Source organism: Chryseobacterium sp. HNCC26DJ238, assembly GCF_057180465.1.
This window is the reverse complement of record NZ_JBXUGI010000004.1, coordinates 115,343-173,013: the sequence shown is the minus strand read 5'-3', so window position 1 is coordinate 173,013 and position 57,671 is coordinate 115,343. Positions and strand designations below refer to the sequence as shown.

The 57,671-nt window shown below is 37.3% G+C and carries 51 protein-coding genes (2 of these 51 running past the window's edge); 14 read left to right on the top strand and 37 right to left on the bottom strand.

The window, feature by feature from the left end; translation table 11 throughout:
* Positions 1 to 1,205, top strand: partial view of a GIY-YIG nuclease family protein gene (locus AC2A07_RS05245; RefSeq protein ID WP_484049538.1) — the 3' portion only. 418 nt of this gene lie to the left of the window's left edge; 1,205 of the gene's 1,623 nt are visible here — the last part of the coding sequence; its start codon lies beyond the left edge, outside the window; its stop codon occupies positions 1,203 to 1,205.
* A gap of 134 nt (positions 1,206 to 1,339) precedes the next feature.
* Here AC2A07_RS05245 and AC2A07_RS05240 read toward each other — a convergent pair whose 3' ends face one another.
* The 5 genes from AC2A07_RS05240 to AC2A07_RS05220 all read right to left on the bottom strand — a co-directional run bounded on the left by AC2A07_RS05240 (position 1,340) and on the right by AC2A07_RS05220 (position 10,873).
* Positions 1,340 to 3,325, bottom strand: a complete 1,986-nt coding sequence (locus AC2A07_RS05240; protein ID WP_484049537.1) for a urocanate hydratase — start codon at positions 3,323 to 3,325, stop codon at positions 1,340 to 1,342.
* 284 nt (positions 3,326 to 3,609) lie between these two features.
* Positions 3,610 to 7,815 carry a T9SS type B sorting domain-containing protein gene (locus tag AC2A07_RS05235; protein WP_484049536.1) on the bottom strand — a complete coding sequence of 1,402 codons (4,206 nt, stop codon included), beginning with the start codon at positions 7,813 to 7,815 and terminating at the stop codon, positions 3,610 to 3,612.
* 820 nt (positions 7,816 to 8,635) lie between these two features.
* The gene (locus AC2A07_RS05230) at positions 8,636 to 8,950 is read right to left on the bottom strand and encodes a hypothetical protein (protein ID WP_484049535.1); all 315 of its coding nucleotides are present in this window, start codon (positions 8,948 to 8,950) and stop codon (positions 8,636 to 8,638) included.
* A 56-nt stretch (positions 8,951 to 9,006) separates the two neighbouring features.
* Positions 9,007 to 9,981, bottom strand: a complete 975-nt coding sequence (locus AC2A07_RS05225) for a 2-hydroxyacid dehydrogenase (protein WP_484049534.1) — start codon at positions 9,979 to 9,981, stop codon at positions 9,007 to 9,009.
* A 238-nt stretch (positions 9,982 to 10,219) separates the two neighbouring features.
* A complete protein-coding gene (locus tag AC2A07_RS05220; RefSeq protein ID WP_314492398.1) occupies positions 10,220 to 10,873 on the bottom strand; it encodes a protein-L-isoaspartate(D-aspartate) O-methyltransferase in 654 nt (217 codons plus the stop codon).
* Positions 10,874 to 11,004: 131 nt separating this feature from the next.
* On the opposite strand from AC2A07_RS05220, the gene AC2A07_RS05215 reads away from it, so the two are divergent.
* The 8 genes from AC2A07_RS05215 (at position 11,005) to AC2A07_RS05180 (ending at position 18,271) form a co-directional block, all read left to right on the top strand.
* Complete coding sequence (locus tag AC2A07_RS05215) at positions 11,005 to 11,967, top strand: Gfo/Idh/MocA family protein (RefSeq protein ID WP_484049533.1); 963 nt, start codon at positions 11,005 to 11,007, stop codon at positions 11,965 to 11,967.
* Between the two features lie 59 nt (positions 11,968 to 12,026).
* Positions 12,027 to 12,338, top strand: a complete 312-nt coding sequence (locus AC2A07_RS05210) for a hypothetical protein (protein ID WP_484049532.1) — start codon at positions 12,027 to 12,029, stop codon at positions 12,336 to 12,338.
* Positions 12,339 to 12,481: 143 nt separating this feature from the next.
* Positions 12,482 to 14,203, top strand: a complete 1,722-nt coding sequence (locus tag AC2A07_RS05205; protein WP_484049531.1) for a cellulase family glycosylhydrolase — start codon at positions 12,482 to 12,484, stop codon at positions 14,201 to 14,203.
* 146 nt (positions 14,204 to 14,349) lie between these two features.
* On the top strand, positions 14,350 to 15,228 hold the full coding sequence (bla-A, locus tag AC2A07_RS05200; protein WP_484049530.1) for a CGA/CIA family class A beta-lactamase: 879 nt from the start codon (positions 14,350 to 14,352) through the stop codon (positions 15,226 to 15,228).
* A gap of 29 nt (positions 15,229 to 15,257) precedes the next feature.
* Entirely contained in the window at positions 15,258 to 15,680 is a 423-nt protein-coding gene (locus AC2A07_RS05195; protein WP_484049529.1) for a hypothetical protein, read from the top strand.
* On the top strand, positions 15,680 to 16,570 hold the full coding sequence (locus tag AC2A07_RS05190; protein WP_484049627.1) for a 3-hydroxybutyryl-CoA dehydrogenase: 891 nt from the start codon (positions 15,680 to 15,682) through the stop codon (positions 16,568 to 16,570). The genes AC2A07_RS05195 and AC2A07_RS05190 overlap by 1 nt, the downstream gene beginning before the upstream one ends.
* A 103-nt stretch (positions 16,571 to 16,673) precedes the next feature.
* Positions 16,674 to 17,990 carry a hypothetical protein gene (locus tag AC2A07_RS05185; protein ID WP_484049528.1) on the top strand — a complete coding sequence of 439 codons (1,317 nt, stop codon included), beginning with the start codon at positions 16,674 to 16,676 and terminating at the stop codon, positions 17,988 to 17,990.
* Positions 17,991 to 18,028: 38 nt separating this feature from the next.
* Positions 18,029 to 18,271: a hypothetical protein gene (locus AC2A07_RS05180; protein ID WP_129536633.1), complete on the top strand. Its 243-nt coding sequence runs from the start codon at positions 18,029 to 18,031 to the stop codon at positions 18,269 to 18,271.
* A 90-nt stretch (positions 18,272 to 18,361) separates the two neighbouring features.
* Here AC2A07_RS05180 and AC2A07_RS05175 read toward each other — a convergent pair whose 3' ends face one another.
* The 5 genes from AC2A07_RS05175 to AC2A07_RS05155 all read right to left on the bottom strand — a co-directional run bounded on the left by AC2A07_RS05175 (position 18,362) and on the right by AC2A07_RS05155 (position 24,592).
* Complete coding sequence (locus AC2A07_RS05175) at positions 18,362 to 19,468, bottom strand: TlpA family protein disulfide reductase (RefSeq protein WP_484049527.1); 1,107 nt, start codon at positions 19,466 to 19,468, stop codon at positions 18,362 to 18,364.
* A gap of 138 nt (positions 19,469 to 19,606) precedes the next feature.
* Positions 19,607 to 20,020: an META domain-containing protein gene (locus tag AC2A07_RS05170; RefSeq protein ID WP_314492369.1), complete on the bottom strand. Its 414-nt coding sequence runs from the start codon at positions 20,018 to 20,020 to the stop codon at positions 19,607 to 19,609.
* Positions 20,021 to 20,179: 159 nt separating this feature from the next.
* Entirely contained in the window at positions 20,180 to 22,582 is a 2,403-nt protein-coding gene (pheT, locus tag AC2A07_RS05165; protein WP_484049526.1) for a phenylalanine--tRNA ligase subunit beta, read from the bottom strand.
* Positions 22,583 to 22,784: 202 nt separating this feature from the next.
* Complete coding sequence (gene dnaN / locus AC2A07_RS05160) at positions 22,785 to 23,915, bottom strand: DNA polymerase III subunit beta (protein ID WP_484049525.1); 1,131 nt, start codon at positions 23,913 to 23,915, stop codon at positions 22,785 to 22,787.
* Between the two features lie 80 nt (positions 23,916 to 23,995).
* Positions 23,996 to 24,592, bottom strand: a complete 597-nt coding sequence (locus tag AC2A07_RS05155; RefSeq protein WP_484049524.1) for a hypothetical protein — start codon at positions 24,590 to 24,592, stop codon at positions 23,996 to 23,998.
* 77 nt (positions 24,593 to 24,669) lie between these two features.
* Between AC2A07_RS05155 and AC2A07_RS05150 the strand changes: the two genes are divergently transcribed.
* Positions 24,670 to 25,026 carry a diacylglycerol kinase gene (locus AC2A07_RS05150; RefSeq protein WP_484049523.1) on the top strand — a complete coding sequence of 119 codons (357 nt, stop codon included), beginning with the start codon at positions 24,670 to 24,672 and terminating at the stop codon, positions 25,024 to 25,026.
* Positions 25,027 to 25,065: 39 nt separating this feature from the next.
* Here the strand turns inward: AC2A07_RS05150 and AC2A07_RS05145 are convergent, their stop codons facing one another.
* The 7 genes from AC2A07_RS05145 to purB all read right to left on the bottom strand — a co-directional run bounded on the left by AC2A07_RS05145 (position 25,066) and on the right by purB (position 33,803).
* Positions 25,066 to 25,398, bottom strand: a complete 333-nt coding sequence (locus AC2A07_RS05145; RefSeq protein ID WP_484049522.1) for a gamma-glutamylcyclotransferase family protein — start codon at positions 25,396 to 25,398, stop codon at positions 25,066 to 25,068.
* Positions 25,398 to 26,015, bottom strand: a complete 618-nt coding sequence (locus tag AC2A07_RS05140; RefSeq protein ID WP_484049521.1) for an SGNH/GDSL hydrolase family protein — start codon at positions 26,013 to 26,015, stop codon at positions 25,398 to 25,400. Before AC2A07_RS05140 ends, AC2A07_RS05145 begins: the two co-directional genes overlap by 1 nt.
* Positions 26,016 to 26,135: 120 nt before the next feature.
* Positions 26,136 to 26,546, bottom strand: coding sequence for a barstar family protein (locus AC2A07_RS05135; protein WP_484049520.1), 411 nt, complete (start codon positions 26,544 to 26,546; stop codon positions 26,136 to 26,138).
* A gap of 42 nt (positions 26,547 to 26,588) precedes the next feature.
* Positions 26,589 to 30,287, bottom strand: coding sequence for a phosphoribosylformylglycinamidine synthase (locus AC2A07_RS05130; protein WP_484049519.1), 3,699 nt, complete (start codon positions 30,285 to 30,287; stop codon positions 26,589 to 26,591).
* A 32-nt stretch (positions 30,288 to 30,319) separates the two neighbouring features.
* Entirely contained in the window at positions 30,320 to 31,282 is a 963-nt protein-coding gene (locus AC2A07_RS05125; RefSeq protein WP_484049518.1) for a WG repeat-containing protein, read from the bottom strand.
* Positions 31,283 to 31,307: 25 nt separating this feature from the next.
* The gene (locus AC2A07_RS05120; protein WP_484049517.1) at positions 31,308 to 32,333 is read right to left on the bottom strand and encodes a hypothetical protein; all 1,026 of its coding nucleotides are present in this window, start codon (positions 32,331 to 32,333) and stop codon (positions 31,308 to 31,310) included.
* 42 nt (positions 32,334 to 32,375) lie between these two features.
* Positions 32,376 to 33,803: an adenylosuccinate lyase gene (purB, locus tag AC2A07_RS05115; protein ID WP_314492345.1), complete on the bottom strand. Its 1,428-nt coding sequence runs from the start codon at positions 33,801 to 33,803 to the stop codon at positions 32,376 to 32,378.
* A gap of 1,273 nt (positions 33,804 to 35,076) precedes the next feature.
* Here purB and AC2A07_RS05110 point away from each other — a divergent pair.
* Complete coding sequence (locus AC2A07_RS05110; protein ID WP_484049516.1) at positions 35,077 to 35,952, top strand: AraC family transcriptional regulator; 876 nt, start codon at positions 35,077 to 35,079, stop codon at positions 35,950 to 35,952.
* A 66-nt stretch (positions 35,953 to 36,018) separates the two neighbouring features.
* The gene (locus tag AC2A07_RS05105; RefSeq protein ID WP_484049515.1) at positions 36,019 to 37,185 is read left to right on the top strand and encodes an iron-containing alcohol dehydrogenase; all 1,167 of its coding nucleotides are present in this window, start codon (positions 36,019 to 36,021) and stop codon (positions 37,183 to 37,185) included.
* 89 nt (positions 37,186 to 37,274) lie between these two features.
* On the opposite strand, the gene AC2A07_RS05100 is transcribed toward AC2A07_RS05105, so the two are convergent.
* The 6 genes from AC2A07_RS05100 to AC2A07_RS05075 all read right to left on the bottom strand — a co-directional run bounded on the left by AC2A07_RS05100 (position 37,275) and on the right by AC2A07_RS05075 (position 47,260).
* Positions 37,275 to 37,673, bottom strand: a complete 399-nt coding sequence (locus tag AC2A07_RS05100; RefSeq protein ID WP_484049514.1) for a hypothetical protein — start codon at positions 37,671 to 37,673, stop codon at positions 37,275 to 37,277.
* A 374-nt stretch (positions 37,674 to 38,047) separates the two neighbouring features.
* On the bottom strand, positions 38,048 to 40,375 hold the full coding sequence (gene bglX / locus AC2A07_RS05095; protein ID WP_484049513.1) for a beta-glucosidase BglX: 2,328 nt from the start codon (positions 40,373 to 40,375) through the stop codon (positions 38,048 to 38,050).
* A 235-nt stretch (positions 40,376 to 40,610) separates the two neighbouring features.
* Positions 40,611 to 41,318: a carboxylesterase family protein gene (locus AC2A07_RS05090; protein WP_484049512.1), complete on the bottom strand. Its 708-nt coding sequence runs from the start codon at positions 41,316 to 41,318 to the stop codon at positions 40,611 to 40,613.
* A 229-nt stretch (positions 41,319 to 41,547) separates the two neighbouring features.
* Positions 41,548 to 42,921, bottom strand: a complete 1,374-nt coding sequence (locus tag AC2A07_RS05085; protein WP_484049511.1) for a glucoamylase family protein — start codon at positions 42,919 to 42,921, stop codon at positions 41,548 to 41,550.
* A gap of 78 nt (positions 42,922 to 42,999) precedes the next feature.
* Positions 43,000 to 44,424 (bottom strand): RagB/SusD family nutrient uptake outer membrane protein, encoded by a 1,425-nt coding sequence (locus tag AC2A07_RS05080; protein WP_484049510.1) that lies wholly within the window; start codon positions 44,422 to 44,424, stop codon positions 43,000 to 43,002.
* Positions 44,425 to 44,434: 10 nt separating this feature from the next.
* The gene (locus tag AC2A07_RS05075) at positions 44,435 to 47,260 is read right to left on the bottom strand and encodes a SusC/RagA family TonB-linked outer membrane protein (RefSeq protein WP_484049509.1); all 2,826 of its coding nucleotides are present in this window, start codon (positions 47,258 to 47,260) and stop codon (positions 44,435 to 44,437) included.
* Between the two features lie 432 nt (positions 47,261 to 47,692).
* On the opposite strand from AC2A07_RS05075, the gene AC2A07_RS05070 reads away from it, so the two are divergent.
* Positions 47,693 to 48,376: a DUF4197 family protein gene (locus AC2A07_RS05070; protein ID WP_314492322.1), complete on the top strand. Its 684-nt coding sequence runs from the start codon at positions 47,693 to 47,695 to the stop codon at positions 48,374 to 48,376.
* 38 nt (positions 48,377 to 48,414) lie between these two features.
* Complete coding sequence (locus AC2A07_RS05065; RefSeq protein ID WP_484049508.1) at positions 48,415 to 48,720, top strand: DUF493 family protein; 306 nt, start codon at positions 48,415 to 48,417, stop codon at positions 48,718 to 48,720.
* Between the two features lie 65 nt (positions 48,721 to 48,785).
* Here the strand turns inward: AC2A07_RS05065 and AC2A07_RS05060 are convergent, their stop codons facing one another.
* The 14 genes from AC2A07_RS05060 to AC2A07_RS04995 form a co-directional block, all read right to left on the bottom strand.
* Positions 48,786 to 49,136 (bottom strand): ArsC/Spx/MgsR family protein, encoded by a 351-nt coding sequence (locus AC2A07_RS05060; RefSeq protein ID WP_484049507.1) that lies wholly within the window; start codon positions 49,134 to 49,136, stop codon positions 48,786 to 48,788.
* A gap of 88 nt (positions 49,137 to 49,224) precedes the next feature.
* Entirely contained in the window at positions 49,225 to 49,839 is a 615-nt protein-coding gene (locus tag AC2A07_RS05055) for a deoxynucleoside kinase (RefSeq protein WP_484049506.1), read from the bottom strand.
* A 42-nt stretch (positions 49,840 to 49,881) separates the two neighbouring features.
* Positions 49,882 to 50,787: a hypothetical protein gene (locus AC2A07_RS05050; protein ID WP_484049505.1), complete on the bottom strand. Its 906-nt coding sequence runs from the start codon at positions 50,785 to 50,787 to the stop codon at positions 49,882 to 49,884.
* 95 nt (positions 50,788 to 50,882) lie between these two features.
* Positions 50,883 to 51,908, bottom strand: a complete 1,026-nt coding sequence (locus AC2A07_RS05045) for a glutaminyl-peptide cyclotransferase (RefSeq protein ID WP_484049504.1) — start codon at positions 51,906 to 51,908, stop codon at positions 50,883 to 50,885.
* 37 nt (positions 51,909 to 51,945) lie between these two features.
* On the bottom strand, positions 51,946 to 52,329 hold the full coding sequence (locus tag AC2A07_RS05040) for a VOC family protein (RefSeq protein WP_484049503.1): 384 nt from the start codon (positions 52,327 to 52,329) through the stop codon (positions 51,946 to 51,948).
* Complete coding sequence (locus tag AC2A07_RS05035) at positions 52,326 to 52,754, bottom strand: SRPBCC family protein (RefSeq protein ID WP_484049502.1); 429 nt, start codon at positions 52,752 to 52,754, stop codon at positions 52,326 to 52,328. The genes AC2A07_RS05040 and AC2A07_RS05035 overlap by 4 nt, the downstream gene beginning before the upstream one ends.
* Positions 52,755 to 52,889: 135 nt before the next feature.
* Entirely contained in the window at positions 52,890 to 54,503 is a 1,614-nt protein-coding gene (locus AC2A07_RS05030) for a Na+/H+ antiporter (protein WP_484049501.1), read from the bottom strand.
* Between the two features lie 87 nt (positions 54,504 to 54,590).
* Entirely contained in the window at positions 54,591 to 55,265 is a 675-nt protein-coding gene (locus tag AC2A07_RS05025) for a DUF2490 domain-containing protein (protein ID WP_484049500.1), read from the bottom strand.
* A gap of 113 nt (positions 55,266 to 55,378) precedes the next feature.
* The gene (locus AC2A07_RS05020) at positions 55,379 to 55,579 is read right to left on the bottom strand and encodes a DUF1398 family protein (protein ID WP_484049499.1); all 201 of its coding nucleotides are present in this window, start codon (positions 55,577 to 55,579) and stop codon (positions 55,379 to 55,381) included.
* Complete coding sequence (locus tag AC2A07_RS05015) at positions 55,576 to 55,770, bottom strand: hypothetical protein (RefSeq protein ID WP_484049498.1); 195 nt, start codon at positions 55,768 to 55,770, stop codon at positions 55,576 to 55,578. Before AC2A07_RS05015 ends, AC2A07_RS05020 begins: the two co-directional genes overlap by 4 nt.
* Positions 55,771 to 55,878: 108 nt before the next feature.
* On the bottom strand, positions 55,879 to 56,328 hold the full coding sequence (locus AC2A07_RS05010) for a VOC family protein (protein WP_484049497.1): 450 nt from the start codon (positions 56,326 to 56,328) through the stop codon (positions 55,879 to 55,881).
* A 115-nt stretch (positions 56,329 to 56,443) separates the two neighbouring features.
* Positions 56,444 to 56,815, bottom strand: a complete 372-nt coding sequence (locus AC2A07_RS05005) for a VOC family protein (RefSeq protein ID WP_484049496.1) — start codon at positions 56,813 to 56,815, stop codon at positions 56,444 to 56,446.
* Positions 56,816 to 56,852: 37 nt separating this feature from the next.
* Positions 56,853 to 57,257: a hypothetical protein gene (locus AC2A07_RS05000; RefSeq protein WP_484049495.1), complete on the bottom strand. Its 405-nt coding sequence runs from the start codon at positions 57,255 to 57,257 to the stop codon at positions 56,853 to 56,855.
* Between the two features lie 2 nt (positions 57,258 to 57,259).
* Positions 57,260 to 57,671, bottom strand: partial view of a hypothetical protein gene (locus tag AC2A07_RS04995; protein ID WP_484049494.1) — the 3' portion only. It continues 59 nt past the right edge of the window; only the last 412 of its 471 coding nucleotides appear in the window; its start codon lies beyond the right edge, outside the window; its stop codon occupies positions 57,260 to 57,262.

Below are 57,671 nucleotides of genomic sequence, written 5' to 3'. Positions count from 1 at the left end.
AAAATTTAAATGATTTTTTTGTAGAAGATTTGATTTATAATTTTAATGCAGATAATGAATTAAGGGATATCACTTTTAAAACGGAGGATGGTTTTACTTTTGTGATTGCTAGTTTATCATTAGTAAAAAGAGGAAATGAAATTACAATGCTTTTCACGACCGGAGAGATTACAGATATAAATGTTGATGAAATTGAAATCAAACGACAAGGTGAAGAAAAAATTACTCCAGTTAAAGAAAAAATTTTAGAAAACAGCAAATGGAAGAGAGAAGCTGTAAAACTTGGCGATGATGAAAGGTTATGGAAAACTCTTATAGCATGTCGTCTTAATTTAGATAGTAATACTTTAGATGCAAGATATATAGCTAAAGATCATGGGGATCATTTTGATATAAAAACGGATGATTTATCTGGATTTATCAGAAACGGAGAGTGGAAAGATCCTATCTATCAAAAATATTTTGAATATTCAATAAAAGATATTGAAAAGCATAATTCAATATTTGAATTAGCAAAGGTATGTCTTTATCTTCCCATTTATCTCGAGAAATACGACAGTGAAATTGAGCAAGAAACGATAGATACAGAAGTTAAGAAAATCCTTAAAAGTACCTTTACTTCCAGAAAGTATAAGGAAGTTGATAATAGTGTTAAAATTAGAAATAGGACATTATGGGAGTTAAATCCCAAGCGAAGAAACCTGGCTAACATTTTAAAGATCCGTGATGATAAATTTAAAGTTGAAACTTCTGGTCATTGGAAGCAACTAGATAGAGAAGAAATAGGAACTGACAAAAATGGAAAACCTATTATAGGAAAGACTTGGGTAAATCGTATTGAGAGTTTTTATCAGGCAAAAGAAGATGAATTAATCGTAAAACGAAAAGACAATGAAACCTTTACTGGAAATAATGCTGGGTATATCTACATGATGAGAAATGCATCACTTCCTAGAGATGTTTTTAAAATTGGATTAACTAAAAATAATACGGACGATAGAGCAAAACAATTATCTAATACAAGTATTCCAGACAAATTCTTAGTAATGCGGGAATGGAATACTAGAGATTGTGTATTAGCTGAAAAAGAAATTCACAAAACATTGGAAGATTATAGAGTTGATGAAAGAAGGGAGTTTTTCCAAGTTGATATGAGAATTGCTAATGATTTGATTGATCAAATTATTGAAATTGTCAATAAATAATTTCTTAATTGAAAATTGATTTTGCGAATTTGTAATCCCCGAATAAACACAAAGATAAAATACTGATTGTAAATCCTATTTGACATTAAATATAAAACCTGCCTCACAGCAGGTTTTTCCATATCTAAAAAGTTTTAAAACAAACTCTCATCCACAAAATTCGGCAGTGTCACCTTCAAATTCGGTTCAGCTTCCATTGCTCTTTTAATCGCAAAAACAGCACCTTCATTTCTTGCCCAGCTTCTTCGGGAAATTCCGTTGTTGACGTCCCAGAAAAGCATTGATTTTAATCTTCTGCCGGCATCATCACTTCCGTCCAGTAACATCCCGAAACCACCGTTGATCACTTCGCCCCAGCCAACGCCGCCACCGTTGTGAATGGAAACCCAGGTTGCGCCACGGAAACTGTCACCTATTACATTGTGAATCGCCATATCTGCCGTAAATCTCGAACCGTCATAAATGTTGGAAGTCTCTCTGTATGGCGAATCCGTCCCCGAAACATCGTGATGGTCTCTTCCCAAAACCACCGCTCCGATTTCTCCGTTGGCAATGGCTTTATTGAAGGCTTCAGCGATTTTCATTCTTCCTTCAGCATCGGCGTACAAAATTCTCGCCTGCGAACCCACGACCAGATTGTTTTCCTGAGCACCTTTAATCCACGTGATATTGTCTTTCATTTGCTGTTGAATTTCAGTAGGGGAAGTTTTAATCATTTCCTCTAAAACGGCACACGCAATATCATCTGTTTTCTGCAAATCTTCCGGTTTTCCGCTGGTACAGACCCAACGGAACGGCCCGAAACCGTAATCAAAACACATCGGCCCCATAATATCCTGAACATATGAAGGGTATTTGAATTCTTTTCCGATCGTAGGATTGTCTGACATTACATCAGCTCCGGCTCTGGAAGCTTCGAGTAAAAAGGCATTTCCGTAATCGAAGAAATAGGTTCCTTTTGCGGTATGTCTGTTGATGGCGGAAGCATGTCTTCTCAAGGTTTCCTGAACTTTTTCCTTGAATAATTCAGGGTTTTCTGCCATCATCGTATTCGATTCCTCAAAGGTTTGCCCGACAGGATAATAACCGCCCGCCCAGGGATTGTGAAGTGAAGTCTGATCTGAACCGATATCGATTCTTAAATTTTCTTCATCAAATTTCTCCCAGATATCCACGATGTTTCCAAGGTAAGCCAAAGAAACCGTTTCCTGATTTCCCTGAGCTTTTCTTACTCTCGCCACCAGTTCATCCAGATTTTCGTGGATTTCATTCACCCATTTCTGTTCGTGACGGATTTTGGTAATCTTTGGATTCACTTCAGCAATGACCGTAATACAGCCTGCGATATTTCCGGCTTTTGGCTGAGCTCCCGACATTCCGCCCAAACCTGAAGTGACGAATAATCCGCCTTTTGTTTCTTTATTAATTTTTCTGAAAGCATTCAAAACGGTAATCGTCGTTCCGTGCACAATTCCCTGCGGACCAATGTACATATAAGATCCGGCCGTCATTTGCCCATACTGCGAAACACCCAGCGCATTGAATTTTTCCCAGTCATCAGGCTTTGAATAATTGGGAATCACCATTCCGTTCGTCACCACCACTCTCGGCGCGTCTTTGTGAGAAGGAAATAATCCCATCGGATGACCGGAATACATGGTCAATGTCTGTTCATCTGTCATTTCACAAAGGTATTTCATCGTCAGAAGATATTGCGCCCAGTTGCTGAACACCGCCCCGTTTCCACCATACGTAATCAGTTCGTGCGGATGTTGGGCAACTGCATAATCCAGATTGTTCTGAATCATCAGCATAATCGCTTTTGCCTGTTCAGATTTTCCGGGATAATCAGCAATATCTCTTGCTTTCATCTCGTAATCCGGACGGAAACGGTACATATAAATTCTGCCGTATTTTTCTAATTCTTCCCTGAATTCCGGCAGCAACTCTGCATGAAATTTGGGTTCAAAGTAACGCAGAGCATTTTTCAGAGCGAGTTTTTTCTCTTCGTCTGTAAGAATTTCTTTCCGTTTCGGTGCGTGATTGATATGCGTTTCGTATGGTTTTGGCTGAGGCAGTTCTGTAGGAATTCCCTGCTGTATCTGTTCCTTGAAAGTCATTATATAGTTGATTGTAGTTGGTTGATTGAGATTGGCTTTTTTGTGGTTTTAAAGATATTAAAAAATATAAGACCGATAAAAGGCAAAAAGTCAGTAAGTATCTGTTTTTACTGCAGGCTGCAGTCTACCTGTTCATATTTTGTTGAACCACCCCTCTCTGACCTGCGGTTGAATCCACCCCTCCGTGGGATGGGAATTACTGGTTAACGGGTGTTGGTTTATGAATGAAAACAATGAAGCCTCACTGATTTTCAGTGAGGCTTCATCTTTCTTTAATTTAAAATTTAATTGGTGTTTTTTACCAGGATCCATCCCGTAAATGTTCTGCCATCAGGCAACGTAATAACATACCAATAGCTTGAAGTCGGAATTGGCCTTCCGGAGATCGTTCCGTCCCATACGATTTGCGTATTGGTATTCTGTTCGAAAATCAGATACTGATATCGGTCAAAGACTTTTACATTGGTCTTTTTATCTCCGAAAACATGAAGGTTTCTGACAATCCATTTGTCATTTGCACCATCTCCGTTCGGAGTAATGGCATTTTTAATATCCAGAATAACGCCGTCCTGCTTAATGATACATTTACCATCAACATATTTCACATAGAAAGTGGTGATGCCAGTCGGTAAATTGTAGAAAACATTACCCGACTGCCATGTAATTCCGTCGATGGAATATACAATTGGCTGTGAACCTGTTGCCGTGATGGTATATGTATTTCCACTGGCAACCATTTGCTGGATCACAGGGACATCATAATATTTCGCTTCAAATGTTGCGGTATAAGAGCATCCGTTATCAGCGGTTACTGTTACGGAATAAGTTCCTACAGCATTCATCCCGGTAACCGTATCAGTCGTTGACACCACCTGACCTGAAGGATTGGTCCAGACATAGCTTACAATCGTATAACCTTCAACTTTCAGCGTGTAAGAGAATGTTCCGTCCGGACAGAAATATTGGGTCGGAATTTCAAAGACCGGCACTTTCTTCAATGAAATCTTGATGGTAGTAACTTCAGGACATAATCCCGGGACACTTACTTTTACATAAATAATATTTGAGCCTGAATTCTGGTTATATGCATAACTTCCCGGGCTGGATATTGCATTGGTTCCTGCATTCAGATCGGATAATGACGGATAATAGGTAAATACAGCATTCGCACCTGAATAGATCTGCTGCTGAAACTGTGTCAGATTCACATTCTCTACGCCGTCATTCCCGTTATCACAAACGTTGTTCAGGTCGAATGGGCCTGCATTCTGAAGAACAACCTTGTTTCCCAATATAAAATTAATGCTTGCCGTATCATCACATCCCGGAATATTCTGAATTTTCACCCAAATCTGAGAGGGAAAGGGCTGAGCACTGAAGTTTGAAGGGTTAGGAATGGCATTTACTCCGTTCTGAGCGTCTTGTTGTGTAAGATAAAAAGTAAATGTGTTCATCTGATTTGCAATATCAACATACAGATTGGTATAATTCAGCAGATTTACTTCATAAGATCCGTCCAGGTTTTCATCACAGACCGTAATGCTTGAGTTAATTGCTTTTGGAGGGAAATATGTATTGAGCTGAATCGGTGCCACTGAAAAACAGCCTGTGGTTTTTGACTGAAATCTTGCCCAGACCTGTACTGTAGAAATATTTGTTGTGTATGAATTTCCGATCTGAGCGGCAGTATTTCCGGTGTTGGCTTCTGCTGCAGTAAGGTAGTAGGAAATAGTCATATCTGAAAGGGCATACGTATTTTGAGATGCTGTGAACATTTGTGAAACTGCATCATTCAGTTGAAAAGTTTCGCTGAGATTAAAATCTTCATCACAGGTATTCAACACGGCATTTGCCAAAACAACCGGTGGCAGGAATATCATTTGGATGTTAAGCTGTGCTGCTGAAAAGCAATCATTATTATTAAATTTCACTTTTACATAAACCGTTGCATTCCCCTGCACCGGGAACTGTGCAGGATCTGTGATTTCTCCTGAAAACACATGAGTGACGGCATTATACGAAGCATAGTAGGTAAAAGTCACATTTGATGAAGATCCGCTATAGATCTGAGGCTGTGAAAGGGTAAGATTATACAGTTCTACTCCATCATTATTATTATCACAAATATTGTTGAGTGTAACATTGACAACCGAATTGACTGCAGGAGTCGCAACGAGTGAAAAATTCACGGGGTAAATCTGCGTACAGTTATAGGAAGTTATTTTTACGAAAAGCTGAGTATTCCCCGTAATTGTTGTACTGGTTACAGGGTTATTACCTGATTGGGCATCAGCCTGGCTCAGGTAAAACAGAACACTTGCATTCTGCGTACCTATGATAGCAGCTGAAAACTGGGTCAGTGATATATTTTCCGTATTGTCATTATTAAAATCACAGGTGGTGAAACTGGAGGTGACAGCGACCGGATGAACTAAATGTACATTGACAGGACGAATCGTATAGCAGGTATTTGACTGTTCGAAACGAACATAATATGTCTGCGTTACCAGATTTCCATTGGTGGTAATCGTCTGATTGGGAGCTATCGGATTATTTTCTGATTCAGCGTCTGCATAATTGGAATAAAAGGCAGTGACCGCAACTGAAGCAGGCTGTATAAGCATGTTGGTAGAAAGAGTCTGTAAATTAAAACTTATATCTTCTGTCCCGTTAAAACAGATATACTCATTTTTTTCGTTGGCCACAATCTGGGTGAAAGCCACCGTCATATTTACCTGAACCACTGCAAAGCATCCTCCCGGGATCACTACCCTGATGTAAACCGTCTGTAAGCCGTTTTTAATTGTACTCAGCACAGCGCCGGTTCCGGAATAAGCATCGGCGTAGGAAGTGTATGCTGTAAATACCGCTCCCGGCTGATTGGTGATAAGGGAACCAAGATTGACTGCAAAATCAAATGGTTCCGAATCATTTGCATTGATATCACACATGGCGTATGAAAAATTGATCGGGGAATTAGCGTTTACTCCCGGTTTGAACTGAAAAGTAACAGGTCCCAGCACGTAAGTACAGTCAGCATCCTGTACCCTTACCCAAATCTGAGTGGATGCTGTGATATTAGCGGTCAGGATAGGACTGGTATTATTCTGTGCATTGGCCTGGGTCTGATGATATGAAATTCCGGGAGTTCCCGCAGGAAGGATCTGGCTGTTTAATAAAATCAGTTCATAATTGTTTTCCACACCGTCATTATTGGTATCACAGAGCTCAATCACACTTTTAGAGAGATTTTTAGTACGGAAATTCAAAGTGAGCACGGCTACTCTGAAACACCCCGGAACATTCGGATTCTGAATCCGTACATAGAATACGGCATTCGCATTCAGACTGTAGTTGGTTGAGATAGAATTCTGGCCTGACTGTGCATCCTGTAGTGTTGTATGAAAGGTGAAATTAAAATTTGCAGGGTTCTGTGTGGTAAGATTCTGTCTGAAATTATTGAGGTTTAAACTGATCGGGGTATTGCCACAGTAGTTCTGACTATAATTGACTGCGACTGGATATGCAGCATCAAAGTCAAGGATAAAATCATCGGTAAAGGTCAGAAAACTGCTGCCACAGACATTAAATTTGACAGTAGCCGTGTACGTGTCGTTTTGAGTCGGACAAATAGTGGTCTCTACTCCATTCCCGACAGTCTGTCCGATAGAATTTGTCCATGTCACTTCCGGCTGAACAGTATTCCCGGTTGGAGTAAACCGGTATGCCTCCTGCAATGCCTGCCAGTTACCTGTATTTCTTGATGCCGGAGAATATCCCAGGCTTCCGTCATTGTTCATGATTCCGATCAGTGCATTCTCAAACTTTCTTGTAGGGCATGGTGTCAGTTTTTTATCTACAAAAACTTCAACAACATTTGTAGTTTCGTGCAGGACGATCTGCGATGATGAGCGGTCTGTACAACCGGCTACCCTACCGTCATAAAAACTGAGAACGAATTTTCTGTAAGGTGCGGTTCCTGTAGTAGAATAATAAATCTCGGAACTGTCACCGTTTGCAAAAACCATATCGTGGTAGACCCCAAATATTGAGTTTTTTGGGAGACCTGAATTAGGGTTCTGCCAGAAAACATTGGGATAATTGATATTTCCTAACTGACTGAGATCAAAAGTAAGCATTCCGTTGGATCCTACGACCAATGCCTCAAAGTTCTGATTAAAGAAACAGAATGAAAACGGAAGATCTAATTTAACCGCAAAAAGGTCATCAAAATTGGCATTCAGGGGGGTACCCTGATTTAACGGCACCGGTGGATTGTAAACTTCGGGAGTTACTGCATACGTTGTTGTTGATTTTAACTCAGGATACTCTACATGAAGCTGGATGCATCCATTGGAATTAAGATCGTTATTACACGTCACGTGAAAATTTTCGTTTCCTGCTGCATCTTTTATTTTTACCTGAAGGGGAGTCTGAGAAGAGACAGAAAAAATCACGAATAGAGATAAAAAAAATAAATATTTTTTCATATTGTACAGTTTGGGATTAATTGTTAATTAACCTAAATAAACAGTTATGGATAAGGTGTAGATAAATATAAAACATATTTAACACAAAATAACTAACATTAATAATTTATTTATATAAATTTAATATTAACGCAAACACTTAAAATTACATGTCTTTTTCGTGAAATAAATTAAAAAAATAAATAAAAATGATCAAAATCTATATTTTCAGTTTATTTTTTTGATTTATATTTAATTGACAGTCAATTTTTTAGCCTAAAGTATCACAGTACAGTTATCGGATCTCATTAAACGTATTTAACCTCAGTTAGGGATAAGGCTCTATAAAACGCGATGATAAACAAATATATTAATTACATAATTTTCAGATATTTGAGATAGACAAAGGCGTGAAAATAATCAGGGTAATATAAAATTCTTATGTAGCTGTGATAAAAGAAGTGGCACTGTTTGACATGAAAGTGTTTCAAAAAGCAGTATTTCTTTGTTTTCTTTGTGATAAAATAACATTGTTTTGAAAATCAATTATTTAAAACTTTTGATCCCAAACTCATGCTCTTACTAATAATCGTTCTATTATTCACTTTTTCATAAAAAGTCCTGATTTATTCTGACAGGAACATAAGGGATTTCGAAATTGCTTTAATCAGCTCTATTGATCCAATCTATAAATAAAAATATAACTCCTCAAAACATCATAAGCTTCTATTTTTCACTAATCCACTCTCTATTTTACAGCTGTTTAAACCTATGATAAAGGCAATAAAAAAGCTGCCTCAATTAAATTAAGGCAGCTTCGCTGTATTTTATCGTAGTATTTCTAACTTACAATATCTTCCTCTTCTTCTTCATCCTCATAATTATCATCTTCTTCATCCTCTTCAGTCTGACTGTAAATATCTGCATCTTCATCAGGTAACTGATCAGTGATCTGTTCAAAATTATCATCATCTTCAGCTCCCGGAACGTCAAGCCCGTAAGGCATTCCGTCATTTACATGGTTGGGATTAATAATTGGATTTCCATCTCCGTCCAAAGGGATATGTTCTTCCTTATTAAAAATATCCTCACCCGGATTATAATCCATTTCTTCTAATTTTCTTTCCTGCTCTTCAGTATTGTCTTCTGTAATCATAATAATATATTTTAGTGTTATGACCGATAAGACAAAAATGATTCCAACTTTTCCGGTTAGCTGTTATAAACTTCAGGATTTGCACAATCAGGCATTTTTTCACCTTTTGAAAAAGCGATGATGTTTTGGGCTGCTAATTGTGCCATTCCGTTTCTTGCTTCTACCGTCGCTGAACCGATGTGTGGTAATACACAGACATTGGAAAGGTTTAAAATAGGGTCAGTTTCTTCAATAGGTTCCGGATTGGTCACATCAAGACCTGCCCCCCATATTTTTTCAGAGATCAGCGCACTGTATAAATCTTTCTGATTGTGAAAACCACCCCTCGCTGTATTGATAAAGATAGCATTGGGTTTCATCTTTTCAAAAACTGACTGATTAAACAGTTCTGAATGTTTTTCTGTAAAATTAGCATGAATACTCAAAACATCAGACTGACTTACCAGTTCTTCAAATGAAACATATTTTGCTTCCAGTTCATTTTCCGCTTCTTCATTATGGCTTCTGTTATGATAGATAATTTTCATGTCAAAGGCTTTTTTACACTTTTCTGCCATTTCAAAACCAATCCTTCCCAATCCGAAAACACCTAATGTCTTTCCGTACAATTCCTGCCCTAATGCATGAAGCGGATCAAACTGTCCCCAGTCACCCTCTTTAACTTTCTGAAGGTAATATCCCGCTCTTCTGGAAACAGACTGCATCAGGAGAAATGCCACATCGGAGGTGGCCCTGCTCAGTACTTCAGGGGTGTTTCCTACCGGTATACTGCGCTTATTAGCCTCTTCGATATCGACCTGATCAAAACCGACAGAATACAGTGCGATCGCTTTTACATTCGGAAATTTTTCAAAAAATTCTCTGTCATATTTATTCTGTCCTACATTGAGGATTATATCTGCATCTTTGCAGTATCCCAGCCATTCTTCCTGGGTCAGTTCCGGATTTTCAGGTAAGGTAACTTCCAGTCCCGCCTCTTTCAGCATGGTTATTCCTACTTCCGGAATTCTTTTATTGATAAAAACTTTCATATGATTTGATTTAATGTATACTATTTTTAAATTAAAAAACCTCACTCTTGCTGAAAGTAAGGCTTGTTACAGGATTAACTGCTTCAATTTTTATTCCGAAAAATCATTCAGTCAGTACCTGCTTATTTTCCAGTATTTAAAATTTTATAATTAATAACATATCATACTGATTTCATATTTCATGAGCATGATCTGACGTTAGATATAATGAGGTATGATATCCTGATAAGATGTATGGTTACTGATTGGTATTGTTTAACATCGGTACAAATTTATAGGCCCCAAATTCTTCTTTCTCAATTTCTGTAAGCGAAATTTTGGTAAATCTGTATAAAACCTGCTCGTCTGTGGGACCCAAAGGAATAACCATTTTTCCACCCACTTTGAGCTGTTTTAATAATTCTGTCGGTAAAACTGCAGCACCGCAGGTAACAATAATCTTATCAAAAGGCGCAAAAGTGGGAAGTCCCGCAAAACCGTCACCGAAACTCTGAAACTTGGGATAAAGGTGAAGTTCCCTGAATTTCTTTTTGGAATAATCAAACAGATCCTTCTGCCTTTCGATGGTGTAGACCAAACCTTTCATGGCGAGTAAAACAGCCGTCTGATAGCCACAGCCTGTACCGATTTCCAAAACCTTTTCACCGGCCTTTAACTGCAGAAGTTCAGACTGTTCTGCAACAGTTGAGGGATGGGAAATCGTCTGATGTGCCAAAATAGGAAATGCACGGTCTTCATACGCAAAATCTTCAAAGATACTCTCAATAAACAGATGCCTCGGTACCTCATTCATGGCCGAAAGTACATTTTCGTCAGAAATGCCGATTTGCTGTCTTAGATAATTAATTAAATTCCGTCTCTTTCCTTTGTTTGCAAATGAATCATGCGTCATCAGATCGTATTTTTTGTTGAGCAGTTGCCAGTTTGGTACAAAAATACTAAAACAATCAATATAGGTCAACCTAAAACCTGTCATCTGTTTCCGAATACCTAAAATTACTATATTTACAAAAATTAAAATCTATGTTGAAAGCAGGTTTGGTAGGTGCCGGACATTTGGGTAAAATACATCTGAAACTTTTGAAACAGTCTGATAAATACGAGTTTATCGGTTTCCATGATAAGGATGCGGAGAATGGTAAAAAATTAGAAGCTGAATTCGGTTACAGATATTTCGAAAATCTTGAAGATCTGCTCAGCCAGATCGATATGCTTGATATCGTAACTCCGACATTATATCATTATGATTACGCACTGAAGGCAATCGAAAAGGGACTTCACTTTTTCATTGAAAAGCCGATCACCCAAACGCTTGAACAGGCTGAGGAAATTCTGCATCAATGCCGTGAATTCGGTATCAAAGCACAGGTGGGCCATGTTGAAAGATATAATCCTGCTTTTATAGGAGCGAAAGATTACATCCAGAACCCGATGTTTATAGAAATTCACCGTTTAGCAGAATTTAATCCGCGCGGAACTGATGTGTCTGTGGTTTTAGATCTGATGATCCACGATCTGGATATTTTACTGAGTGTTGTAAAATCCAAAGTAAAAAATATTCATGCAAGCGGTGTCTGTGTGGTGAGTAAAAGTCCGGACATTGCCAACGCAAGAATCGAATTTGAAAACGGATGTGTTGCGAATCTTACAACCTCCAGAATATCCATGAAAGCGATGAGAAAAAGCAGGTTTTTCCAGAAAGATGCCTATATATCGGTTGACTTCCTGGAGAAAAAAGCTGAAGTCATCCGTATGAAAGATGCTCCTGAAAATCCTACTCCATTTGATATGATTATTGAGAATGCTGAAGGTGAAAAAAATCAGATTTTATTTGAGTATCCGAATATCCAGCCTAATAATGCTATTCTCGATGAATTGAATTCTTTTGCAGATGCCATTCTGGAAGATAAAAATGTGGAAGTTTCTCTCGAAGACGGCACTGAAGCTTTAAAAGTGGCACTGGAAATAATGAAGCTGATCAGCTGAGCATGAAAAACAGCCTGTTTTTGATGTTGGTTCTATTTTTATTTTCATGTAATAAGAAGATGGAGAAAATGGTAATCTGTGAATCACAGAGAGAAAAAGCAAAAATAGACTTTAACCGAAAAAAATATATCTACTTCGAAACTGTCACCCTGAATGGTCAGGCTGGCAATCGAAAGAATTTTGCACAGGCTTTAAGAGAAAATAACATTGAGGTAATTTTTGACACTGTAATATCGGGAAGCTGCATTCCTTATTCAGAAACAGATCCTGATCACAAATATTGTTATAAGGAGATGATGAACAATAATCTCTATGCTCAATTCGGACATCGTTTTTTTGACAGCCTGCGGATACAGGCAAAATATAAATAATCCTGCCTAAAGGCAGACTGAATAAATTCCTCCGGACTGATCTGAGAGGAATTTTATTTTTATTCAGTAATTTTTGAATATATTTGCTTTTACTTAAAAAGTTCAATCCCTAAAATCCCCCTAATATTTAAAAAAGTTAAGCTATGAAAAGAAGCATTCTATTATCCGCTCTTTTATTGTCTCAATTTGGGACATCACAGTTACTGAAACGGGACGGTAAGAAAATAGTTAATGATCAAGGAGAAAACATTCAGTTAAGAGGCTTGGGCCTGGGAGGCTGGATGTTGCAGGAAGGCTATATGCTTAAAACAGCAGATTTCGCAGGCCCGCAGTTTAAAATAAAGGAAAAAATTGCAGAACTGGTGGGTGAAGATGGTATGAACCGGTTTTATAAATCCTATCTGAAGAACGGAATCACGAAGCAGGATATTGATTTTCTGGCAAAATCCGGATTTAATTCAGTCAGGCTTCCCATGCATTATAATCTGTACACTTTACCTGTGGAAAGGGAACCGGTAAAAGGTAAAAATACATGGTTGGAAGAAGGATTTACAATAACAGATAACCTTTTGCGGTGGTGTCGTGAAAATAAAATATATCTTATTCTGGATCTTCATGCAGCTCCCGGAGGACAGGGAAACGATGCCAATATCTCAGACAATGACAAATCTAAGCCTTCTCTTTGGGAAAGCGAAGAAAATAGGAAAAAGACTGTTGCACTATGGAAAAAACTGGCGGAAAGATATAAAGATGAATCCTGGATCGGAGGCTATGACCTTATTAATGAGCCCAATATTAATTTCACCGGAAAAAATCCAAACGGTACGGATGAAATGTCTAATGCACCCCTCTGGAAACTGCAGAAAGAGATCACAGAAGCCATCCGTACGGTTGATAAAAAACATCTCATCTTCCTTGAAGGCAACGGATGGGGAAATAATTACAATGGACTGATCCCGGTCTGGGACGAAAACATGGCATTCAGTTTTCATAAATACTGGAACAATAATGACGACGAGACCATAAAATCTGCTTTGGACCTGAGGGAAAAACACAATATGCCGATCTGGCTTGGAGAGACGGGAGAAAATTCTAATGTCTGGTTTACAGAACTGATACAGCTCTTAGATCATCACCATATCGGGTACGCATTCTGGCCAATGAAAAAAATTGATAATACGGCAGGAATTACAAATGTCAGGATCACTCCGGAATATCAGAAACTTCTAGACTACTGGCAAAACGGCGGGACAAAACCCTCAAAAGATTATGCACTAAAAGCACTGATGGATATCGCAGAAAACTATAAATTCAGCAATGTAGAAATCAAAAAAGATGTGATCGATGCCTTATTCAGACAGGTTAGCGATGATTCTTCCCTGCCTTTCAAAAGCCACAAGGCTCCGGGAAAAATCATGGCGACAAATTACGATCTGGGAAGGATGGGAACTGCTTACCAAGATCATGACTACATCAATCTATGGGTAAGTGATCCGGCAAAGAGATCAGAATGGAATTCCGGAAATCAGTTGAGAAACGACGGGGTTGATATTTATAAAACGAAAGACAATGTATATTATGTCGGAAAAACAGAAAGCGGGGAATGGCTTCAATACACCATTCAGTCAGAAACAGACAAAGCTTATACTTTTGAGATCAATTATGCAGCCACTGAGGACGCAAAAATCAGGATTGAAGATGCTGCAGGAAAGCCACTGGCAACAGTTTCATTACCCTCTACGAATGGAAAAGAAAACTGGAAAACTGCCTCTTCCAAAGGGATCCGACTCAAAAAAGGAGAAAACAAAATCAGGATCTATTTTGAAAATAACGGTATTAACCTGAATTATTTTGAACTGAAGTAAGAAAAAATCTTAAATTGCGAATCCCTTTTAGAATATAAGAGGGATTTGTTTTATCAACTTCTTTTTGCCTGTTAACGACTGATTATAAGCAGTTATTAATCCTGCCTGTCAACAGCATTACGGTTAAAAGAGATTAAAATCACCCTATGAAAAAAAGTATTTTGTTTTTTCTTTTGATTTCAATAGTCAGTTTTGGGCAAAAACCAACGCTGCATGACAAAATCAATGTGATTCTTCTGAACAGAAAAGCTACTGTAGGAGTTTCTGTTTCCGGCTTGGATAATGGCTTTACCTACAACAGGAATGCGGACAGAAAACTTCCTATGCAGAGTGTGTTTAAATTCCATATTGCAGCAGCAGTCCTGAATTTTGTGGATGAGGGGAAACTTTCATTAGATCAGAAAATACATCTTGACTCTTCAAATCTGTTGGAAAACACCTGGTCCCCTCTTCGTGATAAGTATCCGAATGGCGGTGTTGATGTTACCTTAAGTGAAATTCTTGAATTTACCGTTGCAAAAAGCGATAACAATGGCTGTGACATCATGCTGAAATTGATTGGCGGACCAAAAACGGTTCAGAAACTGATGGATGCCAAAGGAATTAAAGGTGTTCAGATCAAATACAATGAAGCGGAGATGCACAAAGACTGGAAAATACAGTATGAAAATTACAGCACCACCCAATCAGCAGTGAATGTTCTGAAAAAATTCTATGACAGAAAACTGATTTCTGAAAAATCAACTGACTATCTGATGAAGGTAATGCTTTCAACCTCTACCGGGAAAAACAAGTTGATTGAGCAGCTTCCTAAAAATACACCGGCAGCCAGAAAAACCGGTGCATCAGGAAAAAATAAAGACGGATTAACCGGTGCGGAAAACGAAATTGCAATCATTACTTTACCAAGCGGAAAGCATTATGCAATCGCAGTCTTTGTAAGCAATTCAACAGAATCTGATGCCGTGAACTGCAAAATGATATCAGACATTTCAAAGGCTGTCTGGGATAACTTTACCAAATAAATTATAAATCTTACTATTTAAAAAATTCAATGAAAAAAATAATATTGATACTTTCAATCATCAGCTTTACCTTTTTATCTGCACAGAAAAGTGAAAGTTTTTTGCGCCTGAGCTATAACAGTATGTGCTGCGGCACTCCTTCGACAGCCCCTGTAATGAATTATATCGAAACTTTCCAAAAAAACAGCAAAGGAAAAAAAATTGAAATTTTCAGACAGTCAGGCTTGGGAAGAGAGGGTGAGTTTGCTCTGTATATCGGAATTGATGCACTTTCAAAAAGCAAGCAAGGTAAGTTTATAAAAGGACTTGAAGCTACTATCACCTCTCAGAACAATTCCAGAAATCAAAACAGGGACGGAACTGTTTTTTTCAGCAGTACGGATGTTATAAAGAAAAAGGATTTGAGTCAGTTAAAGAATTTAATTATACATAAAAAAGAACAATTAAAATGATCAGAAACATTGTCGTAATCGGAGCCGGAACCATGGGAAATGGTATTGCACACACGTTTGCCCAGAGTGGTTTCAGTGTAAACCTGGTAGACGTTTCTCAGGATGCTTTAGACAGAGGATTAAAAACAATTACCACCAACCTGGACAGAATCATTACGAAAGGAAACCTTACAGAAGAGCAGAAGGCAGAAACTTTAGGAAATATCAAAACCTTCACTGAACTGAAAGATGCTGTGACAAATGCTGATTTAGTAGTGGAAGCTGCTACAGAAAATCAGGATCTTAAACTGAAAATCTTTGCCCAGATGGATGAGTTCGCTCCTGAAAACTGTATTCTGTCAACCAACACTTCATCGATTTCCATTACCAAAATTGCTGCTGCTACAAAGAGAGCTGACAAAGTAATCGGTATGCACTTTATGAATCCTGTTCCTATCATGAAACTGGTAGAAATCATCAAAGGGTATTCGACTTCCAAAGAAACTTTTGATGCAATCTATGAAATGAGCAAAAACTTAGGCAAGGTTCCTGTTGAAGTCAATGATTATCCCGGATTTGTAGCCAACAGAATTTTAATGCCGATGATTAATGAATCCATCGAGACTTTGTATAACGGCGTTGCCGGAGTAGAAGAAATAGACACGGTAATGAAGCTGGGAATGGCTCATCCGATGGGACCTCTTCAACTGGCGGATTTCATAGGTCTTGACGTCTGTTTAGCTATTTTAAATGTGATGTATGATGGTTTTAAAAATCCTAAATATGCTCCGAACCCTTTATTGGTGAACATGGTTATGGCAGGCAAACTGGGTGTAAAATCCGGGGAAGGTTTCTACGACTATTCTGAAAGCAAGAAAGCAGAAAAAGTAGCAAAAATGTTTTCAAAATAAAAATTGTGTACAGATGAATGATCAATGGTAGATCTGGAAGCACGCAAATTCATATCCGATAAGATTGACTGATGCAGCTACATGTACTACACTCACATTTCATATGAAAATAAAAGAGAAACACATTCAGATATCAATGGTCATCATTACTGTAGTGATGACCATTTTACGTTTTATGCTGAACGAGAAAGGCCGGGTCACTCCTGATTCTATCCGTTATATGCGGTTTGCAGATGCTTTACCAACGATTGACAATACCATTACTCCACTGGGATATCCGGCAAGTATAAAATTTTTCACCTTCTTCGCAATTGATGAATTCTGGAGCAGTAAACTCGTTGGAATCCTTTCGCTTCTGCTGATCATCTTCTTTGCCCGGAAAAAAGATTTTTATCTCAGAGAATCTATTGTAATCTGTTCGCTGTTAAGTTTTGTGAGTATATTTTCAGCAACCTTGAGTGAAGCCCTGATGTTGCCCTTTATCTTTATAATGATGTATGTGGCCCATGCTGTTATTCAGCAAAAATGGTCGCGTTCCAAAAGTATTGTATACCTTACCTTTTCCCTGATCTTACTTTTTAATATCAGGTACAGTGCGCTCTTTATCATTGGCGGAACAGGACTATTCGGATTGCTTTCCTTCAGGAAAAAGTATGCTGTTTCATTTGTTGTCTCAGCATTTCTGGCAGGTCTGTTTATTATACTCTATAAATTTTTATTTATCGATTATTTCAATGAAAATTATGTAAACCAATTTCTGGAAATGGGTTTAAAGCCTACCTCTAAGCTTTTACAGGAATTTTTAACCGGGGTGATTGTTTCCTTCAATCCTTTTATTCACATGCCTAACCCGAATGGAGGGATAATTAATTACGGAATCTACGGAATCGGTATTCTGAACCTGATTCTTCTGGTATTCTTATTCGTTAAAAACAAACTGACAGAAACTGAAAAATTTATGGTACTTATCGGGGTGTCCGGAATTCTATGTTCTTATTTTATACAGTATTTTTATGGAATTGATGCTTTGGATTACCGGCTGTTAGCCCCTTTCAGTTTTCCGATCTGGCTGGTTTATTTTAAAAAGCTTTTCGAAGCAGTCGGTGCAAAAACCTATGCAATGGGAGCATTAAGCCTTCTGACAGGATTTGTTTTTACGTGGCTTTCAAAAGGTTATTACCTTGAAAACAGAAAAGAGATTTCCCATTTTTTATATTCAGAACAACTGGAGAAAGTGCCCCTTCTGTTTTATATGGAAGATGTTGAAGATCTGGAAAAAGGCCAGATTGCTGAACTGATAAGTACAGTAAATCCCAACCTTAAATTTACGTTCAAAGCAGAAGACAGCCTGAAAAAGAACACGCTTACGCCCTATAAAGTTTTACAAAAAATTAAAATCCACAAGAACAAATACCAATAATTTTATATATCTTTGAGAAAGTTTAAACATTAAAAAAAATGAAATTACCAAAGTTTTTATTAGCAGACAATTCGGAATTTCCTGAAGATTTATTTGTAGTTCATACAGAATATCCAAGATTCATATTGAATGTTGAGGAAGAAGAAGTAGAATGGTTAGATGATCTGGAGGGAGACGATGAAGAGACGATGGCAGATGAGGCTACAAAAGTGGTAGAGGCTGCATTCAAATGGTGTGATGAGGAGTTGGCGAAATACGACGACGAAGAGGACGAAGAATAAGAATTTATAAGTCATAAAAAAGAGGAACTCAAATTTGAGTTCCTCTTTTATTTCTGGAAGTTCTTAATAAAAAATATTATTTCGTTTCTACTATTTTATCAGATCCTGCTTTGTTCCCAGTCCTGTGGATTGTGCTAAAATTTTTAGATTACTATCCACTAAAACCGTGTAAGGAATTGCGCTGTTCAGTTTAAGTCTAATCTGAAAGTTTTCATAAGCTGGTGTATCTTTATCTAAAATAAACTGCTTCCAATTCATTTGTTCTCTATTCACAGCATTTTTCCATGCATTTTTATCATCATCAACAGATATTGAAATAAATTCTATATTGGAATTTACTTTGCCATTCATTGTTTTTAATAGTGGAATTTCTTTTCTACAGGGTGCACACCAACTTGCCCAAAATATAATAAGATGTTTATCATAATTTTTATCTAAAATTTCAGATTTTTTTCCTTTCATATCTTCTAGTTGAGATAATGGAATCTTATCAGTACGAATTCTTTTTTGGTTGTAAGCCAAAAGATCTTTGTAAGATTTGCTGTCAGTAATTTCTCCCTTAAAAGATTTCAGGAAATTCACTACCTGTTCTGCTGAAAAATTATTTTTATTCCCAATTATTTGATATAATAAATGATACGAATAAGGATATTTATTAATCTTATCTTGTACAGTCTGGATCGTTTTATCATCTATTTTCTCAAACAAATCACCATCTGTATTGTAATATGCTTCTGTTTGTCTACCTGCCTTCACAGAAACACCAGAAACATCTTTTATATTATATGGTAACTCATAACCTTTTATTGGAAGATCTTCTTTAAATTTTCCTTTTAGAGAAACAACTGTATCAGAATAAAAAACATTTGTACTCCATCCTTGAGTACCCTTATAACTGGCATTGGTAGTAAAATTAAATAATCTTTTTATTCCACTTTTATCAATATGATATATTCCAATAATATTCGGTTCTTTATTTTCACTCCATTCATGTGATATTTTAAAGTTTCCATTATGTGTCATTGAACTGTCAATTTTATTGGACGGTCCTTCTTCCCACATGTACATAGTGCCATCGGGCAAATTAGGAATAGATCCATTTATAATGGTGGAATTTTTTTCATGACATGAAATCTGTAATAAAAAAAACAGTAAATTAAATAAGAATTTTTTTTGCATAATTAAAAAAACTATCATTAACTGATAGTTTATATTAAAAATTTATATTACTTAAGCTATGGTCAAACGTGCCCCCCCTTTATTGGAGGTTATTGGTGTTAGGCTTTGGACAAAGTTACACTATTGTGCCCCCTTAGTTGCAATTATAGCTAAGTCTCATTCTGTTTTATTAAATTTCAGTAACAGGAGATTATCCTGATACAATTCCAGTGTTGTTCCGGAAACCACATATTTGTTGACTTTACCCATCATTGTCATAAAATTCTGTTCTACGCTCATATTATCGCAAGCCATTTTGGTAGACCCTAACTGAGATGCAGTGAAAGTTCCTGACGACGCATCTGTAGAGAGCGTACCAAAGTAACTGTTGCAGCCTGCATTTCCGTTCACTCTGGTTCCTTCAATCTGTAAAGTAGGTGTTTTGCCTTTTACATTATCCGCTAAAGTCCATTTTGTATTTGAAATCGACGGTTGCGCCTTCCCTACTTTATTGGCTGATGAACTATTTGACATTGTTCCGCACGATGCCAGAACAGCAACCGTACACAAACTTAAAAAGATTTTTTTCATTTGGAAATATTTAATTTTTGAATATTCAAATGGAACTAAAGTTTCATTCTGTTTTGATTCAATCAAATTTACGGAAATAATGCTGTTTACAATTATTTTCAGAAACAAAAAAACGAACCGAAGTCCGTTTTTCTCTTTTATAATGGAGTGATAAAATTGTTATGACCTCAATTCAGCACTGAATTCTTTCTGAAAAGATTTGATCAGAGAATCCATTACCGCAGATATTTCTTTTTCTTCCAGTGTTTTTTCTTCGTTCAGCAATTCAAAACTCATTGCATATGATTTCTTTCCTTCCGGAAGATTCTTTCCTTCGTAGACATCAAATAAATTGATCGTTTTGATGAATGGTGATTTATTTTTCTTCGCGGTCTGATACAGTTCATGATAAGTGATATTTTTATCAATCAGCAAGGCCAGGTCTCTTCTGATCCTGTTGAATTTTGGAATATCATTAAATTTCAGTGTATTGCTAAAACGTAATTTCTGTGCAAGTTCCAATTCGATCTCAGCATAGAAACAGTCCTGTTCGATATCAAAATCCTTCAGCATTTTTGGAGCTACTTTTCCGATTCTCACCAATGTTTCCCCTTCTGATACGTATGCTAAAGCATCTGAAAATCTCTCATCAGAAAGTGCAACTTCACTGTAGCTGATCCCTAATTTTTCCAGAAGAACTTTTACAAAGGCTTTCAGGTTATAAAAATCCGTTGCAGATTTTGGCTGCAACCAGTTTTCAGCAGCATTTCTTCCACTGACTAAAATCGACAGCTGCTTTCTTTCTAAGTACTTCTCTTTTTTATGGTAGATCTTCCCAAATTCAAAGAACTTGATGTCCTGATTTTTTCTGTTGATGTTGTAGATGGCATTTTGCAGAAGTCCTTCGAGTAATGATTTTCTCATGAATGCAAGATCATTGCTTAAAGGATTTAAAAGCTTTACAGCATCTGTTTCGTCTTTTACGGAAGTTAACGAATTATTCATCACCTCATTAAAACCTAAACTCTGTAAAGTACGTGCCCAGCTGTTTTCCAGTTCGTCCTGATCTTTGGCATTCAGTTTTACAGGGGTAAATGAAATTTTTTGCGGAGCTTCAATCTTGTTATATCCGTAAATTCTCAAGATTTCCTCTATCACATCGATCTCCCTGGTCACATCTGCCCTGTATGCAGGAACGGAGATTTCAAAACCATTCTGGATCTCATTGAGAACCTGAATCTCAAGTGCCTTTAAAATTTCCCTTACTTTTTCCCTGTGAATCTTGGTCCCGAGAATCTGTTCGATTTTTGAGAATCTGATAATGACATAGCTGTCCTCAATTTTTTTAGGATAGGATTCGAGCAGGTCTCCGGTCAGTTTTCCTTCAGCCAGATCCTGAATCATTTTAATGGCATGAGTGATTGCTGTTCTCGTGATATTCGGATCTACCCCTCTCTCAAATCTGAACGAGGCATCGGTGTTTAATCCATGAGCTTTTGCAGCTTTTCTTACCGCTACAGGATTGAAATATGCACTTTCCAGGAAGATAGTTTTCGTTTCCCCGGAAACACCTGAATCCGCACCGCCGAAAACTCCTGCAATACACATCGGATGATCGTTTCCATCTTTTATGATGATCTCAGAACCATTTAAAGTTCTTTCTGCACCATCTAAAGTAGTAAATTTGGTGCCTTCTGCAACGGTTCCTACCCTCACTTTTTTACCTGCAATTTTATCTGCATCAAATGCGTGAAGCGGCTGACCGTAACCGTGAAGAATATAATTGGTAATATCTACAATATTATTGATCGGGCTCAGACCGATTGCTTTTAATCTGTCTTTTAACCAGGAAGGAGATTCTGATACTTTTACATTTTCAAGAACAGCTCCGATGTATCTAGGTACCAATTCTGCATCTTCTACCTCTAAGGTAAATCCGTGAGTCCCTTCACTGTTTAAGGCAACAGACGATATCTTTTCGAATTCACCTTTCTGTTGATTTGTGGAAAGGAATGCATACAGATCCCTTGCAACCCCATAATGGGACATGGCATCCGTTCTGTTTGGCGTCAAACCGATTTCGAAAACTTCATCACTGGTCAGTTCAAAATAATCTGAAAAACTTTTTCCGACTTCATATTTTGTTTCATCCAGAACCATGATTCCGCCGTGATCTTCACTTAAGCCCAATTCGTCTTCAGCACAGATCATCCCCTGTGAAACTTCTCCTCTTATTTTCGCTTCCTTGATTTCAAAAAAGTTGCCGGATTTATCGTAAATTTTGGTTCCGACTACCGCAACGGGTACCGTCTGCCCTTCTCCTACATTAGGAGCTCCGCAAACGATATTCAGAATCTTTCCGTTTCCAACATCTACTGTTGTTTTCTTTAATTTATCAGCATTAGGATGTTTTTCGCAGGTTAAGACTTTTCCTACGACCACCCCTTCCAGACTTCCTTTGATGCTTTCAAATTTTTCAATTCCTTCTACCTCAAGGCCGATATCTGTCAGGAACTCTCCTATTCTTTCAGATTTCAGTTCTGTTTTGATATAATCTTTCAGCCAGTTATTTGATATTTTCATCTGATAATTCTATTTTAAAAAAAGTACAGAAATAAACGTTTGTTTTCACCCTGTATATTTTGAAAATTTTACTTTAATTTTTCTACCTGCAAATGTCGTGTTTTTTTGAGAAACAGAGAAATTTTTAACCTTTCAACTCATCCCAAAAACAAAAAAAGAGGCTGAAAAATCCAACCTCTTTTAGTATCATTACATTTTACTGTTACAATCCGATTACAGGCATTGACAGCATTAAAATATTTTCATTTTCTTCAAGTCCGTCCAATGGCTCTATGATTCCCGGTCTGTTGGGTTGAGACATTTTCATAGTAATATCATCGGCTCCCAGGATACCCAGCATTTCTGTCAGGAATTTTGAGCTGAATCCGATGTTGATATCTTCACCGTTATAATCACAAGGAATTTGCATATCTGCTTTGTTTGCATATTCTGTATCTTCTGCATGAAGGTGAAGAATATTCGCAGATAATTTAAATCTTACCTGATTGGTGGACTTATTTGACATAATCGAAGCTCTTTTGATAGCCCCTAACAAAAGGTTTCTGTTAATGGTCAGAACATTCGGGTTTTCTTTAGGAATTACTGCTGTATAATTGGGATATTTACCATCGATCAACCGACATATCCACACATGTTTACCAAAAGTGAATTTCGCCATGTTCTCATTAAAGTCAATGGTAATGTCTTCGTTTGAACTTGCTAAAATATTTTTAAAAATATTCAGGGGTTTTTTAGGCATGATGAATTCCATAGGCTCTGCATTCATCAGATCTGTTCTTTTATAAACGACCAATCTGTGGGAATCTGTGGAAACAAAATTCGTTTCGTTTTCTCCGAACTGGAACAAAACTCCTGTCATAACAGGACGAAGTGAATCGTTACTGGTTGCGAACAGTGTATTGGTCAAAGCTTCAGATAAAACTCCTGCAGGCATCGTTACACTCTGTGCGGCATCGAATTCAGGAAGTTCAGGATAATCATCTGCATTGTCTAAGGCAACCGCAAAATTATCTTTCTCATCCAAAATCTCCAGCTGACTTCCGGTACCTTCGTCATTGTCTTTTACAACAAGCGTAAGCGGCTGTTCGCCATAAGTTTTGATAAAATCCTGAAAAATTTTGGCAGGAACCGCAAATTTACCCGCATCATCAGACTTTACATCCAATGAAGTCACCAAAGTTGTTTCGCCATCAGACGCTGTAATGGAAAGGTTATTTTCGTTTAACTCAAAAAAATAGTTTTCTAAAATCGGTCTCGACTGAGAGCTTGATATTACGCCACTTACAGTTTGCAATGCTTTCTGCAGTTCACCACTTGAAATAATAAATTTCATAGATTTAAAATAAGTTTTTACAAATATAACAAATAGAAGTAAGAATGAAAAAAATAATCGACACGAGTTTTAAACAAACATCACTCTTCCGTTTTCAGACCGGATATTATATTTAAATTTCTGTAGTCGTTGATTTTTGCATCAAAAATCTCTGTCGTGTAATAACTGATGTTCACTTTTTTATTGACCAGGGTATTGTATTCTTTAGGTAAATCGAGGTTTGAATCTATAGTTGACACCCAGTAAAATTTAGTTAGATTTTTATTCTCTCCGATAATATGGAAAACGACAAAGTTTTCTTTTTCGATTTTTTTTACGGTGCCACTGATCAGTAGCTGAGATTTTGTATTCTCTTTTTCTGTATCTTCCATAGTGGCCATTTCAAGAAAAATATCAGGACATTCAGCCAGCAGCCACTTTCCTATAATTTCTCCTGTTTTAGCTGAATCATCATTAATCACATCGATATTAAAATCTCTTTTAACTTCTTTGGCGTAGGGCTTTACAGAGGTAAGCATACAGACACCTAATTGAAGCTCCCTGTTTTTAGGACTGGGATTCTCACCTTTCACCTTTGTAAAACATTCACAGGTTGCCTTCGCAATCTTAGCAGTGTAATCCTGCGACCAGAAAAAATTGAAGATAAAAAGCAGAAGAACTGATATCGGTTTCGTCATAGTAATTATGAAATTTATCAAAGATAAATGAATTGTTAAAAAAATCGAGTACAAATATTATATTTGTAAAAAGTTTAATGCGCAAGCCTCCTATCCATAAAAGTTTCATCAATTCATTCCGGGGAATATGGATGATGCTGAAGTCTGAAAGAAATTTTCAGATCGAGGCTGCAGCTTTAATCATCAATATCTTCCTGATCTTCTATCTGAAACTTTCCGGGATTGATACCGTTTTGATCATAGCAGTTTCCCTGGCAGTTTTAAGTGCTGAGATTTTCAATACGGCAGTTGAAAAGATCTGTGATATCATTCATCCTGAATTTGACAAACGCATTGGTTTTATTAAAGATATTTCAGCAGGAGCAGTAATTTTAACTGCCATAGCTTCTGTAGTTGCCGGAATCTTTGTTTACTGGAAATATTTTTTCGTTTAAAATAGTATGGGTATACATTAATTAAACAGTAATTAAAATTTATTTTCCAACATAGACAAATCCTGTCTTTCCGGATTTAAAAACGGACTGAATTCTTTTATAATCATCTACCTCATAGGCATCAGCCTGAATGATTTCTTTCTCTGTCACTTCGAACAGGATTCCCTCAATTTCATCGCCGGTATTTCCGGAAAATATTAAAATCGGATGATATTTCCGGTTGCTTTTTCTCAATACTTCAGGATCAGTGATCTCCAACATCTGCAATTGATATCCTGTAAGAATATCTTTTGCCCCATGCAGAAGTCTGCCGAAAGTTTCGATCTGAACCTCCTCTTTCTGTAAGGTTCCATAAGAAAACAGGTATGGCATTATAAATGTTTTTCAATGATCTGAATGGCTGTTTCAGCCATCATTCCATATCCTTTTCCGTTCGGATGTACTCCGTCTGCAGAAAGTAAAATTTCTTTATCAGGTAAAAATACTGCATGAAAATCAATATACTTCAGGGAATTTTCTACTGCCAGATTTTTCAAAATTTGATTGTAAAGCAGCACATCCTTATTGGTTCTCACTTTTCCTGTTGCAGAAAGTTCACCATCGATTTTTTCAGAAACGGGAATAATGCTGATCAAATAAATTTCATCTGAAAATTCTTTTGCGATCCGAACTGCTTTTTCAACATTCGCTTTAAACAATTCCGGACCGACCATCTGCTTTCCGTCTTTGACGGCAAGATCATTGGCCCCGTACCCTAAAAAAACAATATTTCCCTCAGCAGAATTTCTTGCACTCATTTCATGTGAAATTCTTTTCAGCAAACCTTCAGTTGTTTCTCCACCGATACCGAGATTAAACAGGATGAGTTCATTGCTTCCTTCATTGTATTTCTGCAGGGCATATCTTTTCAGAATATCCACCCAGCCTCCGAATACACCATCATACTCTCCGTAGGTAATACTGTCTCCAAAGAATAATCCATACTTCATTTTTCTTTTATTTTTACTATTAATAATTCTGAACCGATAAAATAAGAGACTTGAAATGCGTCTAAAGTTTTAGATATAACACATTTCATACGAATGATTTTAACACAACTTCGTTTATGTTCATCCTAAAACCAATCTGATATTTTTGTGTGATTGTATAATTTCAATCAGGATTTCAAATAAGGTCTGTCCGTCTCCGTTATTCAGTTCATTCTGTTTTTGTTGCGCCAGAGTAACGTTAAAAGGTTTTCCCTGTCTGATTTTATTTTCATAGAATTCTTTAGTCCTATTCAAACCCAGATCTTCCCTGGATTTTTGAGAATCTTTCCATGTAACTTCAATTTCATCTCTGTTATCAAAGACTCCGAAACCTCCATACAGAATATCATCAAAACCGTCCAAAGTCCCGATCTTCCAATCGGCATCTTTCATGAATACCTGAGAAACTTCTTCGTAAAATCCCTGCAGATCAGAAAAACGGCTGCCATTGATGACAGCCGTTTTCCTGTTATATTTTTCTGAAATACCCAACTTTTTATTTTAAAGCGTTTGTTATCATTTGAAAGCCAAAGCCTATTTAAAATACTCCACTCCGTTTTTAAAAATGTTATGGTAATTCGCTGTCGGAATATTTTTCATCAAACCTTCTGCGAAACGTTCAGGGTGTCCCATTCTGCCGTATATTTTTCCACACGGACTGGTAATACCCTCGATTCCGAAAAGCGAGTTATTTGGGTTGAACGGCATTCCATGAGCAATGTTTCCTTCTAAGTCGAGGTATTGAGTCGCAATCTGTCCGTTTTCATACAATTTCTGGATTTCCTCCTCAGAAGCCATAAAACGTCCTTCACCATGAGAAATAGGAATGGTATATACCTGTCCTTTCATGCCTTTTAACCAAGGGGATTCATCATTCAGGACTTTCACACTGACCATTTGGGAAATGTGCCTTCTGATGGCGTTGTGTGCCAGTGTCGGAGAATTTTCATCTAAATCTTTGATTCTTCCGTAAGGTAACAGTCCTGATTTAACCAAAGCCTGAAAACCGTTACAGATACCGATGATCATCCCATCCCTGTCAAGCAGTTCGTGAACAGCATTTCTCATCTTTTCATTCTTAAGAACATTCACAATAAACTTAGCAGAACCATCCGGTTCGTCACCTGCGGAGAACCCTCCTGAAAACGCCAGAATCTGAGACTGTTTAATTTCTTCTACCCATGCGTCGATGCTCTCATCAAGCAACTGATGATTGATATTAATCAATGGTAAACTGCTTACAACCGCCCCTTCTTTTTGAAATGCATTCAGCGTATCATATTCGCAGTTTGTTCCAGGGAAAACCGGAGCAAAAACTCTTGGCTGAGCAATTCCGTGTTTTTTAATAATGATATTTCTTGGGTTGACGGAGTTTAATTTTTCATCCAGTTCAACCTGTATTTTTTCTTTTTCAACTGTTGGAAACAGATTTTCAAAAGTTCCGGTATTGGCTTCAAGCAGTTTTCCGATTTCAAAATCCAAGCTATTGATTTTCAAAACGTCTGAATTCTGAACTTCACCGATCAGTTGAAGATTCACAGAACTTAATTCCTCACTTGATTCAATGAGTAAACTTCCAATATTCTTAGCTAATAAAATACGGTTATCAGCAACAGTAATTTCAGCACCCAACCTGTTTCCAAAACTCATTTTTGCCAAAGCGACAGCGACTCCTCCTTCTTTTACAGTCTTCACCGAAACGATTTTCCCTGCTCTGATATTTTCAAAAATCAATTCAAAAATTGCTTTCAGATTTTCATAGTTCGGAAGTCCGTTTTCCTGAGGAATATGATTAAAGAAATAGAGTTTATTTCCTGCCTGTTTAAATTCAGGAGAGATGATGTTTTTCTTTTCTCCGTTAGCACATGCAAATGAAATTAAAGTAGGCGGAACATTCAGATCCTGGTAAGTTCCACTCATTGAATCTTTCCCACCGATCGCAGCTAAACCTAAGTTAATCTGCGCGTCATAAGCCCCTAAAAGAGAAGCCAGAGGTTTCCCCCATTTTTCAGGGTTCTGACCTAACTTTTCAAAATATTCCTGGAAACTCAGTCTGATATTTTTATAATCGCCACCCATGGCAGTGATTTTAGCCACACTTTCAACGACCGCGTAAGATGCGCCCAGTAATGAGTTTTGCTTTGATATTTCAGCATCAAATCCCCAACTCGCCAGAGAAACGGTTTCAATATTTTTCGCTCCTAAAACAGGTAATGTCTGAACACTTCCTTCCATTAAAGTCTGCTGGTATTTTCCTCCTAAAGGCATTGCAACCGTAGTGGCTCCGATGGACGAATCAAACATTTCCAGTAAGCCTTTCTGAGAAGCAACATTCTTATCTGCCAAAATCTTAAGGAAATTTTCTTCACTGAATAATTGGTTTTCTTCTTTTACTTCATTGAGATGCGTAATTTTAACCTCCTGACTTTTAGAACAGCCATTGGTATCTAAAAATGCTCTTGAAAGATCAACGATTTTTTCTCCTTTCCAGAACATCTGCATTCTTCCAGAATCGGTAACCTTCGCAACCTCAACAGCCACTATATTTTCAGCTTCACAGTATTTAATGAACTGCTCTTTATCTTTCGGCTCAACGACAACAGCCATTCTCTCCTGGGATTCAGAAATAGCCAGTTCAGTCCCGTTCAGACCTTCATATTTTAACGGTAAAACATCCAGATTAACTTCCAGGGAGTCCGCGATTTCACCGATGGCTACAGAAACTCCGCCTGCTCCGAAATCGTTTGATTTCTTAATCAGTCTTGTTACTTCAGGATTTCTGAATAATCTCTGGATCTTACGTTCTTCCACTGCATTTCCCTTCTGAACTTCCGAACTCATGGTATGAATAGATGTTTCATCCTGTTCTTTAGAACTTCCGCTAGCGCCACCAACACCGTCACGACCTGTTGCTCCTCCTAAAATGATGATGGAATCACCGGCTTCAGGTTTTTCACGTCGTACCCAATCCACAGGAACGGCACCAGTCACGAAACCAACCTCCATTCTTTTTGCTTTATAACCCTCATCGTAGATCTCGGAAACCATAGTCGTGGCAAGACCAATCTGATTGCCATAAGACGAATATCCGTTTGCAGCCTGCCTGGTGATTGTCTTCTGAGGTAATTTACCCGGTAAGGTTTTATCCACCGCTTCCAGAACATCCGCAGCACCTGTCAGTCTCATTGCCTGGAAAACAAAAGAACGTCCGGACAAAGGATCTCTGATGGCTCCGCCTAAACAGGTGGAAGCACCTCCGAACGGTTCGATTTCAGTCGGGTGATTGTGGGTTTCATTTTTGAACAACAGATACCAAGGCTCTTTTTTACCGTCATATTCCGCTTCGATCTGAATGGTACATGCATTGATCTCATCAGAAACCACAAGGTTTTCAAGCTTGCCGGTTTTATGGAAATATCTTCCACAGACGGTTGCCAGATCCATTAAAGAAATCGGTTTCAATTCACGTCCCAGGAATTTTCTTTTTTCAATATAATCACTGAAAATGGTTTCCAGTGTATGTTTAAACTGTCCTTCAAATTCAATATCTGACAATTCTGTTTCAAAGGTGGTATGACGGCAGTGGTCACTCCAATAAGTATCTAAGACTTTCAGTTCAGTCTCGGTAGGATTTCTCTGTTCCGATTTAAAATATTCCTGAATGAATTTCAAATCATCAAAACCTAAAGCAAAACCATGATTATTATAGAAATCTTCCAGTTGAGCCTCATCAGAACTGATGAAATTTTCGTGAATCAAAACCTTTGACGGAATTTCATCCGCAGGGATATTGGATACAGAAAGATCTTTTTCCTGAGACTCGACTTTATTGATCAGAAGATCTTTGATTTTAGCCAGATCAGCCTCAGAAACCCCTTCAAATTCAATCAGTTTTCCGCTTCTCACGGTAGACTTTTCGTTTTGGGTGAGTAAGGCAATACACTGCTGGGCAGAATCAGCACGCTGATCATACTGTCCAGGTAAAAATTCCATGGCGAAATAAATTCCTCCGGCAGGATTTTCTTCATGCAGAATATCAGTAACCGGATCTACAAAAGTACTGTTCACCACTTTTTCGAATTCCCCGGAATTCAGGTTAAAAATATCGTATACATTGTACACTTTTACATTTTTGACTGACGGTACAACTGCTTTTACCTCATCAAAAATCTTTGGACTTTCTACATCGAAAATACCTCTTTTTTCTACGAAAATTCTTTTGTTATTAGACATTAGATGTCAGATATTTAAATATTATTAGACTTTTATTTACTTAATTTATTCGGATAATCAGGATGCTCTTTCTGAAAATCGGATGCTGATTTCATTTCATCTTTCAGCCATTGGTCAAAAGGAACTTTCTGATCATCATAATCTATTACAGAAACGGTTTTACCGTCTTCTGAAACTAAAAATTTATAACGGTAGGTTGACCCTGCTTCAATTTTTCTGTAATCATAGGTGTTTACCTGGTAAAACGGAAAATTATTCTTGGGACTTTCTACAATTTCAAAATATAACTTCTTTTCATTCTCAGGCAGTTCTGTAAAATTATTGACATAGTACAACTCTGAAAGTATGTTATGCTGCTTTTCAAAAAACTGAAGAATCTTCTTCTCTTTTTGATTGTACCGGAATGGATACGGATAATGTTTCCCGTCTATTTCTACTGTATTTTCCGATTTTGCGACAGGCAGAACAACTTCACCCTTAAAGTTCATGACTCCCCACGTTCCTCCAACGATGGATTTGTGCTCATCTTCAGTTTTTTCCCAGTCACAGCCATTGCAAAAAGCAGCATATCCGAAATTAAAAGGTGATGCAAAATCAGACTGAGGTGTAATCACAACAGACCCGTTTCTGTCAACAAAACCAACCTTTCCGTTCTCGACGAATCTTCTCAGCCCTTCTGAGAAATAATCTGCCCCGTTGTCATATAAGAAAGGCCTGTACAGGAAATTCCCCTTTTTATCGTAGACATATCCCCATTCATTTTTCTGTGACTTCTCTCCTTTTTTGTAACCGTCAAAATAAATGGTTTCCCCTTTCACGAGTTCACCGTCTTCAATGTCTGAGAAAATTTTGAACTGTGCGGGAACGATGATTTTTCCATTCTGATTTTTCACTCCGACCAGAGAATCTTTTGATATAAAATACTTTAAAACTTCCTTTTGCTGTGAAAAAGAAATCATGGGTATCAATAAAGATGCTAAAAGTATTTTTTTCATGAACTGATTATTTGATCAATCGCTGTTACTCGTTTTTATTCAGGTCTGCCTTCCTGTGCGAATTTACAATAATATAATATTTTTTAGAAACATCATAATCGATTGAGTTGCTTAATTTCCAGTTGTGATAGCCTGTATAATCGAATTGATGATTTTCAGGCGGACTTAACAGATAATGATACTGTTCCATTAAAAATTCGTCTGTAAAACCATCATTCCGAAGTTTTGTAAAAAAATGGATCAGTTTGTCTGCATGAGCGTTACCTTTTTTAATCGGTCCTGGATTTTTTTCTGTTGTATAATCTAAAAACCCATTAATCCCTGCGATCTGGAAATCTAAAAGAATTCCTGGAATTCCTGAAGATCTTTCATATTTATCCACATTTTCATAGATCCACTTCATCTTATTCGTAGCACTGCTCATTGTAATTCTTAGCAGAGCAGTATCACGGGCTGCGATGGGTGCGTAAAAAATCCTGGAATATCTTGTCAAAGGATTTTTTTCTACAATCCCTGATGGCTTCATATTGCTCAAAAACCTTTCGTGGATTTTATTCAAAGCTACAGTATCATTTCCTTTTTGACTGATTTCAGAAACAAAAACCCAAAATCCGGCATCATAAACCCTAACATTGATCAATCTGTCAAGATGACTGAAACAGGTACTGATTCCATGAAGTTTAAAATTTCCCTCTTTATATACGATTGATTTACTTACTTTCTCATTTTCTTTGGGAGTATATCTCCTTTGATTGAGTTCTTTCTGATAATGATTTAAAAGCCGCTCCTTATTGAGTAATGCCGGAATAATCTGAAACTTAAACAGAATATCTTTATTCTTGTCCTGATATTCAGCAGCAAACACGCTGTCATTTTTAGAATGGGTGAGTAAAGCTATTCTGGAAAACCCCTCCACATTCAGCGGAGCAGTCATTCCTGAAACTGTATGGGTGAAATCTGTATCGGATTTGATTTTCTTATTCGGTTTTAAATCCTGTGAAAATACAATCACAGGAGTCAGTATAAGAATAAGGAATAAATCGAACTTCATATTAATTCAAAAAAAAATGCAGCCGAAAAGACTGCAAATTATTTATACTCTCAAATCAGCCTCTAAACCTATCAGGTCCCGGTTCTCATCAAGAATCGGCTGAACTTCATTAGCAATGAATTCTTCCGTCTGAACCGGAGCAAAACCGATGAAATTTTTAGGATCTAAAACTTCTTTTAATTTTGATTTATCCAGTTTCAGAGAATGATCATTCAGGATTCTTTCGATCAGATCGTTTTCTTTACCTTCTTCTTTTACCTGTTTAGAAGCTTCCATAGAATGAAGCCTGATCACTTCGTGGATCTCCTGACGGTCTCCACCGGCCTTTACTTCCTCCATGATAATATATTCGGTCGCCATAAAAGGAAGTTCTTCCATAATATGCTTATTAATCCTGTTGGGATACACCACGATGCCGTTCATAATATTATTCCAGATTAACAGGATCGCATCCACTGCCAAAAATGCCTGTGGGATCGTCAATCTTTTATTGGCTGAATCATCCAGTGTTCTTTCAAACCATTGGGTAGAGGCTACCATGGCAGAACTTGTTGTCAGAGACATCACATATTTGGCTAATGCTCCGATTCTTTCACTTCTCATCGGATTACGCTTGTATGCCATTGCAGAAGAACCGATCTGGTTTTTCTCAAACGGTTCTTCAACCTCCTTGAGATTTTGAAGTAAACGTAAATCATTGGTGAATTTATGTGCTGACTGTGCGATATTCCCTAATAATGCAACTACTTTAGCATCAATTTTTCTGTCATACGTTTGTCCTGAAACTCCGAAAACTTTCTCAAAACCAAATCTTTTTGAAAGTTCCTTATCCAGATGTTTTACTTTGGAATAATCCCCATCGAAAAGCTCAAGGAAACTTGCTGCCGTCCCTGTAGTTCCTTTTACTCCTCTGAAACGTAAGGTTTCAAGGAAGAAATCAAGTTCTTCGATATCCAGAACCAGACTTTGCAGCCAAAGTGTTGCTCTTTTCCCGACTGTTGTCAGCTGAGCAGGTTGGAAATGGGTAAAACCTAATGTCGGTAAGTCCTTATACTGAATAGAAAAATCCGCAAGATTTTTCATAACGTTAACCAACTTTTTCTTTAAGATTAAAAGTCCATCACGGATCTGAATGAGATCTGTGTTATCTCCTACGAAAGCCGAAGTTGCCCCTAAGTGAATGATCCCCTTTGCTGATGGCGCTACATCTCCATACGTATGAACATGAGCCATTACATCATGACGGAATTTTTTCTCATACTCAGCCGCTTTGTCATAGTCGATATTTTCAACATTAGCTTTCAGCTCTGCGATCTGCTCCTCTGTAATTTCCAGACCAAGGTCTTTTTCAATTTCAGCCAAAGCGATCCAAAGCTTTCTCCAGGTACGGAATTTATTGTTATGAGAAAAGTTAAATAACATTTCTTCACTCGAGTAACGCTCTTCCAATGGATTTTTGTAGGAATTCATTCTTTCTTTTACTTTTAGATGCACAAAAATACGGATTTTGGTTGAGAGATGAAAATTGTAAAGAAGGTTTAGATCAGGAAAAAGTGCATGGGTAATCTACTTTTATTTGTAAGAATAGGTAAGCTTTACTCAACCAGAAGAATCTGTTATCGTTAGCAATACTTTCAGTCATATTAAGATTACCGCAACGGTTGTCATTCTGAAAGAATATTAACATGGATTTTTAAAGCGATGATTCAAAGGTTGCCCGTAGTTCACGGGTTCTCGATACATTTTTCTCCGCTGCGCTGCGAAAAACACTCGAACTGACGGAGCTATTATCCTAGCAATACTTTCAGTTCTATTAAAACAACTGCAACGTTTGTCATTCTGAAAGAATCTCAACATAAATTTTTAACGCTACGATCGCAAAGTTTTTTTTATAATCCTGAAGATATTTTTCGGTCGCAAGGGCGTTTTACTCAGTAACAGCTCGTTTCTTTAATTATTTAAAATTTAATGCAAGGCAAAACAAAGTTTATTGAACAGCTTTGTGCTTTTAAGATAAACAAAGCCGTAAACTTATCAGTGAAAAACAAAGATTCTGACGTCCATTCGAGTAGGTTTTGAAAAAACCGTATCGAGAATTTGATGATTCAAAGGCTGCCCGTGGTTCACGGGTTCTCGATACATTTTTCTCCGCTTTGCTGTGATAAATACTCGAACTGACGGAACTATTATCCCAGCAATACTTTCAGTTCTATTAAAACAACTGCAACGTCTGTCATTCTGAAAGAATATTAACATTGATTTTTAAAGCGATGATTCAAAGGCTGCCCGTAGTTCACGGGTTCTCGATACATTTTTCTCCGCTTCGCTGCAAAAAACACTCGAACTGACGGAGCTATTATCGTAGCAATACTTTCACTTCTATTAAAATTACCACAACGTTTGTCATTCTGAAAGAATCTCAACATAGATTTTTAACGCTATAATTCAAAGACTGCCCGTAGTTCACGGGTTCTCGATACATTTTTCTCCGCTGCGCTGCGAAAAACACTCGAACTGACGGAGCTACTTTGGTTGTACACTTAAGGCTTTTGACAGGGTAGTTTTACATCCAACAAAAGGTTTAAGTTGATCATTTTGCAGAATTGATCAACAATTTGTATTTGATTTTTCATGAATGAAAGACAGAGCTCTTCAGTATGATCTTCATTCCGGAAATTGCAGGCGTGAATGATTTGCCATAAATTTGCTGCTTCCTTTTAAAACATTAAGAAAAACAGGCAATATGATGGAACTTAAGATCAAAAAAAACATTCAGAAAGAAGAGGATCAAAATCTTTCTTTCCGTGTTTTTGATTTATCTGCAGAAAATCTTGAAAGTTATATACAACCTCATAAAAAGAATCATTTTTTTATTCTCCTCATTGAGAACGGAAGTCTGAATCTTCAGATTGAGGATAGAATACATTCCCTGAAAACAGGAAAAATTTCTGTTGTATTTCCCGGGCAGATTCATTTTGTATCAAAATTAAGTGATGGCCTGAAAGGGAAAATAATCCTGTTTGAAGAAATACTGTTCTGTTCGGATATTCTGAAAAACGAATTGAGTACGTATAACGTAAACCTTTCTACCCAACTGAACTGTACTATTCTGTCGCCTGAAGATTTTGGACAGAGCTTACACACTATCGAAATCATCCAGAGAATTTATCAAAAACCCAGCCTGATCAAAAAAGAACAGGCAAGGTTCCATATAAAAATCTTCCTGTTGGGACTGATAGAATCCGTTCACGGACTTCATCCTGTCCTGTATAAAGACACCGCAGACAAACCTGTGTATGTCCGGTTTAAAAAATTACTGAATGAGCACTACAAACAGCAGCGTACTGTTCAGTATTACGCAGAAGAATTGGCGATTACTCCCAAAAAGCTGAATTCCATTACAAAAAAGCATTGTGGAGAAACGGCAATTCAGGCGATTCATAATAGAATTCTCATAGAAATCAAACGTCAGCTGCTGTTTTCAGATCTCAGCCATAAAGAAATTGCTTTTGACCTGGGCTTCAACTCTCCGTCGGCACTCAATAAGTTTGTGAAGGCAAAACTGAAAGAGACCCCTACCGAACTTCAGCATGAGTTGGCGCAAATGTATAACGGATAGTCTTATTTGTATAACATTATCACTTTTGTCTCTTTTAATTTTGCATCATTAATTAAAAAAGAAAAAATGAGCAAATTATTTATTGCAGGAGAAGTTTTCCATGGTGCGGGAAGTCTTGAAGAATTAAAAAATATCAGCGGTAAAAAAGCTGTCATTGTAACGGGCGGAAGCTCGATGAGAAAAAGCGGAACACTGGATAAAGCAGTTGCTTATCTTAAAGAAGCCGGAATAGAAACCCAAATCTTCGAAGGGGTGGAAGAAGATCCTTCATCTGCCACCTGTATGAAAGGGGCTGAAGTAATCCAGAATTTTCAACCGGACTGGATCATCGGACTGGGAGGTTGCTCTGCAATCGATGCGGCAAAAATCATGTGGGTATTTTATGAGTATCCTGATGCTGATTTTGAGGCAATGATCAAACCTTTTACAGTCCCTGTTTTAAGGAATAAAGCGAAATTCATTGCAATTCCGTCTACAAGCGGAACCGGAACTGAAACTACAGGCCTTGCTGTAATTACAGACCGTGAAAAAGGAGTAAAATATCCAATTGTCTCTTACGAATTAACTCCTGATGTTGCTATTATAGACGGCGAAATCTGTGCTTCGATGCCGGCTCACGTGACAGCAAACACAGGTCTTGATGTTTTGACACACTGCGTTGAGGCGTATGTTTCAAATATTGATAACAATATCGCTGATGCACTTTCTAAAGGAGGACTGACATTGGTTTTTGACAATCTGAAGGAAGTGGTAAAAAATCCGGATAATATCAATGCCCGTCAGAATATGCATGATGCTTCTTTTATGGGAGGCCTTGCATTTAATAATGCCTGGTTAGGAATCGTTCACTCTCTGTCTCACCAGGTTGGTGCGCTGTATGGGATTCCACACGGAGCATCGAATGCTATTTTTTTACCGAATGTAATCCGTTTTAATGCTCAGGCAACGCAACGTTATCCTGATTTGGCGAAAGTAATCGGAAAAGAAACGGCAGAAGAATTAGCGCAGGCGGTCGAAACCCTTCGTTCAGAAATCAATAACCAGTCAGCGATCAGAGAATTCGGAATTTCAAGAGAAGACTGGGATAAAAATCTGGATTATATTGCCAATAATGCTTTGGTAGATCCGTGTACAGGATTCAATCCAAGAGTTCCCACACTGGATGAACTGAAAGCTATTTACAATGCATGTTATGAAGGAGTAGTTTATAAAGAGGAAGTTGTTGCATCATAACATTGTCTATAGAATACGTTAATCTGATTCAAAAAAATCAAATTAACCGATAAAAACAGGAAGTCGGAATGGCTTCCTGTTTCTGTTTTCTAGTGATAAATGGTAACGTTGTTTTTTTTCAGCTGATACCCTGATTTTTTATAAGGAACTAAAATATAGTCTGCTTTTTTCCAGGCTTTTCCTTTTCCGAGTCTTGTTAAAATTAAACTTCCGGTATTTTGTCCGGGAAGAAAAACTTCTGCTTTTTTCATGTCACTACTGAAAACTACCGCCGTTAATGAAGTTGAACTTCCTACAGGTTTCACCTCCGTCAGCTTTATTTTCTGTTCAAAAATTCTTATACAGTCTTTTTTAATCTGTGAATAGGTGTAACCTGCGGAGCCTTTACAGCCATGACTGTCCTGATCTCCTCCTGCAACCGGAGTTTTCTGTTGGGCACCTGCAAATGAGGCAGTGAACAGTGCGCTGAACAAAATTATTCTTTTCATGTTTTTAATGATTATTTTTTAATTGGTCGTTAATACCACAAAATGTATTCGGTTTTTCTTATTCTAACCTGAGTTCGGGATAAACAATTTTTATATAATTGATTTTCAAAACAATGCTATTTTATCGCAAAGAAAAAACAAAGAAATTCTACTTTTTGAAACGCTTTTAAGTTAAACAATGCCACTTCGTTTATCAAAGCAATACAAGAATTTTGTATTACCTTGATAAGTTTCACGCCTTTGTATATCCTAAATCTTAGAAAATCACGTAATTACTATTTTTGTTTAGCTTTGCGTTTTATAGAGCCTTATCCCGAACTAAGGTTATTCTAAGATACAAAAAAAGCCACTCAGGATTGAGCGGCTTCTTATTATTATTTTGTCCAGTTAATTTTAGAATGTTTTACCTCTTCGGAACTGGTTCCGATCATGATATCAAATTCTCCTGCTTCCCAGTCATATTTTAGGTCTCCGTTGTAGAATTTTAGGTTTTCCGGAGTAATGTTGAAAGTAATCTTTTTAGATTCTCCTTTTTTCAGCATTACTTTCTGGAATCCTTTTAATTCTTTTACCGGTCTGGTGATCGTTCCTACCAAATCTCTGATATACAGCTGAACAACTTCTGCCCCGTCGTAATTTCCTGAGTTGGTTACGGTAACCGAAGCCTGAACTGTCTGATTTCCTTTCGGATTGGCATTGGAAACCGTTATATCGGAATAATTGAATTTTGTGTAACTCAAGCCATATCCGAAAGGATACAACGGCGTGTTACATTCATCCATATAGTTGGAACGGAATCTCTGGTATTCACATTTATCCACCAGTTTCTGATCTAACGGGCGGCCTGTATTTTTAGCATTATAATAAATAGGAACCTGCCCTAAACTTCTTGGAAATGTCATCGGCAGTTTTCCTGAAGGATTCACCTTTCCGAAAAGGACATCAGCAATAGCGCTGCCAGCTTCGGAACCCGGGAACCAGGCATTCAGAATCGCATCCGGAGTATCTTTAACATTTGTCAGAGCTAACGGACGGCCTGTGAAAAGCACCATTGCGATTGGCTTTCCTGTTTTTTTCAGTTCGTTTAACAGATCTACCTGAGACTGAGGAATGGTAATTTCAGTTCTTGAAGAAGATTCACCACTCATTTCCGCTGATTCTCCGATTGCCAAGACAATGACATCAGCTTTACTGGCAATATCAACCGCTTCTTTCAGCAATGCTTCTTTTGAGCGTTCGTCACGATCTGTTTTCTTCCCGTGAGCGGCATAAATCTCTTCTAATTTAGCATCATAATCAATGTTGGCACCTTTAGCAGAAAGAAATTTTACTTCTTTACCGTAATTAGCCTGAAGACCCTGCATCAGGTTAACAGAAGCAGCATGCTTTGTCGCGACACTCCAGGTTCCGGCCATATTCATTGAGTTGTTGACCAAGGGTCCGATTACCGCAACGGTTCCTGATTTTTTCAGTGGCAATACCTGGTTTTCATTCTTCATCAGAACCATTGACTGTGCTGCTGCGCTTCTTGCAATGTTACGGTTTTCCATGCTGTACACCTCTTTTGCCGCCAGTTTGGCATCTCCGTGCTTATAAGGATTATCAAACAGGCCCAGATCATATTTCGATTCAAGGATTCTTCTTGCCGCCATATCGATTTCAGCCTGTGTTACTTTGCCTTCAGACAGAGATTTTTTTAATGTGGTTAAAAAACCTTCTCCTACCATATCCATGTCAACCCCTGCTTTTAATGCTAAGGCAGAAACCTGCTGCAGATCTCCCATTCCATGGTCAACCATTTCGTTGATTCCTGTGTAATCTGTTACCACAAAGCCTTTGAATTTCCACTGGTTTCTGAGAACTTCAGTCTGCAGCCATCTGTTTCCGGTTGCGGGAACTCCGTCCACTTCATTAAAAGAAGCCATTACAGAGGCAACCCCGGCATCTACTGCCGCTTTATAGGGCGGAAAGTATTCATTGAACATTCTCACGTGGCTCATATCTACCGTGTTGTAATCTCTACCCGCTTCACCCGCTCCGTACAGAGCAAAATGTTTTACACAGGCTAAAATATTCGTGCCGTTGGCCAAGTCTTTCCCCTGGTAACCGTACACCATGTTTTTGGCAATTTCGCTTCCTAAATACGGGTCTTCCCCTGAACCTTCAGAAACTCTTCCCCATCTCGGTTCACGGGAAATGTCCACCATTGGTGAGAACGTCCAGTTGATCCCATCTGCCGCAGCTTCTTTCGCAGCGACTCTTGCTGACTGCTGTACCAGATTCATATCCCATGAAGCTGCGAGTCCTAACGGGATCGGGAAGGTAGTTTCATACCCGTGAATAACGTCCATTCCAAAAATCATTGGAATTTTGAGACGGCTGTTTTCAACGGCTACTTTTTGAACTGCTTTGATTTTATCTGCTCCTTTGATATTGAAAAGTCCGCCTACTAATCCCTGCTCTACTTTTTTTCCGATATCCGAACTTTTGGCAAGACCTGTCGTAAAATCTCCCGAACTTGGTAAATTGAGCTGTCCGATTTTTTCATCTAATGTCATTTTAGCCAAAAGCGCATCCACAAATGCTTTTTTCTTTGCCTGATACTGTGCAGTCTGGTAAGACTGAACTGGTTTTGTTACCATTTCCTGCGCCGAAAACATAGGTGCCAATGCTAAGGTGGCGATTACAATTAACTTTTTCATAAATCTATCTTCGTTATAAATTATAGTTCTGTTTTTGTTTTAATTTCTGGTTGGTTAAACGCAAAAACGCTTCACCGGGTAAAGATTTTAAGCCTTACTTTTTTAATGATAATTTTGTTATAAACGCAGGTTCGCTAATTTTTTACACTTGCTGCAGGTCTTTTTGTCTGCAAGTCATTCGCTCAGCAATTGACAGTTTACTTTCAAAATTTACTCATATCATTAAATTTAACAGTTATTTCTCTTTCCTTTTTGACAGCATCCATCCGTACAATGCGGGATTTGAATAGGTTGAATCCCACGAATTATGGTTGTCATTAGGAAAAATTGTTAATTCTGCACTTGGGTTAACGGGGTGTAAGTATTGGTAAAAATTCAGTGCGTTTTCAGGTAAAACAACATCATCCATTCCGCCATGAAAAATTTTCATGTTTAAATTCCTGTATTGATCGATGTTTGCATACATCACCCGGTCTGTCGGTGCACAAACTGAAACTACAGCAGCAAACATTTCCGGATGTTCCATTGCCAATTTGAGCGTTCCCCAACCTCCCATTGAAAGTCCTGTGAGGTAAATTCTGGAAGCATCGATTTTGTATTTTTTCTGAATTTCTTTAATTAAATTATATACGGTTACGGTATCCCACCAAGTATTTTCAGGGCATTGCGGCGCCAAAATCGCAACAGGTTCCTTGATCAGGTTTTTATACGTGAACGGGCTGTGTGCTTTTACGATCTCCAGATTTGTTCCTCTTTCTCCCGAACCGTGAAGAAATACGATCAGAGGGACATCTCCCTTTACTTTTTGAGGATAATCAAGAATATAGGTAATTTTTTCCTGTTTCGTAATCTCTTTATTTAATTCACCTTTAATTTCCTGCGCATTTAAACTTAGAGAAAATGGGAGAAGTAAAATAGGGAGGCAGTTTAGTTTTAATTTCATGATGAGAATTTTTAAGTTTTGGCTAAAACCAAATTAATGAATTCCTTTTTAATTAAACGGGTTAAAATCCGTTTCTGTTAATTATTCTGTAAGCCTGACTGTTGTTGATTAGCTCATTAGCCGCGATTGCAACGGCATCCTTTTTTGTTGCGGCCGGATCCCGAATTTTCGGGAGGAGGCCGTAATAAAAAAGATACAGTGGAAAGCGGGATTAAGCTCCTAAAAAATACTATTTAATATTATATTTTTCAGATTTGAAGCTTAATTTCTTTAATCCCTGCTTGATTTCAGGAGCATTCATAAATAATTTCCATAAAAATCCGGTACGGTAATTTTCAATCATCGGAGCAATTGTTCCCTGATCGATCGCTAAATACCTGGGTGTTGTCCAATTGTCATAATTGATCGATGTTGCATCGTAAGGCCCTGCAGAACCAATAAATTCAGGTTTTTGAGTATATATAAACCTTAAGAAATCCATTGATTCTTTTGGTGAATAAGGGAAGCTGCTCAAAGCCGCTGTCGGAGTGATTACCCCATGATCATTTTGTGGAAAATGCGCATCGTAGCCAACACTTCCATCTTTATTTCTTGAATAACCTGCGGTCAATCCCCAATAATTTGGCCCGTAACCTTTCCACTGTTTAGGGTTTTCAACACAATATCTGTAATCGATCAGCACCTGATTTTTATTCAAATCAAAATAATTTTTGATGAATTTATCTGATAAGTTAGTTGGGTCCAAACCAATATACGAGTAGTGTGCCCAAAATAGGGGTCCGCCATATTCTTCTGCTCCATTGTGCTTTACGTACATGGGAAGCCCATATTTTTCCTTATCTGACAGGTAAGTTCCGTTTCTGGTCCAGCCTTTATAATAGGTTTCTGCATCAATCGAATAAGTTGGAGAAGATGCTGCCAAGATATAGGTAATCAGGCACTCATTATATCCCTGAAGCGGAAAGTTCATCTCCCACTGATAATCGGGAGACCAGTGCCAGTATAATACTTTCTCACCCCCTTTTGTATACCAGTTCCACTGGATACCTTTCCACAGTTCATCACATTTTTCAGCCAGCGCTTTTTCTTCGGGATTTCCGTTTTTGAAATATTCACGAACCTGAATGATTCCAGTTGTGAGAAAAGCGGTTTCCACCAAATCTCCACCGTTATCCTTTTTACCGAAAGGAACGGTTTTACCGGTTTCTCCATTGATCCAGTGTGACCAGGCACCCTTGTGACGGTCCGCCTTCGCAAGGAAATCCATTATTACAGTCAGTCTTTTTACGGCTTCCTTTCTGGGTATAAAGCCTCTTTCAACTCCAACAAGGATAGTGGCTAATCCGAATCCGGAACCACCTGTGGTAATGACATGCTTATCATCATCCGGATAAATGTCATCTTCATGGTAACGCTCTCTTCCCAACATCGAATTGGGTTCTGCATACTCCCAAAAATATTTTAAAGCATCTTTCTGAACTTTATCCATCAACTGCTCATCTGAAAGAGCGTGGCTGAGGGATTTGCCTGGCGAAATTTTGCTGGCTGTGCAGGAAAATACACTTGCAGAAATTACTAATATTGTTACAATACCTACCTTCATGAGTCACAATTTAAAAATAAAAAAAATGGTAAAAAAATAACCAAAGTTAAACTTTGGTTATTTTTTTATTTAAAATCTTTAGTAACCAGGGTTTTGGACAAATAGTCCATTACTTTGATTCATTGCATCCAAGGGAATAGGGAATAACTCATTTTTCCCTGCTGTAAATCCTTTAGATCCTAAAAATGTAGCTGCCTGTCCTGTTCTTACCAAATCCGGGAACCTGTCATTTTCCATCGCTAATTCTACTCTTCTTTCCTGCCAGATAGCATTTCTAAGAGCAGTCTGACCAGTTGCTGTGGTATTAGCAAGCTGAGCTCTTGTTCTTACTTTATTAATATTTGCAACTGCAACAGCAGTATTTCCTAATTCATTAGCTGCTTCTGCATTGATTAAAAGAATATCAGCAAATCTCAAAATTCTTAGATTTTGTATAGAGCCATAACCACAGGCACTGTTATTCAGAGACGATGGTACATAAACTTTCTGGTTCCACATATTACCAGCATTAGGATCTCCTTTTTTGATTAAATCGCCCTCAATCGTAGTTTCACCTTCTCTCAAAATAGTCAGTTCTTTTCTGATATCACCTGGCTCAAATGCATTTTCCAAAGCTGTAGTAGGGGTGAAAAAGCCCCATCCAAATTGATTCCTAACTCCCTGAACTTCTGAGTATTGACTACCTCCAAATCCTGCAATACAGTCGCAGTTCACTTCAAAAACAGATTCAGTACCGAATTCTCCAGCGGGTCTGAATAAATGATTGAAGTCAGGATCTAAAGAATATCCTAATGAAATAACCTGACTTGAAGTATCATACGCTTTCTGGTAATCTTTCATATAAAGATATACTTTAGAAAGTAATCCGAGAGCACCACCTTTTGTTACTCTTCCACGATCTGTAGCAGCATATGTCTGAGGTAAAACGGCAGAAGCTGCAAGTAAATCTGATACGATAAAATTGTAAACTTCTTCTTTAGAGTTTCTTGCTTTCAAATAATTCCCGTCTGCGGGTAAACCGTCATAAATCGGAACACCTCCATAAATTCTTACTAAATTGAAATAGAAATATGCTCTTAACATTCTGGCTTCTGCAACCAATCTGTTTTTAAGAGTGCCATCCATTTCGATTTTTGGAACATTTGTAATTACCTGATTAGCCCTGTTAACAGCTTGCCACTGTCCGATCCAATATCCTCTTATTCCTTCATCCCCTACTGTAAAAGAAAAACTATCATATGCATTGATAAATGACGCATCCCCAGGATTAGATCCCTTTTCAACATCATCACCTGTCACACCAAATACAAATTGTGCAGGAAAACCTGTATTTTCCCAACTTCTTAAAAAACTATAGACAGCAGAAGTAGCTTTCATTGCATCATCCTGAGTGGTGAAGAAATTTGATACGTCTTCCCTTCCTTCATCTTGTATATCTACAAAGTCATCACCACAGCTCGCCATTAATGAAAATAAAGAGAACGTTAAAAATATTTTTTTCATGATTTTTTAATTAAAATGTTAAGTTCATACCCATTGTATAAATTGCAGAAATCGGATAAATATTGTTATCAATTCCCATTTGTACTCTGTCCGTATTATTAATTTCAGGAGAGAAGCCGTTGTATTTGAAACTTGTCCAAGGATTCTGAGCACTCAGATATAATCTTAATTTTGTCACAGAAAGCGCTCTTGCAAATTCTTTCGGCAGGTTATATCCAACCTGAATATTTCTTATTCTGATATAACTGCCATCCTCTACATAAAAACTGCTTGGTAAGATAACAGATTGATTGGAAGTAATCATTGAATTTGTATTGGATGTACCTGCACCACGCCATCTGTTATTATAAATATCAAGGTCCCATGTCTCATTACCATACCGCTGTTCACGGTTATAATTGTAAATTTTATTACCAAATACACCTTGGAAATCAACCGCAATATCAAATGCGTAAACATTAAAATTAACTCCAAAACCGTAAGTTCCTTTAGGAATAGGACTTCCCAGGAATGTTTTGTCTCTGGAATCTATAATGCCATTACCATCCTGATCTTCAAATTTGAACCATCCGGCTTTCGCTCCCGCCTGTCCTGATGCGGCTGCTTCAGCATCTGTCTGAAATACACCGGCTACATTATAACCATAGTATGAACCTACGGGCTGACCTGACTGAAGTCTCACAATGGAATTTCCAAATAAACTGGCACCTGTCTCCAAATATGAGCCAGCGTATACTGATGTAATTTCATTTTTAAGAGAAGTAAAATTACCGTAAACTCCAAAACCTACGTTATCACTTAATTTAGTATTATAATTGACAGATACTTCAAAACCTCTGTTCTTAAAAGAGTATGCATTGGTCACAAAATTATTCCAGTTACTTGCACCGGATACAGTTCCCTGATTAACACCATATACAACATCTTTTGAATCTTTAATAAAATAAGCTGCGTCAATTTTAAGTTTGTTATTGAATAATGCCATTTCCAGTCCTACATCTTTCCCTACCGTTGTTTCCCATCCGATATTTGGGTCAATAAATTCATCAATCGTCACCGCAGGAGCACCTGTGTTACCAAAATATGCACCAGCACCAATAATAGATGTGTTTGCATTAAATTTTCTCGATACATTCGGATTTCCTAATTCACCATAACTAGCTCTTAATTTTAATAAGCTGAAAACATTTTGCTCACTCATAAAATCTTCTTTCGATATCACCCAGCCCGCACTTACTGCCGGGAAAGTTCTGGATCTGTCTACGCTAATCTGAGAACTCGCATCTCTACGAATAGATGCATTCAACAGATATTTTCCTTTGTAATCATAGTTCAATCTTCCAAAAAAAGATTCGATTCTCTGTTGATCCTGAAAAACACCTGCTACAACTGCATCATCTCTATCAACACCACTTACGAGTATGATGTCAGTTCCGTTTGCAATATTCAGCGAACCATTTGTACCATCGTAAATTACATTTCTTGCAGATGAATAATTTTGTGACAAGGTCGTTCTGGTTCTGGAGAAACCGGCAAGAACGTCAAAATTATGATTCCCAAAACTTTTCTTCCAGTTGATTGTATTATCCCAAACGTAATTACTGTTTTTATATCCTCTTGTAATCAAAGTAGAAGGAACCTGGTTTGCAGTTGGTACATAGGTAAGTGTAGGAGTATATTCATACTGAATTGGATTATAATTATCACTAGCATAGCTCGCTCTGAAAGTAAAATCCTTTAAAAATTTAACTTCTCCCCAAACATTATTCAGCAATCTCTCCTCATTTTTTTGTGAACGGTACTGATCTAACTGTGCTCTAGGGTTGGCAATACTGTATCCATCAAAAAACTGATAATTTCCTGTAGCCGAATTCATAGGTGAAAATATTGGAGGAGCAATAAAAGCTGTCAACAAGGGATTTTGCGAAATATCGGTACGCATTTTGGAAAAACTGAAATTGTTTCCAATGGTTATATTATCTGTTACTTTATAACTAAGATTTAATTTCGTGTTAAATCTTCCAAAACCACTTCCTGAGTTGATACCTGAACCCGCCGCAAGGTTACCCTCATCCTTAAGATATCCTACGCTACCATAATAATTAAGTTTTCCTAAACTACCCATGGCAGAAAAATCATTGGCATTGATGATGCTGGTACGCAAAATTTCATCATACCAATTTGTATCAGCAGGGAAATTTGCTCTGGTGATCGAACCTGCGCTGGAACCATTGTCATTAATCAGTTTTTCATTGTATAATTCTATATACTGATCAGAATTAACCATTTTAGGAACATTAGTGACTTTTTTAAATCCTATGTAAGAATTTAAACTGAAAACAGGTTTGCCTTTTCCTGTTTTAGTTTTGATAAGCACAGCACCATTGGCTGCCTGAGCTCCGAAAATCGCCAAACTTGACGGATCTTTCAAAACACTCATCGATTCTATATCCTGTGGGTTAAGGTATGAAATATCAGTCGTGATCATACCATCAACAATAAACACGGTATTCCCTGTTAATGAACCAACCCCTCTGATATCAACTCTCGGAGATCCGCCAGGAGTACCAACATTGGTAATATTTACCCCGGCAAGTTTACCCTGTACAGAACTGAGTGGGTTTGAATTTGGTTTATCTGCTAAATCTTTTGCTGAAACGAGACCAATACTCCCGGTAACGTTCTCTTTCTTTTGGCTACCATATCCAATCATCACAACCTCCTCGATCTTCTGCTCTTTTGGAAGCGTATCCTGAGGAGTCACCTGCCCGTTGACATTCATACCGAAGTAAAGAACAGCAATCAGACAAGAATACTTTAAATTAGTTTGTTTCATATAGTTTAATTTTATCTTGTACAAAGAAATGCGGATATCTTATTTAGATCTAAACTTAATTTTACTGTAATAAGACCCTGCTCAAAAATATAAAAAAATTCAAATGATGTTAAGATTACTTAAATATTTTAATAATTGCAGATCATAATGCCAAATATGTTAATAAAAACAAAATTTTAATAGTTTACAACACAAAATAGTCTAAAAAAAATAAATATTTCACATTGAAGCAAAGATGTTTTTGAATGAAAAATCAACCAAAAACATCCTCAATGTCTCATTTTTATACAATCTCTATTTTTTATCTTCACAATTTGTTACACTATCATTTATATTATATCAAAAAATTTTAATTATGATCGTAAATTTTTGTTAAACAAATATTTGTCAATACATTTGGTTCAATATTTGACAGGGTTAAAAAAATTGGAAATGAAAAAATATATTTTAGCCATTGCTTTAGTAATGGGGACAGGAGCAGTAATTACGACAAGTCTGCAATCCTGTTCCACCCTTGCCACCTCAGATCTGGGATTGACTGTTATCAAAAGAATACTTTTAGGAGGAATTAATAAAGGCATGAGTATCTATGGCAACAGGGAAGCTTTTTTGCAAAATAATCTTGTAGACAAAGCATTACCGAAACAGCTGCGTGACATCAACACAACTTTAGAAAAAATTGCCCCGTCTCTGGTTGCCAAGGAAAGAGAATATATTGCTGATGCAGCCGTATATACGGTAAATATCTCAAAACCGATTCTTGAAAATGCGGTCAACAGTCTCAATGCCCAGGATGTAACCCGAATCATACAGGGCGAAAAAGGTACTGCTACTTTAATTTTGAAGGAAAAAACGTATCAGCAACTCGTAGGAGCCATTGCTCCAAAAGTTGAGCAGGAGCTGAACAAATATGGAATTGTAAAAACCATCAATACCGCATTATCCGGGAGTAATCTTTTAGGAAGTCTTTTAGGTGGTGGAAACAGTAACAGCAATGTCAATGCAGGAGGCCTGAGCATGTTAGCTTCGGAACAGATTGTCAACGGATTGTTTAACATCATCGAAGATCACGAAAAACAAAGTTCCGCATCTCTTTTGGGACCACTTGGAAAATAAATTAATTTTCGTTATATTTATATAAATAAGTAACAATAATGGACATATTACAAGGAAATCAGCACGCAAATCCTGAAGATTTTTACATTTCATTAAAAGAAAAACTGGAAGGTCATCACGATTTTCCTGAAGACTATCTTTTTAAATTTATCATTCCGACAGATGATGCAAAGCTTACAGAAATATACAGGGTTTTTGACGGTATTAAATTTACATTGGGAAATCGGGAAAGTAAAAACGGAAAGTATACGGCCTGCAATATAAATGCATTTGTTTTAGATGCAGATCAGGTGGTAAGAATCTATAAAGAGGTCAGTAAAATAGAAAATGTTATCCTTTTATAAAACAAATTATAAAACCAAAAAGTCAGCAATTGCTGACTTTTTATATTTGCTTTTTAAAATTCATTTTACTGTTCAATAAAAAATTTCACATTTTCAACCGGTCTTCCGAGCATTGCGACAGAACCTTTGATCAGAATAGGTCTTTGGATCAGTGATGGATTTTCAGATAAGATCTTCAGCCATTCGTCTTCGGTAAAATCTTTTCCTGCATATTTTTCGAGATAAAGTTTTTCATTTTTTCTGATGATATGAAATACATTTTCATTTAACTTTTTTAAAACTGTTTTAAGTTCCAAAACACTCAACGGGTCTTTCACAATATCGATGATTTCAAAGGGAACTCCGTTTTCATCAAGGTATTCGAGAACGGCATTTGATTTTGAGCAGTTTCCGTTGTGCAGAACTTTTACCAACATTTTTATTTATTTAAATTAAATCTTTCAGATTAAAACAAATTCAGTACCTATTATTAAAAAAGTCTGTTATTCTTGAATAAAATCAGAATTAAAACAACCCATTCAGTTCGGTTTCTATTTTCTCAAGGATCACTCCGAAATCTTCGGGCTTTTCAACAAAATCAAGATCATCAACCTCAATAATAAGAAGTTTCCCTTCTGTATAACCTGAAATCCATTTTTCATATTTCTGATTAAGTTTTGAAAGATATTCTATGCTGATAGACGCTTCATATTCCCTACCCCTTTTGTAAATTTTCTTCACCAGGTTAGGAACGTCAGATTTAAGATAGATAAGCAAATCCGGAGCTGAAACGAAGGTTTTCATCAGATCAAAAAGTGAGGAATAGTTTTTAAAATCCCTGTCTGACAAAAGTTTCATATCATTCAGATTTTCAGCAAAGATATGGGCATCTTCGTAGATCGTACGATCCTGGATAATATTTTTGCCACTGTCCCTGATCTCTTTGACCTGACGGAATCTGCTTCCCAGGAAATAAACCTGTAATGCAAAACTCCACTTGCTCATATCTGCATAAAAATCTTCCAGATAAGGATTATGATCTACATCCTCAAACTGTGCATCCCAACCGTACTGTTTTGCCAACATCGTGGTCAGTGTAGTTTTTCCTGCTCCAATATTCCCTGTAACTGCAATGTGCATACTTATTCTTACGTATATGTTTATTTTTAACTTTGTTTTTTTCTAAAAACCAAGTTCCTTAATTTCTTCCAAAAGTTTCAGCATGTCGGGTTTTTCGCCTTGCTCCTTCATCAATTCTTCCACCGTTTTTTCCGTGTCATTTTTCGGAGTTTCCGGAGGAGTCTGTTTTTTAGAATCCTTCAGATTTTCCGTGCTGTAAAGATAAAGTTTGTTGCCTTTGATTTCAAAATAAGCGAGCGAGTTTTTTTCCACAATCTGTACATCGGGATCTTCAAATATTTTAATCAGTTCTTTTTCAGGAATATATTTGTAAATTGAATTTTTGGCTACAATCAGAATAAATTCATTTTCCCTCCTGAATCTTTTACCTTCTTCAACAGAAGCTTCAAAAAGTTTTTCGAATTTCAAATTATAAATCCTGAACTGCGTTTTGGTCAGAATATAAACTTTGTTTTCGTAGACCAGAAGATCTGTCAGATCATCAAAGCTTGCATCAAAAGGATAAGAATTGATGGTGGTATCATTCCTGAAATTATACTGAAGCAAACGTTTTGTACTTTCATCCAGCAACCAGATCTGCTGCAGATCTTCGGCATAAGCGTGTTTGATAAAGGTAAACTTCTGTTTGAAATCCAACTTTTGAATCTCATTCAGATTCTGATCAACAAATTTCATTTCCTGAGCGTTTTCAGAAAAAAGAGCAATACTCAAAGGATTCTGGACTCCCTGTACCCTGAACGGAACTGTAAACATTAACTTTCCCAGCTGTTTACCTACCGAATCATATTTTGTAAAACTGAAATCTTTATTTTTATAGAGATAGATATTTCCGTAATCATCAGCAAACAGATCCTTCACTTCTTTGATCCGGAGTGTATCAAAAGGAAGCACTCTCTGCGCAGAAAGTGAACAGAAAAAAAGAATGAATGAGACTGTGAGTATTTTCAAAAAAACTTTTTTTTACCAATGGTAGCGTTCCTCATAGGAACGCTACCAATTTACATACTTTATTTTATTTACGGGATATCGTGAATACTTTAAAATTACTTAATGGCAACTTCATAGATTTTCGACCATTTTTTCCCTGTAATGACCATGTTATCGCCTTTAAAAGCAATCCCATTCAGAACATTTTCGCTGTCCTGCTTTGTAAATGGATCTGCCAGTTTTGTAAAATCAAACTTACCAACCACTTCACCATTCGCAGGATTGATTTTTAAAATGACAGGCTTGTGCCATACATTTGCGTAGATGAATCCTTTATAATATTCCAGCTCGTTTAACTGGTCATACACTGAACTGTTCCCTGCTACTGAAATATACCTGACAATTTTTGACGGATCCGCAGGATTCATGAAATACAGATTTTTTGTACCGTCAGAAGCAATCAGGGTTTTTCCGTCATACGTCAATCCCCAGCCTTTAACTATCATATCCGGGTAAGGAAATTCAGAAAGCAGTTTTAATGTACTTTTATCGTAAACAAATCCTTTTTTGTTTTCCCATGTCAGCTGGTAAATTTTATCTCCGGCAATCGTACTTCCTTCAGAAAAAACATCATCTGCCTGTCTTGTTTCTTTAATGGGAATGGTATCTCCTATTTTATAAGTGATCAGTCTGGAAGAACCATACTGACCTTCACTTTCGTAAATTGTAGTTCCGTCAATCTGGAAACCCTGTACAAAATTGGCGGGATTGTGCGGATATTCTGCTACGACCTCATAACTGAGATTCTGCTCCGGACTTTTACTGTACACATTGATAGTTGCATCCTGGTATAAGGTCTCGCCGCCTTTTGTTTTGATATTAAAAGTAACGGCATTGTCACCAAGCATAAAATATTTAGAATCTACAACCAAATCTGAAGTTTCCTTATCCCCGAAACTGATACTTATTGTTTCTGCGTTATCTAAAACTTCTTTCGGAAGATCAAGTTTGTCCCCAAAATGATATCCCTTATCTTCCATAGAACTGTTATAGTCTACCAGGGAATTCAGTATTTCTTTGTCTTTGTTACAGGATACGAACAGCAAAAGTGCTGCGAAACCAGTAATTATTTTATTTTTCATTTTAATTTCTAAAATATTTCTTCAAAAATAGCAAAATTTATTTCACCTTACTAATTTCATTCAGGGGTTGTCCGAATTGTAAGATATACCCATTGTTATCATAAATGGCAAATTCACGCATTCCCCAGTCAAATGTTTCTATCCTGCAGCAGATCTTTGTAATGGAATTCAGATCATCCCATAGACGGTCTACATCACTAACATTAAAATAAAAAGAACCGGAAAAACAAATGGTATTTGCCGTGCCATGCTCATTGGGCAAGGTCAGCATTATCTTTATTTCATCTTTCTCGACAATCGCCCAATGGGCTTCAACATTTGCCTCAATGAGTGAAAATCCTAAAATGTGCGTATAGAATCCTATAGACTCCTCCAGGTTTTTTGTCCATAAAACCGGCATAACCGTGTTTAACCTCATCATAAGATTTCAAGATACAGTTTTAAACTTTGTCCGATGATCTCGTTCCATCCCTTTGTAAAGCTTTCTTTCGAAAATCCTTCTCCGAGATCTTTCAATTTTTCGGTTCCTTCATGGGTTAATGTTACCCAGGTTTCATCTTCCACCAATTCTACATTCCATGTAACAAATGTTTTTTCTTCAGAAAAATCCGGATAAAACCAGGAATGTTTTAATTTTTGCCGATCCGTAACCTCGATGATTTCAATTTGATGGAGATACTTTCTTTCTTCACCGGGTTCATAAAACTGAAACATCTCCCCTTTTTCGGCTTTGAACTCCGGAATATCAAAATACCAGGAATGAAGTTCGCTCTCAGTGGTTAGTGCCTTCCAGACTTTTTCTATTGGTGCTTTGATTTTCTTTCTGATGATGATTGAAGTTTCCATGACTATGTTTTATTAAATTAAATTACAGACCATTTCCTTACTAATCCTTTCATAAAAAGAAAATCGTTTTCAAACTTCTCTAAAAGTACATTCTTTAACGTTGAAACAATACAATTTAATATAAATTAATACAATTTAAGAATGACTGAAACCTGTTATTTTGGCTTCATCAAAATCAAGCTGCATTTCTATAGTCCTCATTACGTGATCGTCAAAAACTTTTTCCCGCTTCATCCGGTGAAGTTCATTTCTCTGAGCCTGAATCAGCTGCCTGATCACCTCTTTATTTTCATTCATTGCGGTAACATAATCTCCTGTTGAAGCCATACACTGAGATTTATCTGCCATCATCATCATTTCATTCTCAAGTTTATGTTTTTGATGACGCACCATACTGTTGGTTTCCGTCAGTTCAGAAAAATCAGATTCCAGTTTTTGAAGGGCTGCTTCTTTGAGTTTTCTCATGAGGATGACTTCCTGTTTTTCTTCGGGCAGTTCACTTCCTGCATCGCTTACTTTTAACCATTTTAAGATTGGGGACAGCATCAATCCCTGTCCAACCAGGGTGATCAAAATGATGACGAAGGTTACAAACAATATGATATTCCGGTGTGGGAAGGCTTCCCCATTGGGTAAAAATGCCGGTATTGATAAGGCTGCGGCCAGCGAAACTACACCACGCATTGCTGCAAAACTAATGATAAACGGTTCTCTCCAGTCAGGTTTAGGGTTATTAAGTCTGAATTTCTCTGACCAGTACCAGGGGAAATACATGACACTGTAACTGTACACTAGTCTTGTCAATATAATGGCTCCACCAATCACAATGCTGTAGACAATCCCTTCCGAGATGGTGTAATCTTTCATTGCTGCCACAACGATCGGTAGTTCAAGACCGATTAAAATGAAAATAATGGTATTCATCAGGAAAATCAAAACACTCCATACATTACCCGACTGAATCCTTGACGTATGACTGAGATAGCAATGTGAGTTATAAGACATGACCAGCCCTCCTGCAACAACTGCCAAAACCCCTGAAAATTCAAAATGCTCAGCACCGATGTACATGATATAGGGAACGATCAGCGTAAAAATGGTATCAATATTTGAATTGGAAGGAATTAACCTCAGAAAAAAACCAAAGATCAGTCCTGTTGCAAGTCCCACTGCAATTCCACCCACTGCCATACTGAAAAAGTCACCGATGGCATCTCTCCAGATAAACTGTCCCGAAATCACTGCTGCCAAAGCAAATTTAAATACGATTAAACTTGATGCATCATTGATGAGACTTTCTCCTTCGAGAATACTGGTAATTTTTTTAGGAATTTTCATGTGCTTTAACACAGAAGTTGCAGCCACTGCATCGGGCGGAGAATTGACCCCTCCCAACAGAAATCCCATCGCTACGGTCAATCCCGGAATTATTGAAGAAGATAGGTACGCCACCACAATCGAAGTCAGAAAAACCAGCCCAAATGCCATTGAGAAAATCTGTTTTCTCCATTTATGAAAATCCTGCCATGAGGTAAACCATGCCGCTTCGAATAAGATCGGAGGCAGAAAGATCAGGAAAATCAGGTCGGGTTCAATTTCTATATGCGGCATCCCGGGCACAAGACTGATAATAAGTCCGGCAATTACCAGAAAGATAGGATAAGCCACTTTCAGCTTCTGTCCTATCATCACAAGTATCATAACAGACAACAGGACTGCAATGGATATGATAACGTAGGTATGAATCATTTTGATCGGTTATTTAATTTAGTAAGCAGCACGGAGCTGCTGTTTTGGTTTCAAATATATTACGTGGATAATTTTTATGTACCGGACCTAATTCTGAGTGAACGGAATATTGTTATAAAACCCGATCTGAACCTGTCCGCGGTTTTTATTTTCCTGAATCTGATTCATATACCCCGCTTCAATTCTCATATTTTTACTGATCACAAAACCCAAAGCTCCGTAAACCCGGTTTCTGTCAAAAACAGGACTGTCGAGGTGCAGAAAAATTTCATTATACGCTGACAGGTAAAAAGTTTTCGGCACCATTTCTTTATTTGTGACCGGAATAGTAAGCCCCAGTGAATAACGGAATCTCATCCTGAAATCATCCTCCAAAATCCTTTCTTCGAGACGGTAACGGTGCTGCAGGTTAAAACGTCCTATTTTCTGTTTGGTAATATACTGCTGGAAAATACGGTGCTCGACATTTTCAGTTTTTTCACCATTAACGTAGGGCCTGCTTAAAATAAATCCATATCCCAGCAAAATATTGTTGTTGTCTTCTGTTAAGTCATAACCGATACCGGTACGGATAAGAAGCTGTTCCAGATCTCCTGCCCCGTCAAAAGACCGGTATTGAATTTCGTTATGGAAATTCAGTTTTTTGCTGATCTTATTATTTCCGAAGTACATATACCATGCACCCAGGTCATTATCCTGCGCAAAAGAATATGTAGAAATGCTTATTAATGTAATAAGTACCAACTGCCTGAAAATCTTCATAATTCACATCTTTATTATTGTCATCTATCAAAATATCAAATTTAATATTTTTAATCAATAACAACAAATAATAAATCAAATCAGAAATTTCAGTCTGCCAATACATAAAAGAATCACGAAGGAATTTTTTCTTTTAAAATATCTTTTCCATTCGAGTCTAAATAGGTATAGATCATTTGAATTAAATCCATTTTCCAGCCCTCCACTCCGTTTTCTGCACAGTCTTTACAAAATATCATATAATCTGAGCCGCCCTGTTGATGAAACTTTAAGCGTATTTCAAAATTTTCCAGGTTAAGATTATCTGAGATCAATAAATTGTCATATTTACTTCCGGTTTAAACAGATTGATTTTGGGTGTCGAAATATTCAGTATTTCTGTCAGAAACATAAACTGTGTAAGGGAAACCCCGAGATTTTTAATTGCCTGGATATAACCGGGGAAACCGGCTCCGCTTTTTACCTTTCTGTGCCCGGACTGAATTGCCTCAATAGTAAATTTCATCTTTTTGAGTTTTAATTAACAATAAATTTCAGAATTCAGGATAACCAAAAACAAACCCTACATAATAAATGTCGGTTTGTTTTCAGGTCTGGTAAATCAAAATAATAATTACGGATGTTGCTGCATTTTCTCTGGGTCATCATAGTTGACCATCCAGTTAATTCCAAACTGATCGGTGAACATTCCAAAATAGGCACCCCAGAAAGTATCTGCGAGAGGCATGGTAATGATTCCTCCTTCAGACAAACCTCCGAATAATGTATCAGCTTCTTCTTTAGAATCTGCATTAATAGAAACAGAAAAATTATTTCCTGCTGTCACACCGGAGGACCACTCTTCCGCTGTATCGCTTCCCATCAGCATTGTCTCTTTTGAAATTGGGAGCGTAACGTGCATAATTCTGTTTTTATCCTGCTCAGACAATTCTTTTCCGTCCTGCGGAGGCATTTCTCCAAAAGTTCCGATATAGGGAAACTCTCCTCCAAACACTGATTTATAAAAATCAAATGCCTGCCTGCAATTTCCGTTGAATGTAAGATAAATGTTTACTGTAGCCATAATTCAGTTTAAAGTTTTTTGATTAAAGATTTTAAGATTTTGCCCGAAAATCTAAATTTAATATTACATATTCCAATTACCCATTACCAATTACTCATTATTAATCGCCCATTCCTCACCTGTGCTGATCGATCAGAATCATATTCCCATCGGGATCTTTCAGGAAAATGTGTTCAGGTCCTGAAGTGTTCGGATCAGCTTCTTTTTCAAGTACGACCTCATTTTCCTGCAGGTATTTCTGAATTACCCTTACATCATCAAAAGATTCCAGATTTTGAGCATTCTCATCCCAACCGGGATTGAATGTGAGCATATTTCCATCGAACATCGCCTTAAAGAGTCCGATTAAAGTACTTCCGCTTTTCATAATGAGATAATTGCTTTCAATACTTCCACTCATCTGGACGAAACCTAACTTTTCGTAAAAATCTTTTGACTTTTCTAAATCTTTTACACTTAAGCTGAGGGAAAATGCACCTAATTTCATATTTTGGTTTTTATAACGCTGCAGCGTTGAGATTTTTTTAAACTGATTTTTTGCTTAAAGCTAATTTATATCCTACTAAAACCAGTGTCCAGACAAGGACTCCTAAGATCCAAAACCAAATTGGCGTTGGTAAAACGATCATGTTATAAACAGTAAAAGAAAGAAAAATAAGTCCACAGATAATTGCAGCAGCCGGTCCTGTGTTTTTTACAATTTTCGTTGATATGAAACCTGACACAAAAGCCCCGAGAGCATACCCCATAATAACCATCAGCTTACCGGCAGAAGGCAGGTTTTCAACATATGATTTGAAAGCTTCCATATCATCGGCCTTCATACCTGCGGGATATGGATACAAAATATGGTTGATTGTTTCTATTGCCCATACACAAACAGAACCTGCAATAATTCCGGCCATGATGCCTAACATTAATCTTAACATGATTAGTTGTTTTTCAGAGTTGTTTTAAAATCTAAAGTTCCGTCATAGCTTTTCCAGTTTCCAGACAGTTCTATATATGGATTTTCAATTTTTTCTGTTTTTCTGTTCCATTGAAATGTATAAACAAACTTTCCTTTAAAAACACCTGAATGTCTGCCTTTATTTTCTTCGACCAGCTCATAGTCGCCATAAACAACACCTTTCTTCTTACCGTCCCTGTAATTCGTGACGGTAAATTTACCTTCATACTGAGAAGTATTATTTTCAACAACAGAATATCCTGAGACAAAATATTCCTGGTCATTTTTCTTATTCTGTTCAGAAATATCTATTTTCAGTTTAATGGTTTCGTTTTCATCACCAATCGTTCCGATATACGGTCGTGACTGATTCAGCCACACTTTAGAAATATCA

What these genes read in the sequence shown, in the direction of transcription:
- AC2A07_RS05240 (WP_484049537.1), bottom strand. Translation starts at nt 3,325, where the DNA reads ATGACTTTCAAGGAACAGATACAGCAGGGAATTCCTACAGAACTGCCT.
- AC2A07_RS05235 (WP_484049536.1), bottom strand. Translation starts at nt 7,815, where the DNA reads ATGAAAAAATATTTATTTTTTTTATCTCTATTCGTGATTTTTTCTGTC.
- AC2A07_RS05230 (WP_484049535.1), bottom strand. Translation starts at nt 8,950, where the DNA reads ATGATTACAGAAGACAATACTGAAGAGCAGGAAAGAAAATTAGAAGAA.
- AC2A07_RS05225 (WP_484049534.1), bottom strand. Translation starts at nt 9,981, where the DNA reads ATGAAAGTTTTTATCAATAAAAGAATTCCGGAAGTAGGAATAACCATG.
- AC2A07_RS05220 (WP_314492398.1), bottom strand. Translation starts at nt 10,873, where the DNA reads ATGACGCATGATTCATTTGCAAACAAAGGAAAGAGACGGAATTTAATT.
- AC2A07_RS05215 (WP_484049533.1), top strand. Translation starts at nt 11,005, where the DNA reads ATGTTGAAAGCAGGTTTGGTAGGTGCCGGACATTTGGGTAAAATACAT.
- AC2A07_RS05210 (WP_484049532.1), top strand. Translation starts at nt 12,027, where the DNA reads ATGGAGAAAATGGTAATCTGTGAATCACAGAGAGAAAAAGCAAAAATA.
- AC2A07_RS05205 (WP_484049531.1), top strand. Translation starts at nt 12,482, where the DNA reads ATGAAAAGAAGCATTCTATTATCCGCTCTTTTATTGTCTCAATTTGGG.
- bla-A (WP_484049530.1), top strand. Translation starts at nt 14,350, where the DNA reads ATGAAAAAAAGTATTTTGTTTTTTCTTTTGATTTCAATAGTCAGTTTT.
- AC2A07_RS05195 (WP_484049529.1), top strand. Translation starts at nt 15,258, where the DNA reads ATGAAAAAAATAATATTGATACTTTCAATCATCAGCTTTACCTTTTTA.
- AC2A07_RS05185 (WP_484049528.1), top strand. Translation starts at nt 16,674, where the DNA reads ATGAAAATAAAAGAGAAACACATTCAGATATCAATGGTCATCATTACT.
- AC2A07_RS05180 (WP_129536633.1), top strand. Translation starts at nt 18,029, where the DNA reads ATGAAATTACCAAAGTTTTTATTAGCAGACAATTCGGAATTTCCTGAA.
- AC2A07_RS05175 (WP_484049527.1), bottom strand. Translation starts at nt 19,468, where the DNA reads ATGATAGTTTTTTTAATTATGCAAAAAAAATTCTTATTTAATTTACTG.
- AC2A07_RS05170 (WP_314492369.1), bottom strand. Translation starts at nt 20,020, where the DNA reads ATGAAAAAAATCTTTTTAAGTTTGTGTACGGTTGCTGTTCTGGCATCG.
- pheT (WP_484049526.1), bottom strand. Translation starts at nt 22,582, where the DNA reads ATGAAAATATCAAATAACTGGCTGAAAGATTATATCAAAACAGAACTG.
- dnaN (WP_484049525.1), bottom strand. Translation starts at nt 23,915, where the DNA reads ATGAAATTTATTATTTCAAGTGGTGAACTGCAGAAAGCATTGCAAACT.
- AC2A07_RS05155 (WP_484049524.1), bottom strand. Translation starts at nt 24,592, where the DNA reads ATGACGAAACCGATATCAGTTCTTCTGCTTTTTATCTTCAATTTTTTC.
- AC2A07_RS05150 (WP_484049523.1), top strand. Translation starts at nt 24,670, where the DNA reads ATGCGCAAGCCTCCTATCCATAAAAGTTTCATCAATTCATTCCGGGGA.
- AC2A07_RS05145 (WP_484049522.1), bottom strand. Translation starts at nt 25,398, where the DNA reads ATGCCATACCTGTTTTCTTATGGAACCTTACAGAAAGAGGAGGTTCAG.
- AC2A07_RS05140 (WP_484049521.1), bottom strand. Translation starts at nt 26,015, where the DNA reads ATGAAGTATGGATTATTCTTTGGAGACAGTATTACCTACGGAGAGTAT.
- AC2A07_RS05130 (WP_484049519.1), bottom strand. Translation starts at nt 30,287, where the DNA reads ATGTCTAATAACAAAAGAATTTTCGTAGAAAAAAGAGGTATTTTCGAT.
- AC2A07_RS05125 (WP_484049518.1), bottom strand. Translation starts at nt 31,282, where the DNA reads ATGAAAAAAATACTTTTAGCATCTTTATTGATACCCATGATTTCTTTT.
- AC2A07_RS05120 (WP_484049517.1), bottom strand. Translation starts at nt 32,333, where the DNA reads ATGAAGTTCGATTTATTCCTTATTCTTATACTGACTCCTGTGATTGTA.
- purB (WP_314492345.1), bottom strand. Translation starts at nt 33,803, where the DNA reads ATGAATTCCTACAAAAATCCATTGGAAGAGCGTTACTCGAGTGAAGAA.
- AC2A07_RS05110 (WP_484049516.1), top strand. Translation starts at nt 35,077, where the DNA reads ATGATGGAACTTAAGATCAAAAAAAACATTCAGAAAGAAGAGGATCAA.
- AC2A07_RS05105 (WP_484049515.1), top strand. Translation starts at nt 36,019, where the DNA reads ATGAGCAAATTATTTATTGCAGGAGAAGTTTTCCATGGTGCGGGAAGT.
- AC2A07_RS05100 (WP_484049514.1), bottom strand. Translation starts at nt 37,673, where the DNA reads ATGAAAAGAATAATTTTGTTCAGCGCACTGTTCACTGCCTCATTTGCA.
- bglX (WP_484049513.1), bottom strand. Translation starts at nt 40,375, where the DNA reads ATGAAAAAGTTAATTGTAATCGCCACCTTAGCATTGGCACCTATGTTT.
- AC2A07_RS05090 (WP_484049512.1), bottom strand. Translation starts at nt 41,318, where the DNA reads ATGAAATTAAAACTAAACTGCCTCCCTATTTTACTTCTCCCATTTTCT.
- AC2A07_RS05085 (WP_484049511.1), bottom strand. Translation starts at nt 42,921, where the DNA reads ATGAAGGTAGGTATTGTAACAATATTAGTAATTTCTGCAAGTGTATTT.
- AC2A07_RS05080 (WP_484049510.1), bottom strand. Translation starts at nt 44,424, where the DNA reads ATGAAAAAAATATTTTTAACGTTCTCTTTATTTTCATTAATGGCGAGC.
- AC2A07_RS05075 (WP_484049509.1), bottom strand. Translation starts at nt 47,260, where the DNA reads ATGAAACAAACTAATTTAAAGTATTCTTGTCTGATTGCTGTTCTTTAC.
- AC2A07_RS05070 (WP_314492322.1), top strand. Translation starts at nt 47,693, where the DNA reads ATGAAAAAATATATTTTAGCCATTGCTTTAGTAATGGGGACAGGAGCA.
- AC2A07_RS05065 (WP_484049508.1), top strand. Translation starts at nt 48,415, where the DNA reads ATGGACATATTACAAGGAAATCAGCACGCAAATCCTGAAGATTTTTAC.
- AC2A07_RS05060 (WP_484049507.1), bottom strand. Translation starts at nt 49,136, where the DNA reads ATGTTGGTAAAAGTTCTGCACAACGGAAACTGCTCAAAATCAAATGCC.
- AC2A07_RS05055 (WP_484049506.1), bottom strand. Translation starts at nt 49,839, where the DNA reads ATGCACATTGCAGTTACAGGGAATATTGGAGCAGGAAAAACTACACTG.
- AC2A07_RS05045 (WP_484049504.1), bottom strand. Translation starts at nt 51,908, where the DNA reads ATGAAAAATAAAATAATTACTGGTTTCGCAGCACTTTTGCTGTTCGTA.
- AC2A07_RS05040 (WP_484049503.1), bottom strand. Translation starts at nt 52,329, where the DNA reads ATGATGAGGTTAAACACGGTTATGCCGGTTTTATGGACAAAAAACCTG.
- AC2A07_RS05035 (WP_484049502.1), bottom strand. Translation starts at nt 52,754, where the DNA reads ATGGAAACTTCAATCATCATCAGAAAGAAAATCAAAGCACCAATAGAA.
- AC2A07_RS05030 (WP_484049501.1), bottom strand. Translation starts at nt 54,503, where the DNA reads ATGATTCATACCTACGTTATCATATCCATTGCAGTCCTGTTGTCTGTT.
- AC2A07_RS05025 (WP_484049500.1), bottom strand. Translation starts at nt 55,265, where the DNA reads ATGAAGATTTTCAGGCAGTTGGTACTTATTACATTAATAAGCATTTCT.
- AC2A07_RS05015 (WP_484049498.1), bottom strand. Translation starts at nt 55,770, where the DNA reads ATGAAATTTACTATTGAGGCAATTCAGTCCGGGCACAGAAAGGTAAAA.
- AC2A07_RS05010 (WP_484049497.1), bottom strand. Translation starts at nt 56,328, where the DNA reads ATGGCTACAGTAAACATTTATCTTACATTCAACGGAAATTGCAGGCAG.
- AC2A07_RS05005 (WP_484049496.1), bottom strand. Translation starts at nt 56,815, where the DNA reads ATGAAATTAGGTGCATTTTCCCTCAGCTTAAGTGTAAAAGATTTAGAA.
- AC2A07_RS05000 (WP_484049495.1), bottom strand. Translation starts at nt 57,257, where the DNA reads ATGTTAAGATTAATGTTAGGCATCATGGCCGGAATTATTGCAGGTTCT.